The following is a 57671-nucleotide window of genomic DNA, read 5'->3' as shown; positions in this document are numbered from 1 at the left end:
CAAAAACGCCAAGGCCAGAAAGGCAATGCCCTGATTGCGCACGTTGCGCAATTCATGGCGAGGGGCCGCTGATAGGCGGTGTTGAGGTTTCACAGTTTACATTCCACATCATTCGGACCGGCATCGCCGCATTTAGAAAGTTAGTTCAGCATTGCCAAGTTTGCACATGTTTTTTTGAGCAAGAAACCGCAGACAGCGGGATGGAAGAAGCACTTTTTGGCCAATGCCACAAAGAGTGTTTCAACCTTTGAACGCGGTGCTTCCGGCGCGCGGAAACTATGCGGTCGCGGCCCAAAACACCTGGCTAATTCCGAGGTCTGGAGCAGCGCAAGATCAGGTTAGCGGCGACGGGCGCGCCGATGATGACCAGCACGATCCGCGTTAGGTGATGGCTGATTACAAAGCCCAGATCAGCGCCCGAGACGATGGCCAGAACCGTCATTTCGGCCTGCCCCCCCGGTGCGAAAGCCAGAAAGGCTTCGACGGGCCGCCCCAAACCAAGAGACGTGACAATGGCAGTGAAACCTGCTGCCAGAACTGCAAGTACGAAAACATATGCAACGCCCGCAGCGACAACCCGGCGCAGCTCCCCCCAGGTTACGCCAACAAATTTTTCTCCAATCGCGCAACCGATGAAAAACTGCGCGACCAGCACGGCTTCGCGCGGCGGGCGAGAATGAATGAAATCCCCCAACGACAAAGCCGCCGTTAGGATCATCGGCCCAAGGATGGATGCGCCGAAAAGCCCTACTCTCTCTCCGCCTTTCCAGCCGATGAAAGCCGCCAGAACCATCAGCAGCAGTTCATGAACAGGAAGCTCATGCGCCGGCTGTCCTATAGGATTGGTGAGTTCCGCATCGTAGAAAAGCGTCAGGAACAACGGCGCCAAAGTGACGATGATCAGCACGCGCGTACCGTGGATCAGGGAAAGGGTTCTTGGGTCGGCTCCGGCCTCGGCGCCGAAAATGATCATGTCCTGCAAACCGCCCGGCATCGCTGCGTAAAATGCGGTTTTTTCGTCAAATCCCCAGATTTTTCGAAAAAACGGCACACCAACAAAAGCAATCAGGATTATGAAGACGGGAACCAGCATGATCGATGTGGCCATCTTGGGCAGTTCGACAAAAAGTGCCGGCGTGATCGAGGCACCGACTGCTACGCCCAGAATCGTTCTGGCGGCAACGGAAATCTGCCCAAACCCTTGCATTGGCGCCTGGGCAAGCGCGGCGATCAGGCAAGCTGCCATGGGGCCGAACAAGAACGGCAGCGGCAGGTCCAACACCCAAAAGACCGCTGTGCCAAGCACTGCAATTCCAAACGTCACCGACCTTTTCACAAGGGGGGAAGGGTGGTTCTTCAAGATGAGCAAAACCTGAATTCCATTGCCATTGACCCGTAATGTGTTCAACTGTATTCTTTTGGATACAAACTGCAAGCAAGAACATGATGACCTTTCAGGACGACTCAATTCAGCCAGGCCCCCAAGGCAATTCCGTGTATCAACGGTTGCTGGACGAGATTCGCGAAGGGGCGCTTTTGCCCGGCGATCGCTTGAGAGAGATTGACCAGTCCAATCGGTTGGGCGTCAGCCGAACTCCTGTGCGCGAAGCGATCCGACAGCTCGAGACGGATGGGCTTGTCACGCATGTGCCAAGGCAGGGCGCAACGGTCCGAAGCCTGAGTTATGCCGAGGTAATGGAGCTTTATGAGATGCGTGCCGTGCTTGAAGGCACTGCGGCCCGTCTGGCGGCCCGAGCCGCGTCAGATATCGAATTGGACGAACTTGAGGTTCTGAACGACCAACTTGCCCAGGCAGGTACGGGGCCAGAGGCCGCCCGGATCAACAGGGTATTTCACGCCACCCTGTTGGATGTGGCCAAAAACCGGTTTCTGGCGAAATCCATGCTTTCATTGCAAAAAGCGCTGCTGATACTCGGACCGTCGCAACTTTTGGACAATGAACGGGCGGATGCCGCAGTCGCGGAACACAGGCGCATTATGGCAGCCCTCAAGTCGCGTGATAGTGCTGCCGCCGAGATGGAAATGCGAGCACATATTCAAGCCGGCCAGAGGATGCGCATTCGCGCCCTTCAGGAGCGCGACCGCACAGCCGATCAGGACCAATAGGACCAACGGATTATTCCTCCAAGAAACGTTGCCTGGAATATCACCGTGATCGATGGCGGCAGTTCGCGCGGCACCCTATGGGTTTTGGACGTTGCCAGACCCGCCTGGAAACTCCGGTGCTGCCTTGCTGGCGGCAGGGTGTGTTGCCGCGGCTCCGCTCTGGCAAAAGCCCAACCCAATTCCTGGCGACCCGTCAGCTTGGGCTGGCGTTTTTGCTTTCGTCCAGCTGTTAGGTTCGACAGAGCTGACAACGCGGGCCCGGAAGGCCGGGGTACTGATCGAAATCGCAAGCCTGAGCAGCGAACTACGCCAGAAACTGCACCGTCAGTTTGACAGAACGGGCCGCCTCCAGCGCCAATGCACATCTATATCCAAAAGCTGTCTTCTTCCAAAAGGGGCATCAGTGCCGGGCTGATCTCGTCACCCTCGACGTCCACATTGCCACTCGGCACGGCGGCCAATGCGTCTTCGGAAACGGAAAACGCCGTGTCCTGAGCCTGATGCAAGCTCACCAGCGTGTAGACGTCTTCTGCGTCTTCGGGCGCCTCAAGATCAGGGGCGAACTTCAGATAATCGACCGTTTCATCCCAATCGGTCTCTCCCAATACTTCTTTCTGATCACCTTCCGAAAGCCGAGCGAGCTTGGGCAATTGGTACCCCACAGTTCCACTGCCATCGATATCAAAGCCATAGAGGGATTCGACCGCCACCACGTCAGCGACGGTGTTGGAACTGACATATACACCATTGGAATCCGTGACCCATTCACCGTAGGACCCATCCGCATTCTTCCACAGCACCCGGTAGCCGCCACCTGAAGCCTCGGCGTGAATGGCCTGCCAGCCGGAGAAGCTGTTCGGTCCGACGGTGGCGTTGTTGAATGTCAACTTGGTGGTGCCGCCAATCAGATACTCACCTTGGGTTGTCGCCCCCAGCGTTGTCGCGCCGCTGGATTCAATGCTGATTGTTCCATGCCCCGTCAGCCCGTCATTGTTCAGGTCAACGCCATAAAAGACCTCTACATCCGCAACATTGCTGATTGTTGTGCTGCTCTGGAATTCACCGGCCGCATTCGTCGTCCATTCACCGTAGGACCCTTCCGAGTTCTTCCACAACACCCGATAGCCGCCACCGGATGCCTCGGCCTGAATGGCCTGCCAGCCCGCGAAGCTGCCAGGACCGGCATTAACCTGGTTGAGCGTCAAGTCGATGCTGCCGCCGATTACATATGCGCCATTGGTTGACGATCCCAGCGTCGTGGAACCGTTGGATTCGATGCTGGTCGTGATATGGCCGATTTGCCCATCATTGTTCAGATTTGCGCCATAGAAGACCTCGACATCCCTAACGTCGTCTATGATGCGGCTGCTGACAAAACGACCACTGGCATCCGTCACCCATTCCCCAAACGTGCCATCCACGTTTTTCCACAGCACTTTGTAACCGCCGCCCGAAGCCTCGGCCTGAATGGCCTGCCAGCCGGGAATACTGCCCGGGCCGGCTTTGGCACCGTTGAGGGTCAGTTCAATGGTGCCGTTAATCAAATACGAACCCAGGCTTGACGAAACGAGCGTCGTGGAGCCGTTGGTTTCAACCGTGACCGTACCATGCCCCGTCAGCCCGTCATTGTTCAAATCAGCGCCATAGAAGGTCTCAACATCAGCCACGTTGCTGATGCTGCTGCTGCTGAGGAACTGACCATTGGCATTTACGGTCCATTCCCCGTACGTCCCATCCACGTTTTTCCACAGCACTTTGTAACCGCCGCCCGAAGCCTCGGCGTGAATGGCCTGCCAGCCGGCGATCGTGTTTTGACCAACAGCCTGACCATTAAATACCAGCGTCACGTTCGAGCTGCCTGCATCCAGAACGTAAATGCCCTGACTTGCATGTTTCAGTGTGGTGCCGGTCGTCTCGATATCCGAAAGCTGCATGGCAGCTTCGATATTCGAACGAGTATACGCCTGTGATCCATTCAGGAACTGAATGGCCTCGACATCATCTTCCACCGTGAAGGTGATACGTGAAACGGCATCGATAAATTCGTATTTCGTGCCGTTTTTGATGAACAGATAGCTGCTGATGGCGCTGACAAATCGGACTGTGTCAGCACCGCTTCCTCCGGAAAACGAGCCGCCATTGTTGGTCACAATGGCCCAATCGTCGCCTTGGCCGCCGAAAACCTGGTCAGCGCCGGAACCGTTCGCCAGATAGATGGTGTCGTTCCCCAAGCCGCCATAAACGGTGTTGTTGTTGGTTCCGTCGGACACTGAATAGATTTTGTCGTGACCATAATTGCCATTCAGAACGTTCTGAGCGGTATTCCCGACGATCACATCGTCACCAGTCCCACCGATCGCGTTTTCGATCACAACGCCATGAGCGATTGTAAAGCCGCCCTTTATGCCCTCTGCGTAAGACACTACGCCGCCGCCGGTCTCGGAATAATCCAGTGTTGCCGCCCGCAGGTCGATCCGCGCCTTCGAACTGCCGACATGCTGGATGGTATCGTTTCCACCAGTATCCCAAATAGACTGATAGCCGGTACCCGCAACGTTTGCCCAAGGAAGCGTGTAGGTATTGTTGGCAGAGTTGTGGCTGGTATTGGCGCCATACATCGCCTGCAACGCAGCAATGTCCAGAGCGCCAAGCCCAGTTGAACCACCATAAGTCGCGTTGACAGAGAGAATTCCGTTCTGTTGGGTCCAGCCATCATTATACGACATCACCGTGTAGACACCCTGATTCAGGTTGGCGGACCCGAAAGAGTCAAATGGCGATGTGACGCCATCCATTACGGTTGTTCCCAAACCGGTGTCGTGGGGGTGACCCAACCCAAGCGCATGACCCAACTCATGAAGCAAGGTTGTAAAGAAAAACCCGCCCGGATCGCCGTTGCCATTTGATCCGGCACTCCAAAAAGCGGTGTTGTAAGCACCATAAAAAGGACCGGAATAAATGGTGTTTGCTGGCGCATAGTGGTAGCCGAGCGTGTTGGGATTCGTGAAAAATGGCTTTGGCGCGATGACTTCAATAAGATCAGCATTGCCAACACTGGTTTCGACAAAAGTTATATTGGCCACCGCTTCTATTGCTACTAGTGCCGCGCGGAACTCGTTTTTGTACTCATTTGTCCATGCTTGCCCGATTTTGTCACCGATCTGTGTACCAAATGCATAGTTAATCACGGTCAGGGTAGAAGGGTTCCCGTCACTAAGCGCAACATCACCTTGTATTGGACTGAGCGGAGAAGACGCGGAAGGTCTTGGTATCATAGTCGTAGTAGCCATTGCTCAGCCCTGTACCTCGGAAGATTAGATTGCACTCGGATGCACGCTCAAATTGTTCTTTTTATGACAAACTACCATGCACCGGCTCTTTTGAAGCAGCAGGTGACACCATGTTTCAAATGACACTTTCTTTCAACGGCAGAACCGTCTCATAAGTGCAACAGAAGCCCGCGATCCTTGGCTGAACCGGGCATCTGCGACCGTTTAGGGTTTAGGCATTCTGCCAAATATTTTTTAATTTTTTTGGACCCGTTCTCGAAGCTTTTGATACGGTGGCAAGCTTTCGCTTATTCCATGGACTCTGTAGTGGGGATTTGCCCAAGGCGGTGAACCGGTCAGAACCGCCGAGGGTAACATCCATGCCATTTTCGGCAGATTGCAGGCCCTATTTGCGCCAACGTCAGACAAAGCTCCAAGGGCCAGATACCGGACCGCATAGGCACCGAGCGAACTGAGCCTCGTGAATGATCTGTTACGTTAACCGTTCGCGACATACTCAGCAATGGCGGCCCGGCTGCCACGCTGCCATATCAGGGTCAGCCAGCGGGCAAAGGCGTTGGAAAACTGTGTACTGATCCCAAAGTCACCGCTGTAGAACCCCTGTTCCAGCCAAAGCTCAGGATCAGTTTTGGACGCTTTTGCGGTGCTGTTCAGGCTTTCCCACTGGGGATCATTGGGAGAGATCTCGGAGCCATCCTCACGAATACCCGCACACATCCGGCACCAGAACGCTTCGGCGAGAGCGAGCCCGTTTGCAGAAGACCCTGATGCAAATGCATCGCGGAGCGACGGTAGCAAAAATCCGGGATGTCTTGCCGATCCGTCGAATGCAACCCTGCGTGTGGTGTCGTGAATCGCCGTGTTTGCAAATCGGCTCTCGATCAACTCAAGGTACTCATTTGCAGTGGTTTCGGGAACCGCTTCGACATGCGGAAGGATTTCTTCGACCTGCACTTTTCGAAAAAACGCCACGATGTCCGGGTCCTTCATGCAGTCGGCAATCGTCGAAACACTCAGTATTTCTCCGACATTTGCCAACAGTTGATGACCTCCGTTCAAAATGCGCAACTTCATGGTCTCGTAACCATGGACGTTGTTGGTCAGTATTGCTCCGACGTTTTCGAGGGGCGGACGCCCGGCGCAGAAGGCATCCTCGATGACCCATTGGCGAAAGTTCTCATGCGAGACGGGCGCTCTGTCATCGACGCCAAGGGCGCGGCATTGCGATACCAATTGGTCGGTGGTCGCTGGTACGATGCAATCCACCATCGAGTTGGGAAACGCGCCATGCCTGTCGATCCAGTCGGCCAGTTCCGGGTCGGACATGCGCGCCAATCCCACAACACAGTTTCGCAAAATCGTTCCGTTGCCCTGAAGATTGTCGCAGCTGAGCGCCGTGAACGGGGTCAACCCCTCGGCGCGCCGTCGTCTGAGTGCCGCAACCATCGCGCCGAAGGCCGTACGGGGCTGATTGGGGTTTTCGGCGTCATGACGGATATCTGCGTGATCGAAATCGAATGCGCCGCTGTTGGCATCCAGAAAATACCCCCCCTCGGTAACAGTCAGCGAAACGATCCGGGTGGCCGGATCTGCCATCGCGTGGATGAGGGCAGCGTTGTTTTCTTCGATCGGCAGGTAGTCGATCATCGGGCCAACCACCTCGGCGGACATTCCGTTTGGCCCTAACTCGATCAGCGTTGTGAGGCAATCCTGCGCCAGCAATCGTTCTCGCATGACAGCGTCATAGCTTCGCACACCCGCTCCGACGATTGCCCAGTCATGGGCCAGCCCCTGCTGCATGAGCTTGTGAACATACCAGGCCTGATGCGCGCGATGGAAATTACCCAATCCAATATGAACGATGCCCGGCGTCAGATCCGAACGTTCGTACATCGGGGTCTTCACGGTGGTTGGCAGCTTGGACAGACTCTCTTGCCGCAGCCGTGCAGGGGTTTTTGCGTTCGCCACAGGGTCCATCAGCTCATCCAATTTCCGCCGTCGACGTTGTAAGTCTGCGCGACGATGTACCTGGCCTCATCAGAGGCCAGAAAAACCGCCATGCCTGTCAGGTCTTCCGCGCGCCCCATGCGGCCATATGGAACAGCTGACGCCACTTCACGCTTCTTCTGGCCAAGGGGCTTGCCTTCGTGTTTTGCAAAAAAGGCGTCCACACCATCCCAGTGTTCGCCATCGACGACACCAGGGGCAATCGCATTTACGTTGATCCCATGAGAAATCAGGTCCAGCCCCGCCGATTGGGTCAGGGATATGATCGCCGCCTTGCTGGCGCAGTAGACAGCGACCAAAGGTTCACCCCTTCGCCCGGCCTGCGAGGCCATATTGATAATTTGGCCTTTGGTTCCGTGCTCGATCATATGTTTGGCGACGGCCTGCATCGTAAACAGCGCGCCCGCGACGTTGATGTCAAAAACGCGATTGTAGTCGGTGCGCTCGATCTCGACGATTGGTGCGGCGGTGAAGATGGCCGCGTTGTTGATCAGAATGTCGATTGGGCCGAATTGCGTCGCGGTTTTGGCTATGGCCCTATCGATGCTCTGCTGGTCGGTCACGTCCATTTCGACAGCGAAAGCTGCCGCGCCAATTTCAGCGACCGCGTCCTGTGCGCGCTGGATGTCGATGTCGGCAACTGCGACCCGCGCGCCCTCTGCCACATAGGCCTTGGCAAATGCCAATCCAATGCCCCGCGCAGCCCCTGTGATCAGGGCGGTTTTGCCCGTCAGACGTTTCATTCGATCCGCAGACCGTCTGCGTCAAATCTGTGGATCACATCGGCGCGTGGGGTCAGATGAATGCGATCCCCATGGCGGAAACCAACCTCGCCATCGGCACGAACAGTGATTGTCTCGGCCAGTCCGGTGTCGTGGACGTGGAAAAATGTGTCCGAACCAAGATGTTCAGAGACGCTGACGCGCCCGGACCATTCTCCTTCGGAGTCCGACACCGCGATGTGTTCCGGTCGAATGCCGATCGTTTGTGCGCCATGCTTTGCCGCTTCGGGCCCTTCGATAAAATTCATCTTGGGCGAGCCAATGAACCCCGCAACAAACAGGTTGCGTGGCGTTCGGTACAGTTCCAGCGGGCTGCCAACCTGTTCGATCACGCCAGCCTGGAGCACAACGATCTTGTCCGCCATGGTCATGGCTTCGACCTGATCGTGGGTGACGTAGATCATCGTTGTCGCGAGGCGTTCATGCAGCTCGCTGATCTCCAACCGCATGCCCACCCGCAACGCTGCGTCGAGGTTTGAAAGGGGTTCATCGAACAGGAACGCGGCTGGCTCACGAACGATAGCCCTACCAATGGCGACGCGCTGGCGTTGACCACCGGACAACTGGCCCGGGCGGCGATCCAGGTAATCGGTCAGGTTCAGGACACTGGCCGCGCCCTCAACCCGCTTGTCGATTTCAGCCTGATCCAGTTTCGCCATGCGCAGCGGAAATGCGATGTTCTTGCGAACGGTCATATGCGGGTAAAGCGCATAGGACTGGAACACCATTGCCAGCCCCCGCTTGGCGGGTGGCACGTCTGTTGCGTCTGCTCCATCGATTTCTATGTGGCCACTGGTGATGTCTTCCAGCCCGGCGATCAGGCGCAGCAGCGTGGATTTGCCACAGCCCGAAGGGCCGACGAAAACGGTGAACTCGCCATCTTCGATGGTCAGGTCCAGCGGAGGGATGACCTGAACGTCGCCGAAGCTTTTGGTCACGGACTTGAGTTGTATGCGTCCCATGAGGAATGCTCCTTATTTCACAGCGCCGAAGGTCAGGCCGCGGACAAGTTGTTTCTGGCTGAACCAGCCAAGGATCAGGATGGGTGCAATTGCCATGGTCGAGGCCGCGCTGAGCTTGGCAAAGAACAGGCCCTCGGGGCTGGAATAGCTGGCGATGAAGGCCGTGAGCGGTGCCGCGTCAACAGCGGTCAGATTGAGGGTCCAGAATGCCTCGTTCCACGCAAGGATAAAGTTCAGCAGGACGGTCGAAGCGATGCCGGGAATGGCCATGGGGGCTAGGACATAGAGGATTTCCTCTTTCAGCGTCGCCCCATCCATCCGTGCGGCTTCCAGAATTTCACCCGGAATTTCGCGGAAATAGGTGTAAAGCATCCAGACGATGATCGGCAGGTTGATCAGCATCAGCACCACGACCAACCCTCCGCGCGTATCCAGAAGGCCCAGTTGGATGAACAGCAAGTAGATCGGGTACAGCACACCTACGGCCGGCAACATCTTGGTGGACAGCATCCACAACAGGATGTCCTTGGTTCGTTTGGACGGAACAAACGCCATCGCCCAGGCGGCGGGCACGGCGATGATCACGCCCAGCATGGTCGACCCACCGGCGATGATCACCGAATTCCACAGAAACCGCATATAGTCCGAGCGTTCCTGTACGATGGCGTAGTTTTCCAGCGTCCAGTCAAAGTTCAGGAACAACGGAGGGCTGGCAATGGCCTGCGCTTCGGTTTTGAAGCTGGTCAGGATCGTCCAGAGGATCGGGAAGAAAATCAGCAGTCCCACGGCCCAGGCAAGGGCGGTGTTCAGCGATTTGCGTCGGGATGTGACAGCGCGGGCCATGGGTTTTCCTCCTCACGCGTCCAGGTTCTTGCCGACGATGCGCATCAGGAAGATCGCAACGATATTGGCAAGGATGATTGCGTAGACACCTCCGGCTGATCCGAGACCAACATTCTGGCTCTCCAGCACACGCTGGAAGATCAGGTAGGTGAGTGTACGGGTGCCGAATGCGCCGCCGGTGGTCACGAAGATCTCGGCGAAGATCGACAACAGGAATATTGTCTGGATTAGGATTACGATGGTGATCGCGCGGCTCAGATGCGGCAGAATGATGTGGTAGAAGCGCTTCAGAACCGGTGCGCCATCCATTTCGGCTGCTTCCAGTTGCTCGCTGTCCAGCGACTGAATTGCGGTCAACAGGATCAGCGTTGCAAAGGGCAGCCATTGCCACGAAACGATCATGATGATCGAGGTCATCGACGCCTCGGACAACCACGAGATCGGCTCGGCCCCGAAAAAACGCCACAGATGGGCCAGCAAACCATTGACCGGGTCCATGAACATATTCTTCCACACCAGCGCAGACACGGTGGGCATCACGAAGAACGGCGCGATGACAAGGATACGGACAATGCCTTGCCCCCACATCGGCTGATCCAGCAGCATGGCGAGCAGAATTCCGAGAATGACGGTTATGATCAGAACACCGCCAACAATGACCAGTGTTGCCTGCACCGCGGGCCAGAATGTACTGGACGAGACAAAGCGGACGTAGTTGTCGAACCCGACCCAGCCCAGATCACCCCCGCGCAGAGGCAGATATTTTTTGAAAGAAAAGTACAGCGTCATCGTCAATGGCACGAGCATCCAGCCAAGCAGCAGGACCACTGCGGGTGCCATCATCAGGCGAGCAACGGATCGGGAGTGTTGAGTAGCCATTACGCAAACCCTCTCTGTTCAGGCGTAACTCAGCCTGCGAGAAAAACGCGAGTTGTGGAAGTGGAGAGAGCAGGGGACAGATCACCTGTCCCCTACTGGGAGGGATGCCTCAGTACCCTGCGGCTTCCATTTCTTCAGCCGTAAAGGCCTGCGCCTTTTCAAGCGCTTCATCTACAGTCTGCTGTCCGGCATAAACCGCCGAGAATTCCTGACTGACCTGTGTGGCAATGCCCGCGAATTCCGGGATCGCAACGAACTGGATGCCAGTATAGGGTGTTGGCTTGGCACAGCAGTTCTGCGGGTCGGCCAACAGGATCGACTCGAGCGTCATCTTGGCGAACGGAATGTCCTTGTAGTTCGCGTTCTCATAAAGCGAGGTGCGCGCGCCCGGAGGGACATTGGCCCAACCTTCGTTTTCCGCCACCAGTTCGATGTAATCCTTTGAGGTCGCCCATTCGATGAACTGCTTGGCTGCATCCTCTTTCTGGGTTCCCGCCGGAATGGCCAGTGCCCAGGCCCACAGCCAGTTGGCGCGCTTGTCGACGCCTTCCGAATTTGGTGCCAGAGCAAACCCGACCTTGTCCGCGACAGTTGAATCATCCGGATTTGTCACAAAGGACGCCGCAACAGTGGCGTCGATCCACATTCCGCACTTACCCTGCTGGAACAGCGAAAGGTTTTCGTTGAAGCCGTTGGTCGCGTAACCGGCAGGGCCGGATTCATTCATCATGTCGACAAAAAAGGTCAGCGCCTCTTTCCATTCGGGCTGATCAAACTGAGGTGTCCAATCTTCATCAAACCATCGTGCACCAAAGGAATTCGCGGTCACAGTGATAAAGGCACCGCCTTCACCCCAGCCCGCCTTGCCGCGCAGGCAGATGCCGTTGATGTCGTTGTCACGGTCCGTCATCGCAGCCGCCGCCTCGCGGATGAACTGCCATGTTGGCGCCTCAGGCATCTCCATCCCGGCCTTTTCCATCAGGTCGGTGCGATACATGATCATCGAGCTTTCGCCATAGAACGGTGCTGCATACAGCGTGCCGTCATGGCTCAGGCCACCCGCCATCGCAGGAAGCAGGTCGCCGACATCATATTCCTCAGACAGCCCACCCAAAGGAACCAACCAGCCATTTGCGCCCCAGATCGGCGTTTCGTACATGCCGATGGTCATGATATCGAACTGACCGCCCTTGGTGGTGATGTCGGTGGTAACACGCTGACGCAGGACGTTTTCCTCCAGCGTCACCCATTCCACGTCGATACCAGTCGCCTCGGTGAAGTTGTCGGTATAGCCCTGCATCCGGATCATGTCGCCATTATTGACGGTTGCGATCGTGATCGTTTCTGCATGGGCCGCGGCCGATGCGACAAAGGTCAATGCCGTCGCCGCACGAAGTGCATTCTTCAAATACATCCTTGTCCTCCCTGAGCTTGGATGCCGTACTCGGAAAGTAGTGCGTAATTTGTCGCGGCGTCAATAAAAACTTTACGCGCGTTAAAAAAATGAAGCTACGCAGAATCCCTCAAAACCAGTCTTGCGGGGAATAGCGTTTCCGATCGCGCCTGAAGTTTCCCTCCACTTTCAATGAGTTGGAACAGGGTTTCGACACTGCGCGCCGCTACATTATCATAGTCATGCGCTGCCGTTGTCAGGGATGGACATGTAAATTTTGCGAACGGGTGCCCATCATTCGAAGCTACACGCAACGTGCAGTCCTCTTTCCGACCGACCCGAATCCCCTGTTCGTAGCAAGCGGCAAGAAAGCCGATGGCAAGCCGGTCATTGCTACACAGAATCGAGTTCGTCCTCAATTGACGTTCCTCCAAGATCTTCATCGTGCCTCTGTGTCCAATTTCTTCAAACGCCCAACCTTTGCCATCAACCTTGAGAATATGCGGCTCATGTCCGAGGCGCTCCATGATTTCGACATACGCCTTGCGCCGTTTGTTGGCATTGGGGTTCGCGGGTGTTCGCATTTCGAAGAAGGACGGGGGTTCACCAGTGCGGGTCATGTATTCGACGGTTTGCGACACAAAGCTAAAGTTATCCGATCCGACAAAGGCTGCTCCCAGACCATCAAGATTGCTGTCGAACAGAACGGTCGGCACATTGGCACAGAATTTCTCGATCGCAGATCTGTCCGAAATTCGGCCCAAAGGGGCCAAAAGAACACCGGCGGGTTTCATCGATTGCAAGCCGTCCAGAATTTCGTTCTCCAGCTTCTGCTCGCCATGAGAGCTGAACAGGGACGGCCGATAACCTGCCGCAATGCAACTTTGTTCCAGATAGCGTGCAATCTCGACAAAGAACGGGTCCGCCAGATAGGGCACGACGATTCCGATATTCTTGGTAAGCTTTCGGTTCTGGTTCACCGCGTAAATGTTGGGGCGATAGTCGAACCGTTCCAGCGCCTCTTCGATTCGGGCCCGCGTCGTGGGGCGAACGCTGTCGGGATCGTGAAAGTATTTGGAAACCGTAGGGCGCGAGATGCCGCTGAGCGCTGCAAACTCTTCCATGTTCTTTATCTTGGTCATGCCAGTCTGCCTGCTGGTATTGTTCGTCGTGAACTTATCATAGATTTACATATTCTTTGCGCGCGCTAATAAATCAATAGCCAGAGCGGCCTCGTGCTACCAGCGTGCGACAAGGCGTTCAAAGGGTTTCGAGAGCGGCGCCGCCCTTTTGGCAAGATTCATTCAAATTGATGACAAGGCTGGCGAAACGTATCCAGGAAGGTCTGTGTGTAGCTTGGCCGGCGCTTACGGCCGAGAACTGTGGACTGAACAGCAGGCTTGGACGGGGTAAGAAAAAGGCTAGAATATTATGATCGAACACTAAACCCAAATTCTTGACGATCTTATCTAAGCGATTGGTTTTAAACTATGGATGCTATTGCCCAACTGACCAATTGGATGATTGCCGAGGGGCGTCGTTCGGATGACCCGGAAAAAGTTGTGTCATATTTCTGTTCGTCTCTGATCGAGGCGGGTGTGCCGCTCTGGCGGGTCAATATCGGTCAGCGTTTCGCCAATCCGCTGCTCATCGCATGGGGGATCGTCTGGACACCGGATGGCACCGAAAGCTATGACGTGACACATGAGACCATGCTGACGGATGGGTATGTCGGCAGTTCATTCGAATACATTCTTGAACACCGTAAGCCACTTCACAAAAGTCTGCGGCAATTGGATCCCAAGACCGAGCACTTATCATATCTTGAATTCGCTGAGTTGGGTGGCACCGATTACTATGCTACGCTGCTTTATTACGGAGACGGATCGCTGCACGGCTGCACTTTTGTCACCCGGTCGCCAGAAGGCTTCTCGCCCCGGCATCTGAAAATGATTGAGGGTGCATTGCCCGCTCTGTCCTCTGCTCTTGAACCTGTCACCATGCGCAAGTCGTCCAAAGGTCTTCTGAGAACCTATCTTGGCGATGGGCCCTCTGATGCTGTGTGGAACGGGCGGATCAAGCGAGGGGAACGCACAACCCTTGACGCAGTTGTCATGTTCTCTGACCTGCGCGGTTTCACCGCTCTTTCAGACAGGGCATCCGAAGAAGACGTTTTCGACATGTTGAGTGGATATTTTGATCTGGTCGTGCAGTCTGTCGAAGAGAATGGCGGCGACATTCTCAAGTTCATGGGCGACGGCATTCTGTCGATATTCACTGTCGAGACACAGGAAGGTTTGAACGCCCAATGCAAAAGGGCAGCACAGGCCGCTCAAAGTGTTTTGACCGGTTTGGCCGCACTCAACCATCGCCGCGATGAGGCTCAGAAGCCGCCGTTGGACATAGGCATCGGGATCAATGTCGGGCAGGTCAGCTATGGCAACATCGGCAGTCCCGGCAGGCTGGATTTCACTGTTCTGGGCAGAGCGGTCAACGTCGCAAGCCGTATTGAGGGGTTGACGAAATCCCTGGGCCACAGAGTTCTGGCGACGTCAGCCGTTGCCGCTGCTTCGCCTGAACTGTTCTCAGCTTGTGGGTTTCACGAAGTTCGAGGGCTTGCCGAATCCATCGAGTTGTACTCTCTCGTCGAAAAGGAGCCTCAAGCCAGCCCCATACCGGATCGCCACATGGATCCGGACAACATGGATTGAGAATCGCAAGCTTCTACATTGTCCGCAATGCCGAATTCGAATTGGGCTGCGGGCGACGAGGCCGCGCACTGCGCTGATTAAGGTGCCGTCGCAGGACCCTTGGACGAAAATGTATTCGCGCTCAAGGACCTGGGCGCATCCGAAGCTGATGCTGCGGACACACCTGGCCTTTTCGCGTCACAAAGCAATCCGGGCCGAGGTCATGGCTTTTCCGTAACCACCCGCCATGAGGCCCGTGATTGCGCCATTCTCGATATCCAGATCGACCTTTATCAGGCTCGGGCTTGCCGGGTTCATAAACACCCCCTGTTCGATTTCAAATGATCGCTGAGACGTGCCGCCGAAATCGTGCAACACGCATGCAAGTGGCCCGGCCGCCATCCCAGTGGCGGCTTCTTCATCTATCGCGTATCTGGGTGCGAACATACGGGTTGTGGCGTCCCGGCTGCTGATTGAAGGGTCATTCGTGAATACGTAATAGCCAATCAGATCCAGTTTCTCGCTGATTTGCTTGATTTTGGCCAAATCTGGTCTGATTTTGGCAAAGCCCGCCGCATCCGAAAGACCAACGACGATGAAGCTGTTGCCGGTGTTGACCAGAACCGGAGCAAACCTCTGATCTAGGTCAGTTTTGTCGACCCCGAGAGAGCTCAGCACATCGTCGAGTTTCACGCCATTTTCGATCCATTCCTGAGCACCCGAGTAGCGTGGGGCCAATTGTTCCATATAGGCGGCGCCGTCTTTCATGAGTATGCGCCTGGGGCCATCAACTGTTTCCTTTGAAGTATCGGGCTTGGGGATCCGACCCAACGCATCAAGGTGAGAGAAGGCGGCGATTGTTGCATGACCGCAATGAGCGATGCGCCGGTTCGGTGTGAAGAAATCCAGCTTGAAGCCTTCCGTCTTGGACCGCGAGACAAACGCCGTCTCGGACAATCCAACTCTTGCCGCCACGGTTTGCATATCTTGCGCGCTCAGATCATCAGCGTCCAGAACGACGCCTGCGGGATTTCCTCCGGTGCCACCGTCGACAAACCCGTGCACGATTTCAACCGTGACATCCCTGGCAGTGTTTGTTTGCGTATTCATTGATCGTCTCCAAACATGAGGCCGCGCCCTTGATCGAGGCGCGGCCAGTTGCGCATCAGTTGCCGGCGGCGGTGATGCGGTTCAGGAATGCAGTCATCTGTTCCGCAATTTCAGACCCATATTCTTCCAGCGCGAAGTGTCCGGTATCAAGCAGATGAAACTCAAGATCCTTCAGGTCGCGTTGATAGGGCAGGGCGCCTTCGGCCGGAAAGATGTGATCATTCTTACCCCACATCAGCAGCGCAGGTGGTTGATGCTCACGAAACAACGCCTGCCATTTCGGGTACTCGGCAACGTTGGTGCCGTAGTCCAGGAAAAGTTCAAGTTGCACCTCCTGATTACCTTCGCGATCAAGCAGGTATTGGACGTGCCAATAGTTATCCGGGCTGATCAGTTCCGGCCTCTGTACACCGTGGGTGAACTGCCACTTGGTCGCATCCAGAGTAAGAAACCCACGAAGCTGGTCGCCATTCTCTTTCGATGGGTCGGCCCAATAGGCTTTGATCGGGTCCCAGAATTCGCGCAGCCCTTCCTCATACGCATTGCCGTTCTGAATGACGAAGCCAGTGACCCGTTCGGGTTGTTCGGCAAACATCCGGAATCCAACCGGGGCACCATAGTCCATCAGATAGACCGCGTATTGATCGACACCCTTCCGATCCAGCAGAGACGTCATGATTTCGGCGATATTCGCAAAGGAATACTCGAAGTTTTCGGCTTGCGGCATGTCCGAGGCCCCAAATCCGGGGAAATCGGGCGCGATCACGTGATAGTTCTTGGCCAGTTCGGGGATAAGGTTGCGGAACATATGTGACGAGGTCGGAAACCCATGAAGCAAAAGAACGGTTGGCCTGCTCGGGTCTCCGGCCTCACGATAGGCGATATTGACCTCGCCGATCTTTTCTGCGCGGAAATTGACCGCTTGGGTGGCTTCAATGCCGGTCTCGCTTGCGGTTGCAGGGGCCGGAGTTAACGGCACCGCGATGGTAAGCGCGAGAAGACTGGCGCTCAGGATGGATTTCAGATTGCGCGACATGGGTATTTCCTTTCTTGGGGTTTTGGGGGCGCGTCTGAACGCGCGGGGTTCAGCATCGGTCAGCGTTTCTGGCCGGGCTTTTCTTTGTGCTCTGTGTTTTGAGCTTTCAGTTCCGCCAGTTCATCGCGAAGCGGCGCCATATGCTCTTCAAACTCATCCAGGGTCAGGCGTTGGGGGATGTGCTGCGGGCAGTTCCAGTCCATCGCTTCAAGCTTGATCACAATGGCCCGCTCCGGGTGGCCCCTGTAATTCGGGTCACTCAAACGTTGCGTCAGGGCCGGATCATCCGCGCCATCAACAAGTTTCGCCCGGCCCCAGATCTTGAGGCGTCTCCGGTTGGGATAGTCCATCAGGATCAGAGAAATGCGGTCGTTGTTCAGCAGGTTACCTGCGCTCAGATATTGCCGGTTGCCGCGAAAATCTGCGTAGGCCAGCGTCCGTTCATCCAGCACTTTCAGAAAGCCTGCCGGTCCGCCGCGGAATTGAACATAAGGCCAGCCGGTTTCAGAGACGGTCGCCTGATAGAAGCCGTCCCTTTGTGCGATGAAGCTGGCCTCGACCGGGCTGATGAGGTCTTCCTGAACAGCGCCGGCCAGAAACTTTGCATAACCTTCAGCCGATTTGTTCTTGGCCTGTGTTGCACGTACGGAAGGCGTAAAAGTGATTTCTGCAAAAGGACGTGACATTGAATTCTCCATCTCAGCCGGGCAGAGCCCTGGGGTTGAGGTGAAGCTAGTCCAAGCCTTGGTGTTGCAGAATATCACTAATTGGCAATATATTATTCCAAAATATGGAATAGTAGTTTGGATAGATTTCACGCTCTGAGCGTTTTTGTGAAGGTGGCCGAGTTGAAAGGCTTCGCGGCCGCAGCGCGCCACCTCAATATGTCGCCACCAACGGTAACCCGACTGGTCTCCATGCTGGAGGACAGCCTGGGGCTTCGTCTTTTTGTGCGCACCACGCGATCAGTCAAGCTGACGGACAGCGGGCGAAGGTTCTTTAAAGATGCCAGACGCATTCTGGTGGATCTCGAGGAGGCAGAGCGTGCCGCCGTCGGATCCTATGCCGAACCGACCGGGGAACTCAGCGTGACCGCATCGGTGTTGTTCGGCCGCATGTTCGTCACTCCGATTCTGGGTGAATTTCTGGAACTGCATCCAAAGCTCTCTGCGCGCACTCTCTATGTGGACCGCGTGGTCAATCTGGTGGATGAAGGCCTCGACGTCGGGATCAGGATTGGAAACCTTGCAGATTCAAGCCTGATGGCGGTGAGATGTGGCGCGGTGAGGCAGGTCGTGTTTGCCGCTCCGGCATATCTTGATTCGCGCGGCGAACCAGACACACCCGACGACCTGGCCAATCACGCGATCATAAACTCAACCGCCCTGCACGCCTCGGCCCAATGGCATTTTCAAAAAAGCGAAACGGTCGTGACAAAGCGCGTGAACCCGCGCATCAGCATGAACACCAATGACGCGGTGATCGAGCTGGCGCTGCAAGGGCATGGCATCGGGCGGCTTTTATCCTATCAGGTTGCACCCTACGTTGCGGACGGGCGGCTCAGGACCGTTCTGAATTCGTATGAACCACCCGAGGTCCTCATCCATCTTGTGCATCAAGAGGGCCGCACCGTGTCTGCAAAAGTGCGCGCTTTTGTCGATTTTGCGGCCAAACGTTTCAAATCCGACCCCTATTTGGATGGATTCCGACCCAGACCTGAGAGTTAGGCCAAAAGATTCGCCGAACCACGCCATCCGGTCGCGGCTAGGGTCGCGTCACGGTCCTGACCGACAGATCACTCTGGGCATGCCCTTTGAAGTGATACAGCGCGAGGCCTGCCCATATGCGAACATGTGCAACAAAGCTTGCCACCAACTAGATTTGCCGGCACGAAACTGAAATCTCAGATCCCGGGTGCACACGCTTTTCGAAGCGATAGGGCCAGCATTGAGCATGCAATCACGTTTGACCCATGGTTTAGTCGGTCTTGCCCCAAGCATCGTGCGCGATCAGCGCGGCCTCGACCCGGTTTCGGGCGTGGAGCTTGGAGAGGATTGCCGTCATGTAGTGCTTTACGGTTTTTTCCTGAAGATCCAGTTGATCTGCGATCTCCCGATTGCTCATCCCCTTCGCCACACGTCGAAGTATTTCTTCCTCGCGATGTGTGAGATCATCCAGAACATCACTGTCTTTGGAAGCTTCTGCCTCTCTGTTGATCTGAAGCAGCACGCGCGAGGCCAACCCGGGTGACACGAATCCTTCACCTGCGGCGATGCTGCGCAGTGAGGCCGTCAGTTCGCTAGCCGTCACACCTTTGACGATGTAGCCGATTGCCCCTGCTTCCAAAGCATCCGCAACGTCACTGTTGTTTTCCGAGACCGTCAATATCGCGATAAATGGCGGGTTTGCCATGGCCGCGATTTTTCGCGTCGCATTTATGCCGCCCCCGGGCATCGAAAGATCGAGGATGGCGATGTCAGGTTGATGAATGCTGACAAGTGAAATTGCCTCATCCGCGCTCGAGCCGGCAGCGAGAACTTCGAACCCATCGGCTTCGTCCAATGTCCGGTGCAAACCGTCCCTGAAAATCGGGTGATCATCCGCTATTACGACAGATGTTGTCATGACGTACTCATCTTTCTGGGAAATAGTATCATTGTGACAGAGGTACCTTTGCCAGGGCTTGACCTGACTTCGAACCTGCCGCCGATACTCTCAACCCGATCTCGCAAACCCAAGAGCCCCTGGCCTCCATCGTCACGCAGTACTTTTCCGTCCGAGGGGTCAAATCCGGGCCCGTCATCGTTGACATGAATGACGACCCGATCGTTATGCGCCTCGCAAATGACCGTGCATCGAGAATTCGGAGCATACCTGGCGGCGTTGGAAAGCGTTTCCTGAAGGAACCGGAAAACACACAGCTTGTCGGACACGGACAACTCGATCGTCTGGCTTCCCTGAAGTGAAACATCCGGCCGTAACGGGCTGTGTTCCGAGTGATCTTCTATCGCTCTTTTCACCACATCAATCAGCGCCAGATTGTCGATGTCCGGAGCGGACAACCCCCGCGACAACGCGCGAATTTCGGCCAGAGACTTCTGCAAAGACTGTTGAATCTCCTCGGCCTCAGCAGGCTTTTCAGGCCTGTCCGAGAACGCCGCCTCCAACCTGAGGGCCGCGAGGGACAGATATTGAGCGGGACCGTCGTGAAGCTCGGAACCAAGCTTCTTCAGAAACCGGTCTGTTTGCGTGGCATATCGTTCCGACGCTTCGACCACGCGCGACCGCAGCCTGGCGTTCTGCTCTGCCATCTGCTCACTCTCTTTCAGACGCCGCTCCAACAGGCGCCCCTGACGTCGAATGGTGTTGTCACCGATTGCCACGATGGAAAACAGCACGATTGTGCTTGCTGCAAATGCTGACCCGACGACCAGCCAGCTTGTCCGGCGGGCTTTGGCCATATCAACTTCCAGCTGTTCGGCTTTCTCGTAAAACTCTGCAACTGCAATAATTTCGCCTGACCAGAGTTCGCGGATCGGGCTGTACACTTCAAGTAGCGGGATCCCAAGTGCTGCTTCTGCGGCGCTTTCGGCATGGTCGAGATCTTCGAAAGAACCCGAAATCGCTCCGCTCCAGGCTCGGCTCAGATCATCAGTCGGGTCGAAACGGCGTCCAATGATGGTTGGATCCGACGCGTGCGCGATCACGCCGCCTTGTTTCCAAAACTTGAAAGACACAATGCGGTCCCGCATCGGCTGGGTCATGAATATTTCGTCCAGCGCCCGCCTTGCTTGATCGGAAAGACGATCCCCGTATGCAAGTTCCTGGCTGAGAGGGGATACGATGCTCTCCATATACAGCGCTGCGGAATTGGCAGAATTTTGGACAACTGCATTCTCGATCCGATTTGACACCCATGCGCCAACTATCGCGGTGGCCGTTCCCATCACGACAATGCAAGCCGCAAGAAAAACGCGCGACAATGACCAATTGCGAACTGACAGATCAGAAATCTCGGGTCTCATTTCGTGATCAACTATGAACGACATTCCCTGACCGCGCCACCGACCTTGGTCTGAACTCACCAGCGTTCGGATTCGGAACTCGGATCATGTCAGAACCCTCGGTCGCGCAATCGCGCAGGCGGCAGACAGAAAGCACGCGTGGCCTTGCAGGAAGTACACGGAGCTCGCTCAAAACTCCGTCCAGACGATCAGCGCATCGGCCCAAAGCCGTCCTTGGAGGAGCCATACCTACGGGCGAGATTTTTGATTTGTCACCCCGGCAGAACAATGGAAAGGCGTTCAACCAAAGCTCTTTGCACGATGGCAAATCTCGGAGTGCGCGCTATCTCGTCCAGAGCCGCCACCCACAGCGGGACATCTATTCTGGGATCAATTTCTGACGACCGATGAAGCCTAGGATCCGCGTTCCCAATAAACGAGGGCAGGATCGTTTTGCCCACCCCGGATGCTGCCATCTGTTGAAGCACCAAAAAGCTGTCTGCCCCGTTGGTCATTTCATCGGCGCTGACATGTTCGGCCAGCCATTTGGCGGGAAGCGAGCGGCTCAACGCTCCATCAAGCCTCATCCATTTTCGGTTTGGGGAACCGTCGTCAAAAACGCCGAATGACAATGTTCCCGCACGTTCGCTGACAAGCCCTTCTTCAAGTTTGATCGAGGGTCGCACTGCGATGTCCGCGGTCAACCTTGACAGATCATGATGGCTGTTGCCGCTTAACAAAGTCAGCTCCAAATCGGGATAAAGCCGCGATATCTCAGTCAGAATTTGGGGCAATACAAACTGACAAAGGCTGTCCGTAGACGCAATGCGGACCTGACCCGCAGGGGACCGGTTTGCCCCCACAATTGCCCGCTCTACGGAAAGTACGGCCTCTTCAACGCTTTCCATCGCCGAAAGAATAGCTCTGGCCTCGGGTAGGGCAGTGTACCCTGACGGGTGTTTTTGAAAGATCACGCATCCAAAACGGTCTTCAAGCGCGGCGACTCTGCGCAGCACCGTTGCATGAGTGACACCAAGCGCCCCGGCAGCCGCATTCAGTGATCCGTGTTTCCTTACGGCCAGCGCGTATCGAAGATCATCCCAGTTTTGGTTGTGCATAAATTAACAAGCAACAACAAATAACAAACAATTACAAGAAAAAATGTTCAGGCTAGTATTCGACGCATTGAACAGGGAGACGCACAATGATCAAGAAAATCCCGGCCGTTGCGGCAGGTTTGCTGTCGGTAGCCGTTATTGGATCAGCCATCGCCCATGAAAGCGAAAATCCTGCGGTGAAGGCTCGGACCTCAATCATGCAGCTCTATGCCTTCAATCTTGGCACGTTGGGCGGCATGGCCAAGGGAGAGATTGAATATGATGCCGAGGCAGCAACACGGGCCGCAAATAACCTGGTTGTTCTGACGCAAATCGATCAATCTGCGATGTGGCCTGCCGGATCCGACAATGCGTCCGACCCGTCCACCCGGGCCTTGCCAGCCATCTGGGAGAACTTTCCGGATGTAAGCGCAAAAGGTCAGGCCATGGCGGAAGCCGCCGTTGCGATGCAGGCGGCGGCAGGCCAGGATGTCGATGCCCTTAAGGCGGCGATGGGTGATCTGGGCGGATCATGCTCGGCATGTCATAAGGCTTACAGGGCACCGAAAGACTAAAGGAGCGCTGGCCATGCGGCGTTTGTTCATTTTCGCCGCAGGTATCGCTGTACTGGTCGGGCTGGTCGGTTTGGTGCTGACCCGTCCGAAAACAGTTGACCAGACACAACTGAACGGGATTGTCCCTGATCTCAGTCGAGGTGAGGCAGTGTTTTACGCGGCTGGATGCGCGTCCTGTCATTCTGCTCCGAACGCAACGGGTGAGGAAAAGCTGGTACTCGCTGGCGGTCGTCGGTTTGCGTCGGATTTCGGCACGTTCATAGCCCCGAACATATCCAGTGATCCGGTTGCCGGCATCGGATCGTGGTCCGCATCGGATCTGGCCAATGCCCTGCTCCACGGGACCGGGCCCGAAGGACAGCACTATTTCCCCGCATTTCCCTATACGTCCTACGCCAACATGTCAGCCGAGGACGTTGTTTCACTGCATGCCTTCCTCGGCACTCTGCCGGCGGTTCCAAGCCAAAGCGCAGCGCACGAGGTTGGCTTTCCTTTCAATATTCGACGCGGGCTGGGCGGGTGGAAGCTGTTGTATCTGAAACCGGGCTGGGTTGTGGAAGGCGATCTGACTGACCAGCAAATTCAAGGCCGATACCTGGTAGAGGCGTTGGGACATTGCGCAGAATGTCACACGCCGCGTAACGGGCTAGGGGGCCTGAAACGCGATCTCTGGCTGACAGGTGCACCAAACCCCAGCGGAAAGGGACGCATCCCCGGGCTGACTTCTGCCCAACTGGATTGGTCCGAGGCTGATATTGCCGAGTATCTGAAATCCGGTTTCACGCCGGATTATGATAGCGCGGGTGGTGAGATGGTCGAAGTCATCGAAAACACATCCCGCCTTACGGATGACGACCGTCTGGCGATTGCGGCCTATCTCAAGGCCGTGCCCGCGTCACCGACAGACTCGCCGTCAGAGTAACCCTCTTTGGCGCCATGCGGCCGATGCCAGATGTCTTTGCCAGCCGTCAGCACGAAGCCGCAAGGCCTATTCCCTTTTCGCCAAACTCCTGTTTTACGTTCTGGGCACCGGAACGCAGCACACGCCCGCGTTTCTGTTCAGGATTGATTGAGGGTCGTGGCCAAATGACACAAAAAATCGCGCTTTGGTCCATTCCGATATCCCTGGCGGTACTGGCCCTGAAGCTGCTGGCCTGGTGGCTGACAGGTTCGGTGGCGTTGTTGTCGGACGCGATGGAATCCACCGTCAATGTCGCAGCGGCCCTGCTGGCTTATTTTGCGGTTCGGGTCGCAAACAAGCCCCCTGATGAAAACCACCCCTTTGGCCACAAGAAAGCTGAGTATCTTTCCGCTGTCGTCGAGGGCGCATTGATTGTGTTGGCGGCGTTCTTGATCATCAGAGAGGCCGTGCTGGCCCTTCCCAATCCACATCTTGAGGATGCGCCTTTTCTTGGAATCGCCGTCAATGTCATTGCAACGGGCGTGAATGGCGCATGGGCCTACCTGTTGCTTAAAGTCGGCAGGCGCGAGGGTTCACCTGCATTGGAGGCAAGCTCGCGGCACATTTTTACAGATGTCATGACGTCAGTTGGTGTCATCGCGGGGCTCACACTTGCACTTGTCACCGGCTGGCTTGTCCTTGACCCGATCCTTGCAATTCTGGTCGCGCTGAACATCCTGTGGGAAGGTTGGAAAGTCATTCGTGCGTCCGTTGACGGCCTGATGGATGTGAGCCTTTCTGAACATGACTTGCAGGTTGTTTCCAGCACCATTGAAAACAATCTGGGCGCTGCGCTGGAATATCACGACCTCAAGGGGCGCAGATCCGCGAATGTCATCTTCGTCGAGTTTCACCTTGTTGTGGACGGCGCAATGCCGGTCAGCGCAGCCCATGACATCTGCAATGAAATCGAACACGCATTGGAACGTCTTTATCCGGGTTCTGTTTTTGTCATTCATCTCGAACCCGATGACGAGCTGAAGGGTAACGGAGCACAACCGAACCAGGTTTCTTAAACCACTTGGTGCAATCGACTACGACCGAAGTCGTGGTTTTGGCGGGGACGTTCGGCCCGCAATTCATCAGACCTAAGCCCGATGTCGGGACGCAAAGCCCCGGATAACCTGTCACCGACACCATGAGTTGGGTCGAACAGAACCGGAGGCGAAAAAATGAAACTTCAAGGAAAACTGGGCCAGCTTCTCAGCACAGCAGCACTGGCTTCGTTGATTGCCGCGACGCCTTACGTGCCGAAGTTTGACGCGGAAGGTCGCCTGCACCTTGAACCAGCCTATGCCTTTGCCAAAAGTGGCAGCGGAAAAGACGGGGATGGAGGCGATGACGACCGAGGGGATGATCGTGGCGGCGAACGGGACGACAACTCGGGGTCGGGCAACAGTGGTCGCGGTGGTGATCGCGACGACGACAGGGACGATGACCGCGACGATGATCGGGACGACAATTCCGGATCCGGCAAAGGTGGTCGCGACGACGATGACGATGACGACGATGATGACTCGAAGCGTTCAAATCGAGGCAGTGGCAAAAAGGATCAATCCCGGTCAGGCGGCGGGTCATCGCGCTCTGCCGGCATAACGAAGGTTGAGACGAACGCCAACGGCATCGAAGTGCGCTATGCCGATGGAACCAAGGAAGAAATCGAAAACGGTCGGTATGAAAGGAAGAATGCTCAGAACCGCACGGTGGAAGAACGGCTGGCGACAGGCGCCGATGTCTCAAGGCTCCGGTCATTGGCAGATGGTATCTCCATCGACAACGTGCGCTCGTCCGGCCAAGGAGGTACTACGGGAATCCGCCCGACGAAAGTTGAACGTCAGGGCAACAATATCGAAGTGAACTATGCCAATGGCTGGAAAGAAGAGATCGAGTTTGGCCGTTATGAGTTGAAAGACCCATACAACCGGACTGTCGTTGAGAGAAATGCAACCGCCGCTGACCGTCGGAGATTGCAGTCGGCAGGCAACTAGGCAACTACGTCAGAACGAAAGACAAAAGGCGGCTTCTCATCGTCAGAAGCCGCCTTTTCTAATCGTCATTGCCAGCGGTTATTGGCGTACTGCATTGCGATCAATGGCTTCTTGCCCAAGGTGTTGACGCAATATTCCGCCCAACACGAAAGGCACGGGCACCAATGTCGCAACCCGCCATAAGCGACGTCTCATGTATGTCCTGCCCCTTTCGCGCTTGCAACGACCAGTCATCCACTGGTTGTGAACCCTGATCCTAACGTTCACCGCGCCGATAGGGTGCCATCAGTGCGGCAGGCACTTCGGCCCTGCGGGCGACGAGAACGAGCGCGACGATGGAAAGCACATAGGGCGCCATCAGGAAGAGTTGATATGGCACGCCTTCAATCGCCGTTTGCAGCCGCAACTGGTATGCATCGAAAAAAGCAAACAGCACGGCACCGATCAACGCCTTGCCAGGCCGCCAACTTGCGAACACAACCAGTGCGATGCAGATCCAGCCGCGTCCTTGAACCATGCCCGGGAAAAAACTGTTGAACGCCGTTGTCGTCAGGAACGCGCCACCCACTGCCATCAACGCTGATCCGACAACCACTGCACCAATGCGAATGCGAATGGGGTTCAACCCCTGCGCCTCAACCGCGTGCGGGTTTTCACCGGTCATGCGAATGGCCAGCCCCAGCGGTGTCCGGGCAAGGACGTAGGCCATCACAGCCACCGCAAACAGAGCGAGGTAGGTCGGCAGAGCCTGGGAAAACAGGATCGGACCCAAAATGGGGATATCGGAAACGCCCGGAACATCGAGTGGCTGGAAAGGTTCTATCGTCGGGGGCAGATCGCCCACTTCGACAAGCAACCGGTAAAGGTAGTAGGCCAGCGCGGATGCAAACAGCGTGATGCCAAGCCCCGAGACATGTTGCGACAATCCAAGCGGGACCGTTAGCATGGCGTGCAGCAATCCTAACATTGCGCCGCAAAGTGCCGCTATCATCAGGCCAACCAGCAAAGGCGCGCCCATGTAGACGGCAAGCCAACCGCTCATCGCGCCCATGGTCATGATCCCCTCGATCCCCAGATTGAGAACACCCGAACGTTCACAGAGCAACGCGCCGAGGACTCCGAAAATAAGCGGCGTTGCAATGCGCAGCACGGACGCCCAGAGGCTGGTATTCAGCAGCAGGTCAATTGCATCACTCATCGGCGCACCCGGTAAGTTGTGAAAAGAAGGGCCACGATCATGGTGAGCAGGCAGAGCGCCACGATCACGTCGGCAATGAAGCTGGGAACGCCGGTTGCGCGGCTCATGGCATCGGCCCCGACAAAAACGGTGGCGACGAAAACCGCGGCGGCGACCACACCCGCCGGATGCAAAGCGGCCAGCATTGCGACGACGATGCCGGCATAGCCGAATCCGGGGCTCATGGTTGTCGTGACCCCGGCTGTAACACCCATGACTTCGACGGAACCTGCCAGCCCTGCCAAAGCGCCTGACAGCAGGGCCACACCCATGATCGTTTTTGGAAGGGAAATTCCGGCAAAGGCGGCGGCACTGGCGTTCAAGCCTGCGGCGCGTGTTTCAGCACCAAAAACCGTGCGGGCCAGGATCAGCCAAACAACACCTGCTGCCGCGATGGCAAAAAGCAACCCGATATGAAGGCGCGTGCGGGGAATAAGATCCGGCAGGCGGTACTCTCCGCTCACGGGCACTGAGGAAGGCCAGCCAAAGGCCATCGGATCGCGCATCGGACCCTCGATCATGAGGCCGACGAAAAGGATCACAATGAAGTTGAGCAGTAGGGTCGTCACCACCTCATCCACCCCGAAACGCAGGCGCAAATAAGCGGGGCCCGCCAACAGGGCCGCACCCGCCGCCATGCCCGCCAGCATCAAAATCGGAATCCCGATCCATCCGGAAACCCCGAGAGAATGCCCGATCCACGCGGTAATCAGCGCGCCGACGAAGAACTGCCCCTCGCCGCCGATGTTCCAAAGACGCGCCCGAAAGGCGACGGCCGCGGCAAGCCCGGTAAATATCAGCGGCGTGGCGCGGGTCAGCATCTCGGTGATCGAAAGGCGCGAACCAAGCGCGCCGGTCAGCATTTCACCATAGGCAGTCAGCGGGTTCACACCTGCCGCTGCGATTAGACCCGCAGCCAATAACAACGCGGTAAAGATCGCGGCCAGCGGAGCAATGACCACAAGGTACAGCGGTACATATGTGCGTCGTTCAAGCCGCATCATCATCTTCCTTCCAGACACCTGCCATCATCAGGCCAAGGCGTTGCGGGTCAGCCTCATCAGCGGATATCGGTTTCGACAATCGACCCTTTACGATGGCCTGTATCCGGTCTGAAAGAGCTACGGCTTCTTCCAGTTCCTCCGAAATTAGCAGGATCGCAGCACCCTCGGCCCGTGCGGCCAGAAGCTCGGCATGAACTGCGGCAATTGCCCCTTCATCAAGGCCCCGCGTCGGCTGGTTGGCGAGCACGAAACGCGGTCCGTTGGTCAGGACTCGCCCCAGGATCAGCTTTTGCATGTTGCCGCCAGACAGCAGCCGTGTGCGCGTGTCGGGACTGGCCCCTCGGATATCAAATCGTTCGATAAGCCCTGCGGTGTATTCTCGGGCAGCGCGTTGTCGGACAAAGCCTCGGCGCGAAAACTCTGGTGTGCGCAGACGTTCAAGAACTGCATTTTCCCACAGGCTCAAATCACCCACGACACCTTCTGCATGGCGGTCTTCCGGTACCCTGCCTGCGCCAGCCTGGATCATGCCGCGCGGGCCCAGATGGCCGATATCCTTGTTCAGCAGTGTCAACTGCCCTGCGTTGGGGTGGATCAGTCCAGACAACAGCCCGCCAAGCGAGGCCTGACCATTGCCTGATACGCCGACGATACCAAGGATCTCGCCAGCGTGGACGGTGAATGACACGTCATCCAGCCGCAATTCACCGTCTTTTTCCACGCGCACATCGTTTGCGACCAGAACCGGCGCGCCAATCTCGTGGTCTTGACGAACGGGCCGTTCCACTTTGCGGCCAACCATCAATTCCGCCAACTCTCCGGGGGTGGTTTCCGAGGTCCTGCGTTCCGCGACCAACCTACCGCCACGAAGAACGGCCACACGGTCAGAGGCCGCCATGACCTCATGCAGTTTGTGACTGATGAAGATAAGCGACAGACCCTCTTTCGTCATGTCGCGCAGCGTCTCGAACAGGCGCATTGCTTCGGGCCGGGCCAGAACGGCCGTGGGTTCATCCAGGATCAGTATGCGCGCGTCTCGGTACAGCGCTTTCAGAATTTCGACGCGTTGACGTTCACCCACGGAAAGGGACTTGATCCTGTCGTCGGGGTTCACGGGCAGACCAAACCGATCCGCGATCTGCAACAACTTTGCGCGCGCCTCGCCACGTGCGGACCGTGCGCGTGTCAGGGGTTCTGAACCAAGCATGACGTTTTCAAGAACCGTGAGGTTGCCCGCAAGCGTAAAGTGCTGGTGTACCATGCCCACACCCACCTCGATCGCTGCGCGGGGCAGACCCGGAGGCAACGCTTTGCCAAACACCCTGACAGAGCCTTCGTCGGCTGCGTAATGGCCGAACAGGATGTTCATCAGCGTCGTCTTACCCGCGCCATTTTCACCCAACAATGCAAGGATTTCACCCTGGGCCAATGACAGGGTCACATCATCATTGGCGGTAAGCGTTCCAAAACGCTTTGTAATGCCGTGAAGTTCCAGAACCTTGTTCATGTGGGCAGGCCTGCGATTGGAGACGGAAAGGTAAGTTCGGGCGCACGCGCCTCGATCAGAGCGCCAAGTTTCAGCAACGCAAGATCCGAGCCGGGTGGTCCCATCAGTTGCACACCGATTGGCAGGCCATTTGCCATGCCAAAGGGCAATGCCAAAGCCGGCAAGCCCGCGACATTGGCAAGTGCTGCGTTTGGGGCAAAGGCCTCCAACCGCGCCATGTGTTCATCCGCGGAGGCGCCAGAAAGGTCCAAAGTGCCGATAACAGGCGGCGCAAGCGATAGGACCGGCATCAGGACAGCATCCACAGAACTGAAAATCTTGCGAGCACGATATGTCAGGCGCGCAAGCTGTCTTGAGGTCGCAAAAAGCGCGGTGGCGGATGTGGCACGGCCCTCGGCAGCCATGGCAGCGGCAAGCGGTGGAACCTGGTCATCAGATATCCTGAGTGCAATGAGCCACTCGGCCAGCGAAACAGCCAGTATCGTTCGGGCAATTGCATGAGCCTCGGCCCCCATCTCGTCCGGGGTACAAATGTCATGCACCTCGCAGCCTGCATCGCGCAGAGCGTCAGCCGCATCCTTGGCGGCTTTGCACTGGTCAGTTCCGCAACGCTCGGGCAGTGCCAATGCAATGCGGGGGTGGTCCGCCGGATGTACCGGGGCCATGGGCTGGGCTACGGCTTGAAAGGCGGTTTCCACATCGCGAAGGGACCGCGCCAGAACCAGTTCTGACGCTATCCCCATCAGGTGATTGGCGAAATCAGGGCCCCCGGGCACCGCACCACGAGACGGCTTGAGCCCGGTCAAGCCGCAGCACGCGGCTGGGACTCTGATAGATCCGGCCGCATCCGTGGCATGAGCAATGGCGACGATGCCGCCTGCAACCGCAGCCGCGGCGCCGCCAGATGAGCCACCGGGCGTCAACGCGGGATTCCACGGATTGCGGGCCGCAGCCATGCCATCTGGTTCGCATGTCAGGGAAAGGCCGAATGGCGGTGTTGCCGAGACACCAAAAGGGATCAGGCCGGTCTGGCGCAAATCCTGCAACAGGCAGCTGTCACGTTCGGATTTTCGCCCTTGCGCGCGGATTGCCGCAGACCCGGCAGCAGCGGGCAACCCTATGGCGGAACCGCCGAGGTCTTTGACCAGGAACGGAACCCCGTGAAAGGGCCCACGTCGATCAGATGGCGCTGCATCTGCCGCCCTCGCGCCGGCGCGGGCCATGTCTTCGTCCAGGAACACCACGGCGCCCAGATCCGCCTGCGCGTGGCAGGCGGAAAGGCTTGCTTCCATCGCATCGGTGGCAGTGATCTGCCCCGCAGAAACGGCAGCAGCAAGAGCCGTGGCATCGGTCACGTCAAAGCCGCCGCGATCAGGAGGGCTCGCTTTCGTCGATCGGAACGTCCCATTCGCCGGATTGGATCGCGGCCTGTTTGGCCTCCATCGCAGGGACGGCGTCGGCAGGCACTTCGTCGGCGACATAGATCAGCTCATTGCCGCCATGAGCCATGAAGGAATATTCGGTATAATTGCGCCCGGTGGGATTGCCGGCCTGAACATCCGCCACGATGGCTTCGATGGTTGGCCCATAGTTCCATATCGCGTTGGCAAAGACCGTGCCGGGATAGCGCGGTGTATAATCTATCAGTGAACCGATGGCCTTCACGCCGCGCGCCTGAGCGGCGTCAGCGGTGCCAATGCGTTCACCAAACAGGATGTCCGCGCCTGCGTCGATCTGGGCAATCGCGGCTTCCTGCGCGCGAGCCGGATCAAACCATGCTCCGATGAAACCGTTAAGGAAAGTGGCGTCAGGGTTCACTTCACTGACGCCCATCCGGAAAGCATTGATCAGGAGGTTCACCTCGGGGATCGGATAACCGCCGACGGAACCAAAAACATTGCTTTCCGACATTTGGCCGGCAAGCATTCCGGCCAGATAGGCCGCCTCGTGGTTGCGGGTGCCGAAGACGCCAAAATTGTCGCCCTCCGGTCCGCCGGAGGACCCCATCAAAAACGCGGTATCGGGGTAATCACCCGCCACTTCGCGTGCTTCGCGTTCCACCGCGTAAGACTCGCCCCAAATGATTTGCGCGCCGCCTTCGGCGTATTCGCGCATCGCACGGGGATAGTCGGTCGGAGCCACACCCTCTGAAAACTCATATTCGATCAGGCCAGCCTCGGCGGCTTCCTGCATCGCCACGTGGATCCGGCTGTTCCATGCATTTTCGACCGGAGACATATGCACGCCAGCTACGCGGGTTGCAGATTGTGCATTGGCGCGGCGGATATAAGCCGGCAGGGCCAGCATGGCCGCGGCGCCGACCATCAGTTGACGACGTGTAGTGGTGAGTTTCATCGGAGTATCCTCTTCTGTTGGTGGCAACTATTCTTGTTCTTGGGCTTCCTAAATACTGGGCCTGGGCGCGTAATCCGCGTGATCCAGGGTCGAGGGGCGGCTGGGCAAGGAAAGCGCGGCCAGTCTTGGTTCGGTACGCGCCAGCACCTTGCCGTTTTTGATGACGGCAAGACGTGTGGCTTTCATACGAACAGCTTCAATCGGGTCCCGCGCTTGCAGCACAACCATGTTGGCTGGGCCGCCTTTGCGAATTGTCGGGTCAGGCAGACCCATGGTCTTGGCACCGTTCTGGGTAACGGATGTGAAAGCCCATTCCATCGCTTCGCGGGATGTCATCGGCACCGCATGCACGCCCATATGGGCCACTTCCAGCATGTCGGCGGACCCAAGAGAATACCATGGATCCATGGTGCAATCCTGCCCGAAGGAAACGTTCACACCTGCTGCACGCAATTCTGGTACGCGGGTCAGGCCACGGCGGCGCGGATAAGTGTCCGAGCGGCCTTGCAGCGTGATATTGATAAGCGGGTTCGGTACGACGTTCATGCCGCTTTCCGCGATCAGCGGAACAAGCTTCGAGGCATAGTAATTGTCGTATGAATGCATCGCCGTGACGTGGCTTGCAGTCACACGACCCCCGAGCCCAAGGCGTGTGGTCTCATAGGCGAGGGTTTCCACATGGCGCGACATCGGATCGTCACTTTCATCACAGTGCAGGTCCAGCATCAGGTCGCGATCCGCGGCAATCTCGGCCAGCCTCGTGACCGATCGAGCGCCTTCCGACATCGTGCGTTCAAAATGCGGGATACCGCCCACCACATCGACCCCCATATCGAGCGCCCGGATCAGGTTCTTTTCGGCATGTTCTGATCGATAGAGGCCATCTTGCGGGAATGCCACCAATTGCAGGTCAATATAGGGGGCAACAAGCTTGCGCACTTCCAGCAAAGCTTCGACACCCACCAACGGAGTTGACGAAACATCCACATGCGAACGGATGGCCAGCAATCCCTGCGACACGGCCAGATCGCAATATCGCATGGCCCGCTCGATCACCGCTTCGGGCGTCAGAAGGGGCTTTAGTTCTCCCCAAAGCGCGATGCCCTCCAAAAGCGTGCCCGAAACATTCATACGTGGCGACCCGAGGCTAAGGGTGGCGTCCATATGGAAGTGCGGGTCGACGAACGGAGGAGAAACCAGGCGGCCCGTTGCATCAATTTCTTCGCGCGCCTCACCCATGATGTCAGCGGCAATTTCTGCAACACGGTCGCCGTTGATCGCAATATCCACCGGTTCGCGGCCATCCGGCAAGCTGGCCTTTCTGATGATGATGTCAAACATTCATCTGCCCCCTAATTTGACCACATGGTAAAAGTATTCAAAATAATTGCTATTTATTTTTGCGATGTTTTGGAATTGGTGCCTGTGACGGCTTCTCAGCTGCTCATTATCAAAGCCCGACTGATTTAACTTTGACCGTCTAAAGCCCGGGATTTGGGGCAATGAACGCACCGAGCCAAAAGAGCGCCCAATACAACCGCAAGATTGCTTGCCGATGCAAACAAAAGCTCTGCCCGCCACCGCACAGCAGTATTCGATGACCGGTGCGGCGAACAGGGGCGACAGCCCACTGAAATAAGCTCAACCGGAGCGTTGATTGGTGAAGACATTGCCAATCCGCAACCTACATTCGCCGTGTTTCATCTCGACCGGAATTGGTGATACCTCCTTGCACGTCATGACCAATGTCGCGCCAACGATCCTTTCCACGGTTTCCAGCCAGTTTATCGATGACTGGCTGACGGCATTGCGTACGCTATGTCCCGAGGTTCAGATGGCATCGCTTCTCGCCCGGTCGGGTTTGGTCGCGGATACGCGTCACCCTCATGGTCGCGTCACGTTGGATCAGATCGTGTGTCTCTATCAACTTGCCGCAGTTGAGACCGGTGATGAGATGATGGGGCTTTGGAGCCGCCCAATCCGGCCGAGAGCCCTGCAACATCTTTTGACGACAGTCCGGGAGGCCACGTCTCTTTCATCGGCACTTTATCGCTTTTCGACCTTCTGGAACTTGTTGCTGGATGACTACCAGTTTGATCTGGATGACGCCGATAACATGTTGGTGCTTACGCTGAAGCCACGGGGCGCGGCTCAAGTTCAGCGGTTCGGGCACATGCTGATACTTAAACTTGCCCACGGGCTCATGTCTTGGCTGGCGGGGCACGAAGTTCCGGTCAAGGCTGTCGATTTCGTGTTTGAGCGCCCCGACTTTGATCAGGATTACGCGGTCATCTTTCCGGCACCGCTACGGTTCGGCCAAGGTGCCACCGCGATTTCGTTCGATCCGAATGCGTTGGGTCCAGTGCAGGCGCGCAGCACAAATGACCTTGACAGATTTTTACAAAACGCGCCCCGTGACTGGATCTTCACCAGTTCGCGAGAGCACACCCAATCGCTGCGGGTGCGCACCTATCTGGTCCAATCGGGATGGGACGCGGCAACCCTGACCCAGACGGCATCCGCGATGCACATGACCCCCCGCACCCTGATCCGCAGGCTGCATGCGGATGGTACATCGTTTCAGGCCATCAAGGATGCCCTGCGGCGTGATATCGCTATCCGTGATCTTCAGGCGGGGCGCAAAAGCGTTGAAGCCATCGCACATGATGTCGGATTTTCGTCGGCGGCCAATTTCCACCGGGCCTTTCAGCGCTGGACCGGAAGCACGCCAAGCTCATACCGCAGGGTGCAAATGTAGGGCGCCCGATTTGTCACTTTTGGACAATGATCTGTCATTGCACGAGATGGTCCCCAGCGGGCAGGATCGCTAGATCTTGCTGTAGAAAAACTTCTTTTCGGAAGTTTTGCCCTCAAAAACTCATCATTCCGCTCATCCATGGCTTCCCGGTTGTGGCGCCATCTGAGAATGACCGTCGTGAAAGGATCCGCCAATGTCAGACAAACTCGACACCATACTCCAAGCCGCACGCGACCACGCCGTGCAGGTGATCCTGCCCAATGTGGATGCCTGGAACGCCGCGAAGAAGTGGCCGCGCGATGCTTCGGACAAGGCCGGGGCCGCTGGCCTGACGGGCCTCTACGCCCCCGAAGAGTTTGGCGGTCAGGGCTTGCCGCTGGCGCAAGGCATTCAGGTCTATGAACAACTGGGACGGGGCGATGGTGCCTATGCCTTTGCCCTGTCGATGCATAACATCTGCACCTTCGCGGGCTGTGGTTATGGCACAGATGCCTTCAAGGAAAAGTGGGCGCGGGACCTGACATCTGGTCGAAAGCTGGCGAACTTTGCACTGACCGAACCACAATCCGGATCGGACGCAACAAACATGTATTCACGCGCCGTGGTCAATGACGACGGCACATGGACGATCAGCGGCGCGAAGGCATGGGTCAGCCTCGCGACCGAGGCGGACATCTATTTCACTGTGGTCAAGACCAGCGACACACCCGGCCACAAGGACATGGCGATGATCGCCATTCCCGCCGACGCACCGGGCCTCAGCTTTGGGCCGCTTTACGATACCCCGTCCTACAACTTCCTGCCCCTGGCCGAAATGTACATGGACAAGGTCGTGGTCGATGAAACCAACATCATCCTACCCATTGGTCAGGGTCTTCAAGGCGCGCTCATGGCCATCGATATTGCCCGTGTTTCGATTGCCTCAGGATGCTGTGGATTGATGCAATCTGCGTTGGATACGGCGTTGTCCTATTCCAAGAACCGCAAGATGTTTGGCGGCAGGAACCTTGATCTGGACGGGATCCAGTGGATGCTGGGCGAGGTTGCAACCGACCTTGAAGCCTCAAAGCTTCTCTACCGAAAGGCGGCAGACTCCCTTGGCACGCCCGAAGGCCGCTTGATGGCCGCTCATGCCAAACGGTTTGTGCCAGATGCCGCAGTAAAGGCTGCGAACACCTGTACGCAGGTCCTGGGTGGTGCAGGGCTGTTGCAACCCTACGGCCTGGATCGCTTGTCCCGCCTCGCGCAAATGCTGCGGATCGTGGACGGGACGACAGAAATCAGCCGTGTGGTCATCGGGCGGGCCTTGCAAAAACGCGCGGCAACTCTGCCTGATCTGCCGGTACCGAAAGGTTTTGGCGAGACCGACTGAATGTCCCGCACCGGTTCGATGGGCGCAAATCTGAGATTCTGCGCAGACATCAGCAAGATCAAAAGGTACCGCATTATTGCGGCCGGTTGCCTGAATGGTTGACCGTGGTGCTAACTCGCCATGAACAAGGTCGCGCAAAGCGTATGAAGCTTTGCTTTCTGACGACACTGACATGTGGGACGGTGAAAGGTGGGGGCAGGGGAGTCGGGCGCATCAATAATCCCGACCTCTCCATCCAGCCCGAAACATGCCAATCGCGATTACGGAACATTGCAATCTGACGAACCGGAAGCCTTTCAAGGCAGACATGCTCCGTTAAGCCGACGACGGCCATGCGCATAAAGCGGGCATTGCACAGGTCGGAATGCGGCCCAAGCCGGACATGAGCTCAGAGCTCAGTTGTTGAGGATGGTTTTCCAAGGCCGCCGTTCACACGCGGCGCTTCATGCACTTCGGCGGCATGTTCGCAACGCAGATTCACCGGATGTTCGAGTTAACAGGAAAACGTATCTAAGCGGAACGCCCTGACATCAAGGCCGGTTTAAAACAAAGTTCGGTGCTATCCCTGCCTTCATGATCGCTGCTTCAACATCATGCCCTGCGAAGAAACCGTATCCCGAGATGAGTGCGGAAGCTATGCCTGCTTCTCGTGCGCCCAGTATGTCGGTGTGAAGGCTGTCGCCAACCATCAGAACCCGGGACTTGTCGATGTGTCCGAGACGTTGGAAAGCAATATCATAGATATTGGCGAAAGGCTTTCCAAAGAACTGAGGGGCGACGCCTGTCCGGTCTGCCAGCCGGTGCGCGTAAAGACCGGGTTCCTTGGAAAAACCGTACTCGCGCGGAGCGACAATGTCAGGGTTGCCGACCAATACCGGGCGGGGACGCTCTTGCAAAGTGGCCTCCAACATGGCTTGTCGCGCTTCATTCCAAACCGCTGACCCGATCAACAAGAACCCGTCGACGGTTTCGTAGGGCTTCGGGTCATCCTCCAGGTAGGACAGTTTCAGCCCCTCCAGATCGCGAAGGCCGGCACTGGGGGCCGCCATCAATCCCCAATGCAAATCACTTTGGCCGTTCAGTTCAGACAACAACGTGGCCCGGCTGGTGATCACGTCTTGTGGTGCAAAATCGTAACCAAGCCTGTTGTACTTCTTAATAAGAGTTGCGTGGGGAAACCCGGCGGCATTCGACACGACCAGAACACGTTTGCCGGCGGCTGTCAGCGACCTGACCCGATCTGGCGTATCCGGGATTGCCGTATCACCAATATTGAGAACCCCGAAAGCATCGAGGAAGAACACGTCAAACTCATGAGCTATGTCCTCCAGCGTGTCCGCCTGGCGATAGCTCAATTCGGTAGATCTGGTTTGCGGCAGGCGATGTCGCACAGCCTCGTAGGCGTCAAAAGCTTCTTGCACAGAGAAACCGGTCAAATGATGGCCCCTCGTACTTTCGCCGAAACCCATTCACTGATCATAACCGCGACGAGAATGACAATCAGGATCAGGCTGACTTGTGGCCAAGCCAGAACGTTGAGCGAAGCCGACAATTGCAACCCGATACCTCCGGCTCCAACCAGCCCGAGCACCGTGGATTCGCGGATGTTGATATCCCAACGGAAAACAGCAATGCCTGCAAACGCGGGCAGGATTTGCGGTACGATCCCATAGGCCATGACCTGCCAGCGTGAAGCACCGGTTGCCGTGATTGCTTCGACCTGCGTGTGATCAATCTCCTCGATCGCTTCGTAAAGAAGCTTTGCGCAAAACCCGATTGAACGAATGGCGATTGCTATGACACCGGCGAAAACTCCGGGACCAATAATTGCGATCAGAAGAAGCGCCCAGATCAACGAGTTGATAGAGCGAGTCGAGACAATGACCAACAGGGCAATCGGCCGGATGAACAAGGCCGATGGCGTTGTGTTACGGGCCGCCAAAAAGGCGACGGGCACTGCCATGCACAGGGCAATGATTGTTCCCAATGTGGCGATATTTAGCGTGTCCCAAATCGGGCGGCCCAGTTGGGTGATGTACTCCCATTTAGGGGGCGTTGCCCGTGTCCAGATATCATTGGCGATGCGGGGCGCGTCCCAGACGAAAAACCAAGTGGTCGATTCCGAGATCAGCTGCCAGCAGTAAACAAAGATCGCCACGCCCAACAGCCAGCCGAACCAACGAACCAAGCTCTGACCGGTTGTCCGGCGACGCCAGATTTGCGCATCGTCGCGTTCAAGTATCGGCATTATTGAACCCTCGCTCGAATAATTCCCGAAAGGTATTCCAGAGCCATCACGATGCCGATGATCAGAATGAGAATGGCCGCCGCGGTGTCGTATTCATAGCGGTCGAATGCGGTGTTCAAAGTCGCACCAATTCCACCAGCCCCCACAAGCCCGAGGATCGCGCTTTCCCGGAAGTTGATGTCGATCCGATACATGGAAAGGCCCACAAGTCGCGGCATCACTTGCGGCTGAACTCCATAGTTGATCCATTGTGGCCAACGCGCTCCAGAGGCCTTGATCGCCTCGGCCTGAACCTTGTCCATGGCTTCGATGTCTTCGGCCAGAAGTTTCGAAAGAAACCCTATGGTGGCGAAGGAAAGCGTCAGAAATCCGGCCAACGGGCCAAAGCCGAAGATCGCCACAAGCAATATGGCAACGATGATCTCTTGCAATGCCCGGCTTATCGCAACAATACCTCGGCAAATCATATAGATTGGCAATGGCGCGATGTTACGGGCAGCCCCCAGCCCGATCGGGATCGATATCAGGATACCCACGACCGACGCGGCCACGGTCATCACGATACTTTCCAGAAGGCCGCTCCAAATATCTGACCACCGTGAAATGAAGTCTGGGCTGGTGAATGCAAGCACAAACGCCCAACCGCGATCCAGCCCTTCATAGACACGACCCCAATCGACTTCGATGGTCATAAAGGCTGCGATCAGGTAGGCGAGAAATCCAAAGAGCAATGCCCAGCGGAGCACTGGGTTCTTGACAAAGGCAGGCTTACGCCAGCCTTTTCCCAGCATGTCGTCCAATTCTCGATGGCTCATTCTGCGGCCTCGACATCTTCATCTTCGTCCACTTTTTCGATGGTTGCCTCCCAGTCCTCTTCCCCATAGATCTCGGTCAGCTTCTCAGGGGTAAGGCCGGTGGGAAGCCCATCATACACAATTTCGCCAAATCGGAGTCCCACAACACGGGGAACAAACATCTGAGCGAGCGCCACATCATGGATATTGATGATGGCCGCCAATCCGCGTTCCTGACATAACTCGGTGATCAGCCGCATGATTTGACGGCTGGTCTTTGGGTCCAGCGACGCGGTTGGCTCATCAACCAGCAACAGTTTCGGGTTTTGAATCAATGCTCGACAAATGCCCACCCTTTGGCGTTGACCACCAGATAGCTCATCTGCCCGCTTGTCAGCCATGTGTAACAACCCGACCCGATCGAGCAAGCGGAAGGCTTCGTCCACATCCGACTGCGGATACCGCCGCAGGAAACTGCGCCAGAATCCCACGTATCCCAGCCTGCCGGACAATACGTTTTCCATCACCGTGAGGCGTTCGACCAACGCATATTCCTGAAAGATCATACCCATTTCGCGGCGTGCTTTCCGAAGCGCGCCCGATCCGAGCTTGGTCAGGTCAACCTCATCCAGAAGGACACCGCCGCTTGAAGGTTCAACCAAGCGGTTGATGCAACGGATCATGGTCGATTTGCCCGCGCCCGAGGGCCCGATCAACGCCAGAACCTGTCCTTTTGGAACCTCAAGATCGATGGCCTTCAGCGCCTGATCTCCGGTCTTGTATGTTTTCGTCAGCTTTTGAAGACGCAGCATGAAATGCCCCAGATTAGGGTGAACAGCGGGCCCTTTCAGGCCCGCCGGATGAGCCAAAAATTACTGGCAGGCGTAAGAGACGCCATTTGCCGCGTCAATTTTACGAATGACGTCCCAGAATTCCTGATAGGTCATCTCAAGGAATTGGCCTTCGTTCGATTTTGAGAACTCCGCCTCCAGTGTCGTGCCTTCCCATTCGAAACTAAAAAACGCATTGCGGATTTTTTCCTGCAACTCGGGCGTCAGGTTGTAAACGGTGCCAAACCCTGTGGTCGGGAAGGTCTGCGACTTGTAGATCGTAACGACATCATCTTCCTTGATCACATCGCGCGAGATCATCCGGGATTTTACCGAATTCGCGATGGATGCCGCCAGGTAATCCTTGTTGGCGACACCCAGGATCGAGTTGTCGTGCTTGCCCGAGTAGACAGGTTCGAAATCGCGTTCGGGCAGAAGATCAAAATCGCTTTTCAGGATCGCCGAGGGCGCTTTGAATCCCGAGTTGGATGTAGGCGATGTGAAAGCCAGTTGTTTCCCCTTGATGTCTTCGACCTTTTCGATGCCCGAACCTGGATAGGTGATGATCTCCATCTCGTAACCAAAATTTCCGTCCTTCGAAGCCATGATTGTGAAGGGGCGGAACCCGGCGCAGTTTACCGCCAGTGGGTTGGAACCGGTGTTGAAGCCTGCAATGTGCAAACGCCCCGAACGCATCGCCTCGATCTGGGCCGCGTTGTTTTGAACAGGGAAAAAGACGACGTCCTTGCCAGTTTCTGCTTTCAAATGGTCAAGAAAATCTGACCACGCGGTTTTGTATACGGCGGGATCTTCAACCGGCGTATAGGCAAAAATCAAAGTGTCGGGATCTATCTGCTCGGAAGGATCTGTGGGGATATCCGCGATCAAATCCCCGTCGGCATCACAAAAACGCTCGTCCAAGTCACCGCGTGGACAATCCTGCGCCGACGCCGTTCCACTTATCGACATGAGCGCGATTGCAGATGCCCCAAGCAATAGTTTGATATCGATCTTCATGTTTTCCTCCCAGTCAAGTGCGGTGCTTTTTATCCGCTGTTAATCAGTCATTTCATATCTACCCGGCGACGAGAACGTCGACCAGGGCGCTTTCAATGGCGTTACGCAATTCTCCTGTTGGTTTTTTGTCGGTGATTATCGAATCCAGGTCGTCAAGGTCCCCTACTTGAGACAGGCCTTTCCGGCCGAATTTCCCGGAATCGACAAGAAGGTGCCGTTTCTCGGCTCGCGACAGCATTGCCCTCTTTATTGCCGCAAAGCCGCGCACTGTTTCTGAAGGTCCATCGGTCGAAAACCCAGAGGAACCGATCATGCACCTGTCGACGTTGAAACGGGACAGAAACTCCAGCGTCTCGGTTCCGATCGTTGCAGACTCGGTTGCCAAGTATTCCCCCGGGCATAACAGCACTTGTGCAGCCCCATGGCCAAGGGTCATGGCTACAGGAATGGAATTGGTGATTACGGTGCAAGGTGTGCCAATATAAGCCAGTGCACGTGCCATTTCGATTGTGGTCGAGCCGGAATCGATCATGACCGTTTCACCGCTCTGGATCACTTCTGCCGCTGTGGCGCCAATTCGTTCACGCTCCTCAACCTGAGCGTTTGTTCGCTCATCCAGACCCGGATAGTGCCCTTGCGCGGCGGCCGATGCCCCCCCGTGTGCCCGCGCTATCAAGCCATCATTCGACAGAGCATCGAAGTCTCTGCGTACCGTCTCGGTGGAGACGTTGAACCGCTGCGCCAGTTCGTTGATGCGAACGTGCGGGCGCAGCTTCAGTTCCAGCAATATCTGCTGGCGCCGGTCGGATTTCTTTACCCGGCTGTGGTTCTTTTCAGACATTTTGCCGCGCGTTTTAGTTTTGGACATCCGACGACCCGACTAGGTTTCGAAATCCACTTTTGTGGGCTTTCGGTCATAATGCAATATTTTTTGTTGCATAACCCTCGGAAGGTTGTGAGAATTCGAGCGAACACAAGTATTTCGAAGCGCAAAGCAAAGATGCACAGGCTGATCAAATTCAGAATACGAGCCAAGGCAAAGCGTTGACCGGCCAACTTGCCAATGAGACTGCTTCCTTTTGGTTCTTGATCGTGTGGCATTGAGAGGCGGCATGAGCGACAGCGAAACGGCAGATCAGATTGCGGCGCTTCCGATGCGCTGGGACAAGGCTGGCAAGTTGCGCGTTCTTATGGTCACTTCGCGGGATACCGGCCGGTGGGTTATCCCGAAAGGATGGCTGATGGACGGCAAAAAACCATGGCAAGCCGCTGAAATCGAAGCGCAAGAAGAAGCAGGCGCCGTCGGCACCATATCGAAACGGCCAATCGGTCATTTTTTCTATGATAAACGATACGAGGGGCAAAGCAGCGTTCGCTGCCGCGTCACCCTTTATCCGATGGTCGTCGAAAAGCTGAAGCGACGCTGGAAGGAAAAAGGTGAACGTACGCGTCACTGGTTTTCACCGGCAAAGGCCGCAAAGTTGGTTCAAGAAAGCGACCTGTCAGATTTGCTGAACAATCTGACAGACAATCCAGAAGTCAAAATTGTCATAAAGAAACTTCGACAGGCTGCATGAGGAAGGGCATGAAAGAACCGGGAAACCCGGACGCATCAAGCTCAAAGGGAGGAAGAAAATGAGGAAATTGATATCCACCACGGTTGGATCGGTGATCGCCCTGGCTGCGTCACTGTCGGCGGCACAGGCCGACAAACTGACATTTTATTGTTCGGCACAAGAAGACTGGTGCCAACTGATGGCGCGCAGCTTTGAAGATGCGACGGGCATCGACGTCAACATGACCCGGAAGTCGTCAGGGGAAACCTTTGCGCAAATACGCGCCGAAAGCTCGAATCCGAAAGGGGACGTTTGGTGGGGCGGTACGGGTGATCCGCATTTGCAGGCCGCCGAAGAGGGCCTGACGATGGAATACATTTCGCCAATGCGCGATCAGCTTCATGATTGGGCGATATCCCAGGCAGAAAGCGCGGGTAACAGAACGATCGGCATCTATTCGGGCGCACTTGGCTACGGCTACAATGCCGATCTTATCGCTGCAAACAACCTGCCCGAACCGGCCTGTTGGAAAGACCTGCTGAAGCCCGAATACAAGGGCCACGTTCAGATGGCGAATCCGAACTCATCAGGTACGGCCTACACCACGCTGGCGTCGATGGTGCAGATCTTCGGCGAGGATGAAGGCTTTGAGTTCATGAAGGGCCTGCATTCGAACATCAATCAGTACACCAAATCCGGATCGGCGCCGATCAAGGCCGCCGGTCGTGGCGAGAACACAATTGGTATCGTCTTCATGCATGACGCCGTGAAACAGGCCGTTTCCGGGTTCCCGATCAAGGTCGTCGCGCCATGCGAAGGTACGGGATACGAGATTGGCTCGATGTCGATTATTGACGGAGCCCGCAACGAGGAAGAAGCGAAGAAGTTCTATGATTGGGCTCTTTCGCCCGAAGCTCAGAACCTTGCTTTGCAGGTCAACGCGTTCCAGGTGCCATCGAACAAGAACGCAAAAACTTCGGAGAGCGCGCCAGACATGAGTCAGATCAAGCTGATTGATTATGACTTCAAAAAGTATGGGTCCTCGGACGAACGGAAGCGTCTGTTGCAGAAATGGGACGAAGAAGTTTCGACTCTGCCGCAGTAAATGACTGACCGGACTTCAAAAACGACCCATCCGGTTCTGATCTTCTGGATCACGGCCGGGTGGGTCGGATTCTGCCTGTTGCCTTGGTATATGGTCGACGGTGGCCTTTGGTCGTTCGAGTGGCTTTTGGACGGCTATCCATTCGATGAGGATTACGCCCCCGCTGCGTTTCTGATTGGGCAGGGCGAAAAACTTTGGCTCGCGCCGCTTTTGATCGCACTGGCCCTGCCGCTTCTGGTGTTGAAGCGCACCAAATCTGATCCAGTTTACGCCCGCATACTGATCCTGTCAGGGGCGCTTGGCTTTGGCTGGCTGATCGCTCAGGGGTTCAGCATTGGCATCAGAGGTTTCAACTTTCATTGGTTGGAGGCGATGTTTGGCGAGCTTGGCGACCGTCAGTTCGGCATGGGCTATGGCGCGATGATTTGCGCCTCGAGCTTTCTGTTCCTGCTTACTCAGGGGATTGCGGCAAGGGGTGCCATTAACGGTGACGTCTTTGTCGTAAGCGCCATCGGAGGCGTTATTACAATTGTCACCGTGTTTGTCTTTTTTCCCATCGCGAAGATGCTTTTCGCTGCCTTCATCACCGAAGACGGCGCGTATTCCATCGCGGTCTTCTTCTCGAAGTTTTTCGATGATCGACTGTGGGGTCTGGGGTGTTTTCAGGGCGCGCGTTGTGGCGCCGCCTGGAATTCACTGTTCCTTGCCATCCTCGTTGGCGTCATCACCACGGTCCTGGGTCTTTGCTTTGCACTTGTCGTGACGCGCTCAGGCTTTCGCTACAAGCGCGCGCTGCGGGCTCTGACCGTTCTGCCAATAATCACCCCGCCATTCGTGATCGGCCTGGCGCTGATCCTGCTTTTTGGCCTGTCCGGCTCTGTCACCCGGTTCTTTGCCGAACTGTTCGGCACGCAACCAACACGCTGGCTGTATGGAATGCCGGGCATCCTGATTGCGCAGACACTCGCGTTTACACCAATTGCGTTTCTTGTTCTGATTGGTGTGGTTGAAGGCGTCTCTCCGTCGATGGAAGAAGCGGCGCAAACGCTCCGCGCCAGCAGATGGCAGACATTCAAGACGGTTTCCTTGCCCCTGATGCGGCCTGGTCTTGCGAACGCATTTCTTCTGGGCTTCATCGAAAGCATGGCCGATTTCGGAAATCCGCTTGTATTGGGCGGGAATTTCGACGTGCTTTCGACCGAGATATTCTTTGCCATCGTCGGCGCTCAGTACGATCAAGGCAGGGCTGCGGTTCTGGCCATGGTGCTGCTGTTCTTTACTCTTTCCGCCTTTTACGCGCAGCGTGTCTGGCTGGGGAAGAAAAGCTACACAACCGTCACCGGCAAAGGGGATGCCGGCGTCCATCCACTGATGCCCACTGGCCTTTCTGTTCCGGTACTGCTCGTCGCTCTGGGTTGGGCGCTGTTCACAATTGTTGTCTACGCGATGATCATTTACGGCAGTGTTGTCGAGCTGTGGGGCGTCGACAACTCGCTGACGATCAAACACTATATCACTGCATTCTCGGTCCGCTTCGAAGAAGAGGGTATTCGCTGGACCGGGGCAGCTTGGGACAGTTTCTGGACCACCATAACCATCGCGGCCATTGCTGCCCCGCTGACTGCCGCCGTTGGCCTGGTGACCGCCTATCTGCTGACAAGACAAAGTTTTGCAGGCAAGAACGCTTTCGAATTTGGAACAATGCTGTCCTTCGCCATCCCCGGGACAGTAATCGGCGTCAGCTACATCCTGGCCTTCAACGTTCCGCCAATTGAAATCACGGGTACGGGTGTCATTCTCGTGGTCAGCTTCATCTTCCGCAATATGCCGGTCGGCGTTCGTGCGGGGATCGCGAGCATGTCGCAGCTTGACCGCAGCCTTGATGAATCCTCGCTGACCCTTGGTGCAAACTCGTGGCAGACGTTCCGAAACATCATTCTGCCGCTGTTGCGCCCTGCGATACTTGCCGCGCTTGTATACAGCTTTGTGCGCGCCATGACGGCGATCTCGGCCGTCATCTTTCTGGTCAGTGCAGAATATGACATGGCGACCAGCTACATCATCGGTCGGGTCGAGAACAACGACTATGGCCTTGCGATCGCCTATTCGACGACGCTGATCTTCGTGATGCTCGCGGCGGTCGGCTTATTGCAACTTCTCGTCGGTCGGGTCCAAATTGGCCGACGCACGCAGCACGGAACGGAGACATCGCCATGACCGACACCAAAATCGGTTCCAAGGCTGCCCCAGTACGCTTTGAGAACGTGTCGAAAGTGTTCGGCAAGGATGTCGTCGCTGTCGACAACATCAACCTGAACGTCGAGGCGGGAAAGCTCGTCACACTGCTTGGCCCGTCAGGCTGTGGGAAAACAACGACTCTGCGCATGATTGCCGGGTTGGAAATGGCAAGCTCGGGCAAGATCCTGATCGGAGATCGGGACGTGACCAAATTGCCTGCCACCGACCGTGACGTATCCATGGTGTTCCAGTCATACGCGCTTTTCCCTCACATGAGCGTGCTGGAAAACGTGATGTATGGCCTCACCTTCTCGGGTTTTGCAAAGGATGAAGCCCGCAGCCGCGCTCTGAATGGATTGGAACTTGTTGGTCTTCAGGGGTTCGACAACCGTCTTCCCTCTGAACTGTCGGGGGGTCAACAACAGCGTGTTGCAGTCGCCCGCGCGCTGGTTCTTGAGCCGCAGGTTCTGCTGTTCGACGAGCCGTTGTCCAACCTCGATGCCAAGCTTCGCCGTCAGGTGCGAGAGGATATTCGGGCAATCCAGCAAGAACTTGGTTTGACAGTTGTCTACGTGACCCACGATCAGGAAGAGGCACTGGCGGTCTCGGATGAGATTGTCGTCATGCGCAACGCAGCAATCGCCCAAATGGGCACACCCCGCCAGCTTTACGATGCCCCGAACGACCGATTTGTTGCCGATTTCATAGGCGAGGCAAATCTTTTGGAGTGCCAAATCGTCGAAATCAACGGCGACGCGGCAACGATAGAAATAGAAGGTTACCGCCACACGCTACCACGTCGCGGATTGTCCGAAGGACCTGCAACCATCGCTGTGCGCCCCTCGCGTCTGGTCATCGGTTCAGACCAAGGCATCCCAGCCACGGTGGCCAAGGCGACCTATGTTGGCGTTCGGATGGAATATACGCTGACCGGTGCATTCGGTCAGGTTTTTGCTGTACACGATGACGTCGATACGCCGCTTGATCCCGGCACAAAAACCAAAATGGGCTTTGCTGACAAAGGCCCCGTTCTTTTGCCGGATTAAATGCCGAAACTCATTATCATCTCGCACCCCGAGGTCTCTGTCGATCCGGCCGTTCCGATAACTGAGTGGGGATTGAACGCTGTGGGCCGCAAACGCGCTACCGAATTTGCATCCAGTGAAGTCTTATCCAACGTGATGCAGATATGGACCAGTGGCGAGCGGAAGGCCCGCGAAACAGGTGAGATTCTTGCTGCACCACAAGCGTTACCCGTGAATTGCAACTGGGGTCTTGGTGAGAACGACCGCAGCGCAACCGGTTACTTGCCTCGGGACGATTTCGAGGCCGCCGCCGATGCTTTCTTTGCGCAGCCGGATACGAGCTATCGCGGTTGGGAAACAGCTGTCGAGGCGCAGAGACGCATTCATCGCGCAGTAACAGAGATAATCCAGACGCATGATGCCGGGGATCTTGCAATCACGACACACGGGGCAGTAGGCACATTGCTTTGGTGCGCACTTTCGGATTGTTCGATAGACCGCAAGTATGACCAGCCCTCACAAGGCCATTTCTGGCAGGCTGATCTAGCGACACTCAAACCTGATTCAGGTTGGGTCTCTTTGACTTAGACGTTAAGCGCTCCATGCGTTCTCTGCGATCTCACGTAACGTCTCGAACACATCTGGCGTGCCTGCGATCACGCGCCCACCGTCTCGGATCATCGCATCGGCGTTCTGATCCTCGACAACGCCGCCCGCTTCCGCGACCAGCAATTGCCCAGCCAGACAATCCCAAGCATTCATGTGTTCCTCGACGTAACCCAAAAGGCGTCCGGCAGCGACGTAGGCCAACGAAAGCGCTCCGCTGGCATTTCTGTGAAACATCGCCCCGTGCTCGATCAGATTCTCGATCACGGGTAAAACATGACGGCTTTCAATCCGGTTCGAGTATCCTACGGCCACAGTTCCGTCGCGCAAAGGCACTCCTGAAGCGACCCGTATCGGTGATCCGTTAAGTGTCGCTGTTTCTCCGCGCGTTGCGACAAAAGTCTCATCCACGCTTGGATCATGGATCACGCCAATCTCCGTTTGGCCGTTGGTGACACCAGCCAGAACAATGGTCCACGCTGGAATACCGTTCACGAAATTCGTGGTTCCATCAATTGGGTCAATAACCCAGTCAAAGCCACTCTCTCCCGCTACCGCGCCATGTTCTTCACCGTAAATGCCATCTTTGGGCCAAGCCTCCGAGATCTTTTGACGAATGAAGGTTTCGACGCTCCTGTCCGCCTCGCTGACCCAGTCCTGAGCGCCTTTTTGATCAACGACAAGATTGACCCGATCTGCAAAGAACTTATTGGCCATTACCCCAGCCTGCTCGCAGATTTCGGTGGCAAAGTCTCTGCGGTCTGAAAGTCGAGACATAGGAGCTCCTTTTTCGGTTGGAGAGTTGCCCAGCAACATTGCAGGCAAGCCAAGGCCAGGCAAGACAGATAGTCTTTTTGTTTATTTCAGGGGCATTGTTGACTCCGCAAACTTTCAGTTGCTGGTGTTTTCCATCTCCCTCGCGCCCAGAGTGCCGGAGCAGGGGATTCTACCGATCAACTATGCTCAAGTAAGACACTCTGCGCCGGTTTCCAGGTTGCGAAGAGGTTTGCTGGCTTTCCGTTTGACGTGGACTTGAAGCGCTTGAACCGTCGAAACATTCAAAAAGCGCAAGAATCTTGAGGTGTTGAAATCAAGGTGAGACGAGACTCAGTCGCTCGATCTCACTCTTACGTACTCCGACATCCGAAGACTGTGAGCGATACCTGAACTGCGACTCCTATTGCCTTTGAGGGTAGGGGGCTCGGCCCATTTCTTCCATCATCTTTTCCCGGAACACCTCGGCGGGCGTCTTCCAGCCCAGGCATTTTCTGGGCGTCGCATTGAGGCGGTCACTGATCACCTTCAAGTCATGATCAGTGAGGGCCGTAATGTCCCGCTTCCTTGGCGGCCATCTTCGAACGCGGCGGTTGGTGTTTTCGTCCGTGCCTTTCTGCAAGGGTGAGGACGGCTTGCAAAACCAAGTCTGCGTTCCGATCTCGGCCTGCAAATGGGGCCACGAGACAAACTCGGTGCCGCGATCGAAGGTGATGGATTTCCGTGCCAGATGGGGCAGGTTGCCCACCGCCTTCATGATCTTGCCCATCACGGGCCTCGTGCGCTTGTTCGGGTTCTTCAGCAGCACCGTAAACCGGCTGACGCGTTCGACCAGTGACGTGACATTTGACTGGCCAAGAGCCTGTTTGAACAGCATCAAATCTCCCTCCCAGTGACCAAACTGACGTCGATGCGCCACGTCATCCGGGCGAAACAGGATGCTGACATCACGGTCAAACTTGGGGGGCTGGCGCTTTCTGGCGCGGCGTGGCCGACGAAACATTCGATGCTCGGGCAGATACCACCAGAGCTCGTCGGCCATGCCTTCTCTGGAATTGATGTAGCGGTATATCGTTTCCTGACAGACGCGTAGCTTTGCGCCTTCATAGATCATTCGGTTGCCGATCGGCTCAGGCGTCCAGCCATTCTTTAGCCGCTCGACAACACGCTTGCGCAACTCGGGATGGCGGATCAGTTTACGTTGTCGGGCGCGCGGATCCGCAGCTTTCCGATGCGCAGACACGCCGTAGCAGCCATCGCATTTCGGCAGACAAGGATCCGAGAAGAAGTTTCGCTTGATCTCTCGATGGATGGTGGCTTTCGAGCGCTTCAACACACGTGCCACCTCTCGAACAGGAACTTCCGCGTGCCTCCAGCGCTCAATTCTACAGCGCTCTTCGATGCTGAGTTGCGAATACACTGTCCTCATGCCATGACCTCCTCATTAGATAACCCATTAGTTTCTAGTAGGCGTCGCACTTGGAAGTAGCGCGCACCTGGGCGCACTTAAAATTCGTATAATGATGATTATGGTAAATTCATATGGTGCGGGTGGAGGGACTTGAACCCCCACGCCTTGCGGCGCCAGAACCTAAATCTGGTGCGTCTACCAATTTCGCCACACCCGCAACCAAGCGCGTTTGCGCTGGAATGAAGCGGTCAATAACAAAGCTTGCATCGGAGTGCGAGAGGGAAAATTCGAGGAATAGAAAGTTTGTGACTTGCCGGGCTGCCTGGTTGAAAACTGCAACCTGTTTTCGGCCTGGTTGATACCGCAAGCAACGCAACGGTCGCGAAACCAGAGGCGTCTGAAACCCTACCTGCAACCGGTTTGCAAGCAGCTATATGACGCTGCTTTTCGACTTTTGGTTCTCAGGTTGACGCCTGGCACAATCAAGCCATTAAAAACGCGCTAACGTTGAATAGACGCCAGAACTACAAGTCGGAACTTGTGCCGCCAGACTTGATGGAGAATCAAGGCACAACGGACCAGAGTTGATGCAGTCTGATCCGGAAAACTGTCGCAGACTGTGTTACTGGATCTGACAAGGAACATGGTTACATCCTCCAGATCCGGTGTTTTCGGTAAAGCAACGAAACATAAATATCTGTTTTTATTAGAAAGTATAAAATCAAAAGGATTTCGACCTCCAAATCTTTCGAATGCACCTGAAAAGACGTCACCTTCGCGTCATTTGGCTGCGCCGACTATGCATGCATACAAGCTTGCCGGACGTTTCTCGGTCTGATCTGCCTCATCGAGATACTCGCGTCGGTTGAGGCATTCTTATGAGAGATCGACCACATTGCCGCCACAATTCAACCGCTAAAAAATCTTATTCGCGCCAAAATAACACCGCCTTGAAGGTACTTGTTGTTTATCAGGAGTTAATGAGTCTTTTTGCCACTTTGGCGCCGGTACGAGTTTTTTTGCTCAACTCCAATACAAGGCTTTCTGCTGTGACCGATTTGAATCCCTCCGCTGCCGCCGAGCAAGAAGCCGTCTTCTTCGCTCGTGAGAGTTTCCTTGGTGAGCTCAAAACTCTGAATCGCGACCATCCGAATACAGGCTTTGGCATTTCGCTTCGAACGCATTCCGGTGAACATTACCTGCTTGCGAACGCACGCATGCCGTTGCCCGCCGCAAAATCCGAAGGTTTCCCGACCGGGCGCCGTGTTGCGTGCCTCAAGAACGGCGACCGCTTCAGCTCGATCGAAGTTCTGGCAGATTCCAAATCGTACGAGACCATTACACCTCGGGCCGAAGCTGAAATTCTGGGCAATGCATTGGACCTGATCGCGCGGATCGACACTCTGACAAGCATTCCGGCGGGGCGTGTCGCGCACGAACCCGAAATTGCTGCAACGGGAACCGGAGGTTAAGTATGGCGCGCAACGATCACCTTTTGTCTGTGGGCAACGAAGCACTGGCACCGATGACGGCGACCATGGCTTCACTGACAGCTCAGATTGATCAACTGACTGAGGTGGCTGATGCGCGCTCCTCGGCACGGCTGGCGACCCTCAAGACCCGGATGGAGAACTTTACCGCTAGTGTCACGATGGTGGGCCAGGTCAAGGCCGGAAAATCCTCGATCGTCAATATTCTTGCCGGGCACCCCGGCCTGCTTCCGTCAGACGTCAACCCTTGGACGTCGGTGGTTACGACGTTGAACATCAACACGCGCCCGCCCGGTGACACAAAGGCCAAGTTCACGTTCTTCGAGCAGGAAGAATGGGACAACCTGATGGTCGGTGGCGGTCGTCTTGGCGAATTGGCCAATCGCGCCGGCGCAGATGACGAGGTGGAAGACATCCGCCGCCAGATTGGTGAGATGAAGGCCAAGTCAGAGGAACGTCTTGGCAAACATTTCGACCTGATCCTGGGTCAAAGCCATCAGTATGATCATTTCGATGAGGAACTGATTCAGCGTTATGTCTGCCTGGGCGATGAAGACGATCCCGATATTGATCCCAAAACGGGCCGGTTTGCTGATGTCACCAAATCAGCCGAGCTGTATATGGACATTCCGCAATACCCCATCGCGCTGAAACTGTGCGACACACCGGGTGTGAACGATACGTTCATGGTGCGCGAACAAATCACTCTGCGCAGCCTGCGCGGATCCGAAGTTTGCGTTGTGGTATTGGCGGCAAGCCAGGCCCTGACGACAATGGACATGGCCCTGATGCGCATTATCGCGCAGTTCGAGAACCGGCAGATCATCCTGTTCGTCAACCGGATCGACGAGCTGTCCGATCCTGTGAGCCAGGTGCCAGAGATCCGTGACCGCATTCAGGACACGCTGAAACAGAACAATATCGACACAAATACCAGCGTCGTTTTTGGCAGTGCGCTGTGGGCCGAAGCGGCGTTGACCGGGAACCCGGATATTCTGACAGAAGAGTCGCGCCAGGCTTTGAATACGTTCTACCTGGCCGCCGGTTTCGGTGATCAGGCGGCCTCGCTCGATAAAATCTGGGCGCTGTCCGGTCTGCCCGATCTGCTACTGGCCATGAATGAGCGCATTGCAGAAGGTGCCGGAGCGCGACTGATGGACCGCGTCCGCCATCGGGCGCGAAACATTGCCAGTCAGATCCGCGCGACTGCGGTTGCCAGGAATCTTTCCGAAGGTGAAGGCGTTGCACGGGATCTTGACGGCGTATCGCCCGAAGAGGCGGTTAACACGGTGTCAGCCGAATACGAAAAGAAAGTCGCCGAGTTGACAAATGCGCTGCGCGACAAGGTGTTGGAGCGTCTGAAGTCAGCCGAGGACAATTTCGTCAAACGCGCGACGGACTCTCTGATCGCGCATCTTGAAAAAAATGGCGAACAAGGCACATGGCAATACGATCCAGCAGGTTTGCGGACGTTGCAAAAAGCTGCCTATTTCAGTTTCGCCCGCGCCATGCGAAAAGATGCCGGGGCGTTGTACGCAACCGCTGCTGCGGATGTTGAAGCGCTTTATCATAAGATACTCGGCAACCATCTGGGCGAATTCAGCATCGAAGCGCCCATTGTTCCCCGTGTTCCACCGCCTCTCGGCATCGGCCGGACGATCGCACTGGACTTGCAAAGCACCTGGTGGCGACGTTGGTGGCAACGACGAAAGGGATTTGAGGCATATGCGGCGGATTACACGCGGTTGATCGCGTCCGAGGCAAATTCGATCACCAAGGATATCGAGGAAAACCAGATCGCGGCGGTTCTGGAAAACGTTCGCGCGATCCTGACGGATTTCCTGCGCGAGCAGAAGGAAACTCTGCTGAGCATCTCGTCTTCTGCCGACAAGAACCCGGGTCAGACTGCGGCGGCGATGGCGGGCTTGCAGCCACAGAAATCCAAGGACGAGATTCTGGGTGACATACTGAAAGATCTAAGCAACGAAGCGGCATAAGTAGAAAAATGGCAAAAGATACACAAACACGCTTTGTTTCTCCGAAGGCATGGGAACGCATCGAGCAGTGGTCCCGTCGCAAACCGGTTTTCGCCCTGATGGGCGAGTTCAGCGCCGGCAAATCCACGTTGATGAACTTTTTGCTGCGAACGCAGACCTTGCCGACGCAGGTGACGGCAACCCAGTTGCCACCGGTCTGGTTTAGCTGGGGCAATCAGGCGCCCTATATCAAACGCCATGACGGAAGTACTGAACTGATCGAACTGGATCAGCTTGAAACCGTTGGCGTCAATGACGCACAGTTCATCCGCATCTTCCTTGAGGCCGATATTCTGGAAGCTGTCGACCTGATTGACACACCCGGCATTTCGGACCCCAAGATCTCGACGGATGTGTGGCAACGCGCGGTGGGTCAGGCAAACGGCGTTTTGTGGTGTACCCACGCGACACAAGCCTGGCGCGAAACCGAACGCGCGACATGGGTTTCCCTACCCGAGAGGTTGCAACACAACTCTTTGCTTTTGGTGACGCGGGCAGATGCCCTGAGCCTCAAAGACCGTCAAAAAGTACTGCGCCGCGTTAACCGCGAAGCTGGTCACCTGTTCAATCGGTCCATTTTGTTTTCGGCCCGCGACGCGATCACGGCCCGGGACAAGACAGGCGATGCCGAGATGTGGTCGCGCAGCGGCGGCGGCAAGATGATCGACAGTTTCCTGGAGATCACGGAACAGATTATGGACAACCGTGCCGATCAGCTGGCTCGATACCAGATCGACAAGAGCCAAGCCGACGCACCCAAAGTCAAACCTTTGCGCCCTGCCCGTTCATCAAACGAGCCGACAGCCAAAGACGAAGCCACACCCTTGAGGTTGGTGAACCCGTTGGAGGCCGCCGGGCAATCGAACGCTGTAGGCGAAACAGTTGTAACCAGCTTCCCGGTACGACCTGCCCGGGTCGAGCGGCGCTCGGATGAGGCCGAGCGGGTTCGGATCGATGCCGAAGAGGCTGAACGGCTGCGCGCAGAGATGACATCAGAGCCGGTTCCGCTGCCCGTTGAACCCGACACAAGCGATGATCTGCGTTCCTTTTTCAAAGACACCTCGAACGACCCGCTGGAATTGACGAATGTCGCGGGCCTTGAGGGTGACGAAGACGAATTCGAGCTGTCCGTTGACGCCGATCTGGAGGACGCATTGGATGACGACACGGGCGCTCTGGATGATGCGGAAATCAGCCCCGCACCTCTTGCGGCTGTTGACAATTCCGATGACGTGCTTGCCTCGCTGAACACTTCGATGCGAGAGACCCCGATCGTGCCGGATGGCGCAGAAGAGGAATCCGAGCAGGCCGATTTGGCTGAAGATCGCGGCATAGAAGTTTCTGTATCCTCGATTACGGCATTGATGGCCGCGCAAACCGGCAACACTGCGGATGACTATGAGCCCGAACCCGAAACCAGCGGTTTGATCGAAGCTGTCACCACCGAACAGGTTGACGCAGTTGAAAGAAACGTTGCCGCGCTAGGTGACCTGCACGAAGTTGCGGTCGGATCGCCTCTCAGCGCGTCGGATATGTGGCACGAGGTTTCAAGAAATCAAGACTTGCCGCAGGATGCAGAAGGGCTGAAGAACGTATTCAAGGCCTTTCTGGCCGAGTTCGATCAGATCGCCATTGAACACAACGAAAGGCAAACCAAAGAGGCACTTCGATCCATTCCGAAAGCCAAAGAAAACAGCGGTGCTGAATGGCATGTGTTGTAAGGGTGTCCGAATCGAAGTAATGAGAAACTCATAAATGAAAACAATGGATTAGATGTCTATTCAAACCGCACTGAACTCCGCCATGGAAACGATACCCGACTGTATAGCAGCCGGGTATATCGACATGGAGACGGGGATGCTTTTGGGCAGCTCTGTTTCTGATTCCGACTGCGCGGATTCGTTGGATGTTTTGGCGGTGGCTGTGGCCAATCTGTTTCAGGGGCGCGGGGTTGCAGCCTTTGAAGCGCTCTTGCGTCAGGCCGGCAGTGCAGACGAAGAAAACGCTGGCTTCGGGGAAGTCGCCGTTTTTTCCAAGGACAGGCTGAACATCTTTCTGCGGACCAAGGAATATCCTGATCATGTGGTCTGCTATATCTGTCGCAACAGTGCGAATGTCGGACTGGCGCTTACCAAATCACATCTCAGTCTGGGGCCGGTCGCGGCTGCGGTTTGAACGGGACCAGAGGGGGTCACGGCATGATGGACACGGACATTCTCGAGCTGCTTGAAGATATCAGGCGGACCTCGGTCGCACGGCTGTCTCCGACCGTGCGGATCGCTGGGGAAACAGCGGCCGCGCGCCGTTCTGCGGTATTGCGGGCAATCCGCGGCACAGTATTGCCGCGCCGGTTGGAATTTACCGCCGCAAACGGGGATTGTCTGGCAATCGAGGTGAACAGCTCCCGGATCACGGATGTTTTTAAGGTTCCGGCAGGTGAGGTTCCGGACTTTGAAACGGAATCACGCGCCGAACTGATCGAGAAACTGGCCGGATTGGTCTCCGGCATCTCCGGTTCGCCTGCTCCGCTTGAACTGACGTCGGGCAGACCGGACACAGCGCTTGAAGTGGATGACGTGGGTATCACCTTCAGTGAAATCGAGAAAGCCTGCGCTGCCATTGAGCTTCCGTCCGAGCCGATTGTTTCCGTCGTCCCGAGTGCTGAGAAACCTGTTGATGACTTTCCATCCGCCGAGGCAACACCCGATGCAGCGGAAACACTTGCCCAACGTTTTTTTGAAGTGTCGAGCCGCTTCGCCTCGGGTCGTGTGTTCGTGGACAATTCGGACGAAGCCGCACCGCTTTTGGAAGGCGTTTGCAAGCCATCTGAGCCGATGCATCCCGACCAGGACACGCTGGCCCGTTTTGTGGCTGATCTTGCCGGATGGGATGGCGACTCTCAGCATGAGAGTGAAGACCCGCAACTGATTGTCATGCGGCCATCGGGCGGGAAAGGGGCTGGTCTGGCCGTCTTGAGTGACCAAGGTCAGATCGCGGTCGCCATCCACGAAGCCCGCAAACTGGGGGCGGTCGTCAACCTGTGGACCTCTTTGCAGGAGGCCGAGAAATGATTGCCTCCGTTGAATTCAAATTTTCGACTACTTCAATCTGTTTATTATTGTAATCAGGGTAATGAGTAATGAGTGAAACACATCGCCGCGAACTTATTCGCATAGCAGAAGAAATGAACGGGGCAAGCAATGATGAAACGCGCCAATTCATTTCGCGCATCATTGGTGATCTTAGCAATCTGAAACCGTCAATTGCGTTTGTCGGGCAAATCAAGGCTGGAAAATCGCGTCTGATCAACGGCTTCACCGGTCAGGCAGAGTATTTGCCGTCGGATGTAAACCCCTGGACAACTGTTATAACCGACATGCATTTCGGGCACCCTTCCCGCAGAACCCAAGGTGCCGAATTCCACTTCTTCGACAATTACCAATGGCAATCGCTGATCGCCGAAGGTGAAGAACTGCGCAACATGTTTCCCGATGACGAGGACAGCTATAAGCGCGAGATGATCGAAGAACAGGTCGAGGCCATGAAGGTCCGGGCGCGTCGGCGTCTGGGTGACAGCTATGAACAGCTGCTGGGCCAACAGCACGATCTGGACGAACTGACGTCAGATGACCTCGCCAGATATGTCTGTGCCGGGGATGATCCGTCCGAGGACGGGGCTTTGGACCCCGGAAGCGATCGCGGCCTTTACAGCGACATCACTCGCAAGGCCGAGGTTTATTTTGACTTGGGCCATTTTCCGTTTCCACTGACGGTCACCGACACGCCCGGTGTAAATGACCCCCTGCTGATCCGTGAAGAAATTTCACGACAGTATCTGAAGGAATCCGATTTCTTTGTGGTGGTTCTGTCCGCGCATCAGGCATTGTCGCGCGCGGATCTGAAACTGTTCCGGTTGATGCAAGCGCTGGAACTCGGGCAGATCGTCGTCTTCATCAACCGTGTGGATGAACTGGGCGGCGGGGCCGAAGACGCGGCCAAGGTTCGTCTGGATGTATTGGAGGGGTTGGAAAAGGCGCTCGGCAACTCGAACATCGATGTCCTGATGGGCAGCGCGCAATGGGCGCACTATGCTCTGACCGGTGATGAAACCGGAGTGAACCACGACCACGTTCTGGCATGGCTGCGCGCCCACCCGGAACAGATGCAGCAATATCTCAACGGTGTGGCCGAGATCAAACAAGGCCCAGGACCGATCAGCCGCGAAGCGGTTCTGCGCTTTGCCGCAATGATTGCGTCCGGCCTGCCCGATCTGCGCCGTCATGTCACTCAGGCTTTGACGGACGGACCGATCAACGAACAGTTGCGTATGGCCTGGCAACATCTCGACAGCTTCGCACGCGGGGAGCTTGAGCGCTCTCAGGTTCGTTTGCGGGCGCTGCAAGATGAAGACGGCTTGGATGTCCGAAATACCGATGAAAGCGACAAGACACTTGGCGACCTGCGGAAACTGATTGCTGAAAAAACGCAAGAGATCACGCGTGACATGGATGATGTCCTGTCGAATCTGCGCGGGGTCATGGATGACACTGTCTCAGAATCGGTG

Annotated in this window: 50 protein-coding genes and 1 tRNA gene (2 of these 51 running past the window's edge); 20 read left to right on the top strand and 31 right to left on the bottom strand. The window is 56.2% G+C overall.

The features are described 5' to 3' along the window. Positions 1-93, bottom strand: the beginning of a protein-coding gene (locus ACR0LI_RS09625) for a type I secretion system permease/ATPase (RefSeq protein WP_480718421.1). 1647 nt of this gene lie to the left of the window's left edge; 93 of the gene's 1740 nt are visible here — the first part of the coding sequence; the start codon lies at positions 91-93; the stop codon falls past the left edge of the window. Between the two features lie 211 nt (positions 94-304). After that, complete coding sequence (locus ACR0LI_RS09620; protein ID WP_480718420.1) at positions 305-1324, bottom strand: AbrB family transcriptional regulator; 1020 nt, start codon at positions 1322-1324, stop codon at positions 305-307. 170 nt (positions 1325-1494) lie between these two features. Between ACR0LI_RS09620 and ACR0LI_RS09615 the strand changes: the two genes are divergently transcribed. Then, positions 1495-2127 carry a GntR family transcriptional regulator gene (locus ACR0LI_RS09615; protein ID WP_348539517.1) on the top strand — a complete coding sequence of 211 codons (633 nt, stop codon included), beginning with the start codon at positions 1495-1497 and terminating at the stop codon, positions 2125-2127. Positions 2128-2492: 365 nt separating this feature from the next. On the opposite strand, the gene ACR0LI_RS09610 is transcribed toward ACR0LI_RS09615, so the two are convergent. The 8 genes from ACR0LI_RS09610 to ACR0LI_RS09575 all read right to left on the bottom strand — a co-directional run bounded on the left by ACR0LI_RS09610 (position 2493) and on the right by ACR0LI_RS09575 (position 13425). Further along, positions 2493-5210, bottom strand: coding sequence for a M10 family metallopeptidase C-terminal domain-containing protein (locus tag ACR0LI_RS09610; protein ID WP_480718419.1), 2718 nt, complete (start codon positions 5208-5210; stop codon positions 2493-2495). Positions 5211-5894: 684 nt separating this feature from the next. Beyond that, a complete protein-coding gene (locus tag ACR0LI_RS09605; RefSeq protein ID WP_480718418.1) occupies positions 5895-7394 on the bottom strand; it encodes a mannitol dehydrogenase family protein in 1500 nt (499 codons plus the stop codon). Then, on the bottom strand, positions 7394-8167 hold the full coding sequence (locus tag ACR0LI_RS09600; RefSeq protein WP_480491259.1) for an L-iditol 2-dehydrogenase: 774 nt from the start codon (positions 8165-8167) through the stop codon (positions 7394-7396). The genes ACR0LI_RS09605 and ACR0LI_RS09600 overlap by 1 nt, the downstream gene beginning before the upstream one ends. Beyond that, on the bottom strand, positions 8164-9168 hold the full coding sequence (locus tag ACR0LI_RS09595; protein WP_152460302.1) for an ABC transporter ATP-binding protein: 1005 nt from the start codon (positions 9166-9168) through the stop codon (positions 8164-8166). Before ACR0LI_RS09595 ends, ACR0LI_RS09600 begins: the two co-directional genes overlap by 4 nt. 12 nt (positions 9169-9180) lie before the next feature. Beyond that, on the bottom strand, positions 9181-10011 hold the full coding sequence (locus ACR0LI_RS09590) for a carbohydrate ABC transporter permease (protein ID WP_480718417.1): 831 nt from the start codon (positions 10009-10011) through the stop codon (positions 9181-9183). A 12-nt stretch (positions 10012-10023) separates the two neighbouring features. After that, positions 10024-10890 (bottom strand): carbohydrate ABC transporter permease, encoded by an 867-nt coding sequence (locus tag ACR0LI_RS09585; RefSeq protein WP_171636017.1) that lies wholly within the window; start codon positions 10888-10890, stop codon positions 10024-10026. Positions 10891-10999: 109 nt separating this feature from the next. Continuing rightward, entirely contained in the window at positions 11000-12304 is a 1305-nt protein-coding gene (locus ACR0LI_RS09580; RefSeq protein ID WP_480718416.1) for an ABC transporter substrate-binding protein, read from the bottom strand. Positions 12305-12399: 95 nt separating this feature from the next. Continuing rightward, positions 12400-13425: a LacI family DNA-binding transcriptional regulator gene (locus ACR0LI_RS09575; protein WP_480718415.1), complete on the bottom strand. Its 1026-nt coding sequence runs from the start codon at positions 13423-13425 to the stop codon at positions 12400-12402. A gap of 348 nt (positions 13426-13773) precedes the next feature. Here ACR0LI_RS09575 and ACR0LI_RS09570 point away from each other — a divergent pair, with 348 nt between their 5' ends. Then, on the top strand, positions 13774-14994 hold the full coding sequence (locus tag ACR0LI_RS09570; RefSeq protein ID WP_480718414.1) for an adenylate/guanylate cyclase domain-containing protein: 1221 nt from the start codon (positions 13774-13776) through the stop codon (positions 14992-14994). 177 nt (positions 14995-15171) lie between these two features. On the opposite strand, the gene ACR0LI_RS09565 is transcribed toward ACR0LI_RS09570, so the two are convergent. The 3 genes from ACR0LI_RS09565 to ACR0LI_RS09555 are packed head-to-tail and all read right to left on the bottom strand — an operon-like array spanning position 15172 to position 17805. Continuing rightward, positions 15172-16083 carry a PhzF family phenazine biosynthesis protein gene (locus ACR0LI_RS09565; RefSeq protein ID WP_210092886.1) on the bottom strand — a complete coding sequence of 304 codons (912 nt, stop codon included), beginning with the start codon at positions 16081-16083 and terminating at the stop codon, positions 15172-15174. 55 nt (positions 16084-16138) lie between these two features. Beyond that, positions 16139-17119: an alpha/beta fold hydrolase gene (locus ACR0LI_RS09560; protein WP_480718413.1), complete on the bottom strand. Its 981-nt coding sequence runs from the start codon at positions 17117-17119 to the stop codon at positions 16139-16141. 59 nt (positions 17120-17178) lie between these two features. Then, the gene (locus tag ACR0LI_RS09555; RefSeq protein ID WP_480718412.1) at positions 17179-17805 is read right to left on the bottom strand and encodes a pyridoxamine 5'-phosphate oxidase family protein; all 627 of its coding nucleotides are present in this window, start codon (positions 17803-17805) and stop codon (positions 17179-17181) included. 117 nt (positions 17806-17922) lie between these two features. On the opposite strand from ACR0LI_RS09555, the gene ACR0LI_RS09550 reads away from it, so the two are divergent. Continuing rightward, complete coding sequence (locus ACR0LI_RS09550) at positions 17923-18846, top strand: LysR family transcriptional regulator (RefSeq protein ID WP_480718411.1); 924 nt, start codon at positions 17923-17925, stop codon at positions 18844-18846. Positions 18847-19096: 250 nt separating this feature from the next. On the opposite strand, the gene ACR0LI_RS09545 is transcribed toward ACR0LI_RS09550, so the two are convergent. The 3 genes from ACR0LI_RS09545 to ACR0LI_RS09535 form a co-directional block, all read right to left on the bottom strand. Next, positions 19097-19744, bottom strand: a complete 648-nt coding sequence (locus ACR0LI_RS09545; RefSeq protein WP_171636032.1) for a response regulator — start codon at positions 19742-19744, stop codon at positions 19097-19099. Next, on the bottom strand, positions 19741-20883 hold the full coding sequence (locus ACR0LI_RS09540; protein WP_480718410.1) for a sensor histidine kinase: 1143 nt from the start codon (positions 20881-20883) through the stop codon (positions 19741-19743). The genes ACR0LI_RS09545 and ACR0LI_RS09540 overlap by 4 nt, the downstream gene beginning before the upstream one ends. Before the next feature lie 512 nt (positions 20884-21395). Further along, positions 21396-22241 carry a LysR family transcriptional regulator gene (locus ACR0LI_RS09535; protein WP_171723745.1) on the bottom strand — a complete coding sequence of 282 codons (846 nt, stop codon included), beginning with the start codon at positions 22239-22241 and terminating at the stop codon, positions 21396-21398. 86 nt (positions 22242-22327) lie between these two features. Between ACR0LI_RS09535 and ACR0LI_RS09530 the strand changes: the two genes are divergently transcribed. From ACR0LI_RS09530 to ACR0LI_RS09515, 4 genes are all read left to right on the top strand, one after another. Then, positions 22328-22795, top strand: coding sequence for a c-type cytochrome (locus tag ACR0LI_RS09530; protein ID WP_171636035.1), 468 nt, complete (start codon positions 22328-22330; stop codon positions 22793-22795). A gap of 13 nt (positions 22796-22808) precedes the next feature. Continuing rightward, positions 22809-23717 (top strand): c-type cytochrome, encoded by a 909-nt coding sequence (locus ACR0LI_RS09525; RefSeq protein ID WP_171723747.1) that lies wholly within the window; start codon positions 22809-22811, stop codon positions 23715-23717. A gap of 164 nt (positions 23718-23881) precedes the next feature. Then, a complete protein-coding gene (locus ACR0LI_RS09520; RefSeq protein ID WP_245223507.1) occupies positions 23882-24772 on the top strand; it encodes a cation diffusion facilitator family transporter in 891 nt (296 codons plus the stop codon). Between the two features lie 156 nt (positions 24773-24928). Further along, positions 24929-25744 (top strand): hypothetical protein, encoded by an 816-nt coding sequence (locus ACR0LI_RS09515; protein ID WP_216600144.1) that lies wholly within the window; start codon positions 24929-24931, stop codon positions 25742-25744. 256 nt (positions 25745-26000) lie between these two features. On the opposite strand, the gene ACR0LI_RS09510 is transcribed toward ACR0LI_RS09515, so the two are convergent. From ACR0LI_RS09510 to ACR0LI_RS09485, 6 genes are read right to left on the bottom strand one after another with little or no spacing between them, the layout of a single operon-like run. Continuing rightward, complete coding sequence (locus tag ACR0LI_RS09510) at positions 26001-26942, bottom strand: ABC transporter permease (protein ID WP_171119292.1); 942 nt, start codon at positions 26940-26942, stop codon at positions 26001-26003. Further along, positions 26939-27982 carry an ABC transporter permease gene (locus ACR0LI_RS09505; RefSeq protein WP_171636039.1) on the bottom strand — a complete coding sequence of 348 codons (1044 nt, stop codon included), beginning with the start codon at positions 27980-27982 and terminating at the stop codon, positions 26939-26941. The genes ACR0LI_RS09510 and ACR0LI_RS09505 overlap by 4 nt, the downstream gene beginning before the upstream one ends. After that, positions 27972-29492 (bottom strand): ABC transporter ATP-binding protein, encoded by a 1521-nt coding sequence (locus ACR0LI_RS09500; protein WP_171723748.1) that lies wholly within the window; start codon positions 29490-29492, stop codon positions 27972-27974. The genes ACR0LI_RS09505 and ACR0LI_RS09500 overlap by 11 nt, the downstream gene beginning before the upstream one ends. Then, complete coding sequence (locus tag ACR0LI_RS09495) at positions 29489-30847, bottom strand: amidase (protein WP_480718409.1); 1359 nt, start codon at positions 30845-30847, stop codon at positions 29489-29491. The genes ACR0LI_RS09500 and ACR0LI_RS09495 overlap by 4 nt, the downstream gene beginning before the upstream one ends. A gap of 16 nt (positions 30848-30863) precedes the next feature. Next, the gene (locus ACR0LI_RS09490) at positions 30864-31847 is read right to left on the bottom strand and encodes a BMP family protein (RefSeq protein WP_209833956.1); all 984 of its coding nucleotides are present in this window, start codon (positions 31845-31847) and stop codon (positions 30864-30866) included. 48 nt (positions 31848-31895) lie between these two features. Then, positions 31896-33188 carry an amidohydrolase family protein gene (locus ACR0LI_RS09485; protein WP_480718408.1) on the bottom strand — a complete coding sequence of 431 codons (1293 nt, stop codon included), beginning with the start codon at positions 33186-33188 and terminating at the stop codon, positions 31896-31898. 397 nt (positions 33189-33585) lie between these two features. Between ACR0LI_RS09485 and ACR0LI_RS09480 the strand changes: the two genes are divergently transcribed. After that, entirely contained in the window at positions 33586-34605 is a 1020-nt protein-coding gene (locus ACR0LI_RS09480; RefSeq protein WP_480620456.1) for an AraC family transcriptional regulator, read from the top strand. Between the two features lie 193 nt (positions 34606-34798). Next, positions 34799-35977: an acyl-CoA dehydrogenase family protein gene (locus ACR0LI_RS09475; RefSeq protein ID WP_480718407.1), complete on the top strand. Its 1179-nt coding sequence runs from the start codon at positions 34799-34801 to the stop codon at positions 35975-35977. Positions 35978-36507: 530 nt separating this feature from the next. On the opposite strand, the gene ACR0LI_RS09470 is transcribed toward ACR0LI_RS09475, so the two are convergent. Genes ACR0LI_RS09470 through ACR0LI_RS09445 form a run of 6 tightly spaced genes read right to left on the bottom strand, consistent with a single transcriptional unit; the run spans position 36508 to position 41734 of the window. Then, positions 36508-37413 (bottom strand): HAD-IIA family hydrolase, encoded by a 906-nt coding sequence (locus ACR0LI_RS09470; RefSeq protein ID WP_480718406.1) that lies wholly within the window; start codon positions 37411-37413, stop codon positions 36508-36510. Next, entirely contained in the window at positions 37410-38225 is an 816-nt protein-coding gene (gene phnE, locus ACR0LI_RS09465) for a phosphonate ABC transporter, permease protein PhnE (RefSeq protein ID WP_171120783.1), read from the bottom strand. Before phnE (ACR0LI_RS09465) ends, ACR0LI_RS09470 begins: the two co-directional genes overlap by 4 nt. After that, the gene (gene phnE / locus ACR0LI_RS09460; RefSeq protein ID WP_209833948.1) at positions 38225-39040 is read right to left on the bottom strand and encodes a phosphonate ABC transporter, permease protein PhnE; all 816 of its coding nucleotides are present in this window, start codon (positions 39038-39040) and stop codon (positions 38225-38227) included. Before phnE (ACR0LI_RS09460) ends, phnE (ACR0LI_RS09465) begins: the two co-directional genes overlap by 1 nt. Beyond that, positions 39037-39831: a phosphonate ABC transporter ATP-binding protein gene (phnC, locus tag ACR0LI_RS09455; protein ID WP_170651922.1), complete on the bottom strand. Its 795-nt coding sequence runs from the start codon at positions 39829-39831 to the stop codon at positions 39037-39039. The genes phnE (ACR0LI_RS09460) and phnC overlap by 4 nt, the downstream gene beginning before the upstream one ends. A gap of 60 nt (positions 39832-39891) precedes the next feature. After that, positions 39892-40866 carry a phosphate/phosphite/phosphonate ABC transporter substrate-binding protein gene (phnD, locus tag ACR0LI_RS09450; RefSeq protein WP_171636055.1) on the bottom strand — a complete coding sequence of 325 codons (975 nt, stop codon included), beginning with the start codon at positions 40864-40866 and terminating at the stop codon, positions 39892-39894. A gap of 58 nt (positions 40867-40924) precedes the next feature. Beyond that, positions 40925-41734, bottom strand: a complete 810-nt coding sequence (locus tag ACR0LI_RS09445) for a DeoR/GlpR family DNA-binding transcription regulator (RefSeq protein ID WP_480718405.1) — start codon at positions 41732-41734, stop codon at positions 40925-40927. Between the two features lie 244 nt (positions 41735-41978). Between ACR0LI_RS09445 and ACR0LI_RS09440 the strand changes: the two genes are divergently transcribed. From ACR0LI_RS09440 to ACR0LI_RS09420, 5 genes are read left to right on the top strand one after another with little or no spacing between them, the layout of a single operon-like run. After that, positions 41979-42443 (top strand): NUDIX hydrolase, encoded by a 465-nt coding sequence (locus ACR0LI_RS09440; protein ID WP_171636059.1) that lies wholly within the window; start codon positions 41979-41981, stop codon positions 42441-42443. Positions 42444-42501: 58 nt separating this feature from the next. After that, complete coding sequence (locus tag ACR0LI_RS09435; RefSeq protein WP_209833944.1) at positions 42502-43527, top strand: ABC transporter substrate-binding protein; 1026 nt, start codon at positions 42502-42504, stop codon at positions 43525-43527. Continuing rightward, a complete protein-coding gene (locus tag ACR0LI_RS09430; protein WP_480489102.1) occupies positions 43528-45744 on the top strand; it encodes an ABC transporter permease in 2217 nt (738 codons plus the stop codon). Next, positions 45741-46811, top strand: coding sequence for an ABC transporter ATP-binding protein (locus ACR0LI_RS09425; protein ID WP_171723761.1), 1071 nt, complete (start codon positions 45741-45743; stop codon positions 46809-46811). Before ACR0LI_RS09430 ends, ACR0LI_RS09425 begins: the two co-directional genes overlap by 4 nt. Next, on the top strand, positions 46812-47378 hold the full coding sequence (locus ACR0LI_RS09420; RefSeq protein WP_171723762.1) for a histidine phosphatase family protein: 567 nt from the start codon (positions 46812-46814) through the stop codon (positions 47376-47378). 3 nt (positions 47379-47381) lie between these two features. Here ACR0LI_RS09420 and ACR0LI_RS09415 read toward each other — a convergent pair whose 3' ends face one another. The 3 genes from ACR0LI_RS09415 to ACR0LI_RS09405 form a co-directional block, all read right to left on the bottom strand. Then, on the bottom strand, positions 47382-48173 hold the full coding sequence (locus ACR0LI_RS09415; RefSeq protein ID WP_480718404.1) for an inositol monophosphatase family protein: 792 nt from the start codon (positions 48171-48173) through the stop codon (positions 47382-47384). 400 nt (positions 48174-48573) lie between these two features. Beyond that, entirely contained in the window at positions 48574-49599 is a 1026-nt protein-coding gene (locus ACR0LI_RS09410; RefSeq protein ID WP_480718403.1) for an IS30 family transposase, read from the bottom strand. 114 nt (positions 49600-49713) lie between these two features. After that, positions 49714-49798, bottom strand: a tRNA-Leu gene (locus tag ACR0LI_RS09405). 661 nt (positions 49799-50459) lie between these two features. On the opposite strand from ACR0LI_RS09405, the gene ACR0LI_RS09400 reads away from it, so the two are divergent. The 6 genes from ACR0LI_RS09400 to ACR0LI_RS09375 all read left to right on the top strand — a co-directional run. Next, positions 50460-51053, top strand: a complete 594-nt coding sequence (locus tag ACR0LI_RS09400) for a hypothetical protein (protein WP_253283273.1) — start codon at positions 50460-50462, stop codon at positions 51051-51053. Positions 51054-51055: 2 nt separating this feature from the next. Next, entirely contained in the window at positions 51056-53068 is a 2013-nt protein-coding gene (locus ACR0LI_RS09395; protein ID WP_480718402.1) for a dynamin family protein, read from the top strand. A gap of 8 nt (positions 53069-53076) precedes the next feature. Next, positions 53077-54828 carry a dynamin family protein gene (locus ACR0LI_RS09390; RefSeq protein ID WP_480718401.1) on the top strand — a complete coding sequence of 584 codons (1752 nt, stop codon included), beginning with the start codon at positions 53077-53079 and terminating at the stop codon, positions 54826-54828. A 52-nt stretch (positions 54829-54880) separates the two neighbouring features. Beyond that, on the top strand, positions 54881-55282 hold the full coding sequence (locus ACR0LI_RS09385) for a hypothetical protein (protein WP_171636075.1): 402 nt from the start codon (positions 54881-54883) through the stop codon (positions 55280-55282). 23 nt (positions 55283-55305) lie between these two features. Next, entirely contained in the window at positions 55306-56178 is an 873-nt protein-coding gene (locus tag ACR0LI_RS09380) for a hypothetical protein (protein WP_480718400.1), read from the top strand. 68 nt (positions 56179-56246) lie between these two features. Continuing rightward, positions 56247-57671, top strand: the 5' portion of a protein-coding gene (locus tag ACR0LI_RS09375; protein ID WP_171723765.1) for a dynamin family protein. The gene runs 618 nt beyond the window's last position; the window shows 1425 of its 2043 coding nt (coding positions 1-1425); its start codon is at positions 56247-56249; the stop codon falls past the right edge of the window.

Source organism: Ruegeria sp. CL7 (assembly GCF_056536445.1).
Note: the sequence above shows the minus strand (reverse complement) of the source record. Positions and strands in the feature narration are given on the sequence as shown.

What these genes read in the sequence shown, in the direction of transcription:
- ACR0LI_RS09435 (WP_209833944.1), top strand. Translation starts at nt 42,502, where the DNA reads ATGAGGAAATTGATATCCACCACGGTTGGATCGGTGATCGCCCTGGCT.
- ACR0LI_RS09520 (WP_245223507.1), top strand. Translation starts at nt 23,882, where the DNA reads ATGACACAAAAAATCGCGCTTTGGTCCATTCCGATATCCCTGGCGGTA.
- ACR0LI_RS09500 (WP_171723748.1), bottom strand. Translation starts at nt 29,492, where the DNA reads ATGAACAAGGTTCTGGAACTTCACGGCATTACAAAGCGTTTTGGAACG.
- ACR0LI_RS09580 (WP_480718416.1), bottom strand. Translation starts at nt 12,304, where the DNA reads ATGTATTTGAAGAATGCACTTCGTGCGGCGACGGCATTGACCTTTGTC.
- ACR0LI_RS09485 (WP_480718408.1), bottom strand. Translation starts at nt 33,188, where the DNA reads ATGTTTGACATCATCATCAGAAAGGCCAGCTTGCCGGATGGCCGCGAA.
- ACR0LI_RS09555 (WP_480718412.1), bottom strand. Translation starts at nt 17,805, where the DNA reads ATGTCACGTCCTTTTGCAGAAATCACTTTTACGCCTTCCGTACGTGCA.
- ACR0LI_RS09515 (WP_216600144.1), top strand. Translation starts at nt 24,929, where the DNA reads ATGAAACTTCAAGGAAAACTGGGCCAGCTTCTCAGCACAGCAGCACTG.
- ACR0LI_RS09445 (WP_480718405.1), bottom strand. Translation starts at nt 41,734, where the DNA reads ATGTCCAAAACTAAAACGCGCGGCAAAATGTCTGAAAAGAACCACAGC.
- ACR0LI_RS09480 (WP_480620456.1), top strand. Translation starts at nt 33,586, where the DNA reads ATGACCAATGTCGCGCCAACGATCCTTTCCACGGTTTCCAGCCAGTTT.
- ACR0LI_RS09530 (WP_171636035.1), top strand. Translation starts at nt 22,328, where the DNA reads ATGATCAAGAAAATCCCGGCCGTTGCGGCAGGTTTGCTGTCGGTAGCC.
- ACR0LI_RS09560 (WP_480718413.1), bottom strand. Translation starts at nt 17,119, where the DNA reads ATGTCGCGCAATCTGAAATCCATCCTGAGCGCCAGTCTTCTCGCGCTT.
- ACR0LI_RS09505 (WP_171636039.1), bottom strand. Translation starts at nt 27,982, where the DNA reads ATGCGGCTTGAACGACGCACATATGTACCGCTGTACCTTGTGGTCATT.
- ACR0LI_RS09410 (WP_480718403.1), bottom strand. Translation starts at nt 49,599, where the DNA reads ATGAGGACAGTGTATTCGCAACTCAGCATCGAAGAGCGCTGTAGAATT.
- ACR0LI_RS09395 (WP_480718402.1), top strand. Translation starts at nt 51,056, where the DNA reads ATGGCGCGCAACGATCACCTTTTGTCTGTGGGCAACGAAGCACTGGCA.
- ACR0LI_RS09540 (WP_480718410.1), bottom strand. Translation starts at nt 20,883, where the DNA reads ATGACCCAGCCGATGCGGGACCGCATTGTGTCTTTCAAGTTTTGGAAA.
- phnE (WP_209833948.1), bottom strand. Translation starts at nt 39,040, where the DNA reads ATGAGCCATCGAGAATTGGACGACATGCTGGGAAAAGGCTGGCGTAAG.
- ACR0LI_RS09390 (WP_480718401.1), top strand. Translation starts at nt 53,077, where the DNA reads ATGGCAAAAGATACACAAACACGCTTTGTTTCTCCGAAGGCATGGGAA.
- ACR0LI_RS09385 (WP_171636075.1), top strand. Translation starts at nt 54,881, where the DNA reads ATGTCTATTCAAACCGCACTGAACTCCGCCATGGAAACGATACCCGAC.
- ACR0LI_RS09510 (WP_171119292.1), bottom strand. Translation starts at nt 26,942, where the DNA reads ATGAGTGATGCAATTGACCTGCTGCTGAATACCAGCCTCTGGGCGTCC.
- ACR0LI_RS09570 (WP_480718414.1), top strand. Translation starts at nt 13,774, where the DNA reads ATGGATGCTATTGCCCAACTGACCAATTGGATGATTGCCGAGGGGCGT.
- ACR0LI_RS09430 (WP_480489102.1), top strand. Translation starts at nt 43,528, where the DNA reads ATGACTGACCGGACTTCAAAAACGACCCATCCGGTTCTGATCTTCTGG.
- ACR0LI_RS09595 (WP_152460302.1), bottom strand. Translation starts at nt 9,168, where the DNA reads ATGGGACGCATACAACTCAAGTCCGTGACCAAAAGCTTCGGCGACGTT.
- ACR0LI_RS09565 (WP_210092886.1), bottom strand. Translation starts at nt 16,083, where the DNA reads ATGAATACGCAAACAAACACTGCCAGGGATGTCACGGTTGAAATCGTG.
- phnE (WP_171120783.1), bottom strand. Translation starts at nt 38,225, where the DNA reads ATGCCGATACTTGAACGCGACGATGCGCAAATCTGGCGTCGCCGGACA.
- ACR0LI_RS09475 (WP_480718407.1), top strand. Translation starts at nt 34,799, where the DNA reads ATGTCAGACAAACTCGACACCATACTCCAAGCCGCACGCGACCACGCC.
- phnC (WP_170651922.1), bottom strand. Translation starts at nt 39,831, where the DNA reads ATGCTGCGTCTTCAAAAGCTGACGAAAACATACAAGACCGGAGATCAG.
- ACR0LI_RS09605 (WP_480718418.1), bottom strand. Translation starts at nt 7,394, where the DNA reads ATGGACCCTGTGGCGAACGCAAAAACCCCTGCACGGCTGCGGCAAGAG.
- ACR0LI_RS09545 (WP_171636032.1), bottom strand. Translation starts at nt 19,744, where the DNA reads ATGACAACATCTGTCGTAATAGCGGATGATCACCCGATTTTCAGGGAC.
- ACR0LI_RS09590 (WP_480718417.1), bottom strand. Translation starts at nt 10,011, where the DNA reads ATGGCCCGCGCTGTCACATCCCGACGCAAATCGCTGAACACCGCCCTT.
- ACR0LI_RS09380 (WP_480718400.1), top strand. Translation starts at nt 55,306, where the DNA reads ATGATGGACACGGACATTCTCGAGCTGCTTGAAGATATCAGGCGGACC.
- ACR0LI_RS09525 (WP_171723747.1), top strand. Translation starts at nt 22,809, where the DNA reads ATGCGGCGTTTGTTCATTTTCGCCGCAGGTATCGCTGTACTGGTCGGG.
- phnD (WP_171636055.1), bottom strand. Translation starts at nt 40,866, where the DNA reads ATGAAGATCGATATCAAACTATTGCTTGGGGCATCTGCAATCGCGCTC.
- ACR0LI_RS09420 (WP_171723762.1), top strand. Translation starts at nt 46,812, where the DNA reads ATGCCGAAACTCATTATCATCTCGCACCCCGAGGTCTCTGTCGATCCG.
- ACR0LI_RS09440 (WP_171636059.1), top strand. Translation starts at nt 41,979, where the DNA reads ATGAGCGACAGCGAAACGGCAGATCAGATTGCGGCGCTTCCGATGCGC.
- ACR0LI_RS09575 (WP_480718415.1), bottom strand. Translation starts at nt 13,425, where the DNA reads ATGACCAAGATAAAGAACATGGAAGAGTTTGCAGCGCTCAGCGGCATC.
- ACR0LI_RS09585 (WP_171636017.1), bottom strand. Translation starts at nt 10,890, where the DNA reads ATGGCTACTCAACACTCCCGATCCGTTGCTCGCCTGATGATGGCACCC.
- ACR0LI_RS09600 (WP_480491259.1), bottom strand. Translation starts at nt 8,167, where the DNA reads ATGAAACGTCTGACGGGCAAAACCGCCCTGATCACAGGGGCTGCGCGG.
- ACR0LI_RS09400 (WP_253283273.1), top strand. Translation starts at nt 50,460, where the DNA reads ATGAGAGATCGACCACATTGCCGCCACAATTCAACCGCTAAAAAATCT.
- ACR0LI_RS09535 (WP_171723745.1), bottom strand. Translation starts at nt 22,241, where the DNA reads ATGCACAACCAAAACTGGGATGATCTTCGATACGCGCTGGCCGTAAGG.
- ACR0LI_RS09415 (WP_480718404.1), bottom strand. Translation starts at nt 48,173, where the DNA reads ATGTCTCGACTTTCAGACCGCAGAGACTTTGCCACCGAAATCTGCGAG.
- ACR0LI_RS09425 (WP_171723761.1), top strand. Translation starts at nt 45,741, where the DNA reads ATGACCGACACCAAAATCGGTTCCAAGGCTGCCCCAGTACGCTTTGAG.
- ACR0LI_RS09490 (WP_209833956.1), bottom strand. Translation starts at nt 31,847, where the DNA reads ATGAAACTCACCACTACACGTCGTCAACTGATGGTCGGCGCCGCGGCC.